This is a genomic window from Streptococcus sp. HMSC065H07 (assembly GCF_001837325.1).
Classification (GTDB): Bacteria; Bacillota; Bacilli; order Lactobacillales; family Streptococcaceae; genus Streptococcus; species Streptococcus salivarius_H.
This window is the reverse complement of record NZ_KV832038.1, coordinates 300,745-354,145: the sequence shown is the minus strand read 5'-3', so window position 1 is coordinate 354,145 and position 53,401 is coordinate 300,745. Positions and strand designations below refer to the sequence as shown.

Below are 53,401 nucleotides of genomic sequence, written 5' to 3'. Positions count from 1 at the left end.
TTTAAAAAGCCAAGTTCAGTTGAACTGGCTTTTTTAGTTGAATCAATCAACCTGGATAGTTACTTAAATCTTGGAGTACAAAAACGGTATAATAATATTAGCGTTTGGATAGACCGCTGTACAGTTACTTAAATCTTGAGAGTACAAAAACTGTGCCAACGTTTCCGAAAACGCACTTTAAGTTGTACAGTTACTTAAATCTTGAGAGTACAAAAACCAATAAAAGCAATAGAAAGAGGAAGTATGAGTTGTACAGTTACTTAAATCTTGAGAGTACAAAAACACATCCACACTTCTTTCAACAGATACATTCGTTGTACAGTTACTTAAATCTTGAGAGTACAAAAACAAAGAGTTTTATCCGAGTGAGAAGATTGCTGTTGTACAGTTACTTAAATCTTGAGAGTACAAAAACCTCAAATGAAATTTTGACGTTTTTACACCCACATAGTGATTATAGAATCAATCACTGTACTTGTCAATTCTTACTTTCTAAATATCTATGCAATAGCTCCTCATCAGGAGTTTGTGAATATCTTATACGGTAATTAAATTGAAACAACTGATTTAGTATACTCAAAATTACAGAATCAACAAGTGAGAGACTAGGTTGTCTCACCATTTTTGTCAATAAATAAGGCGTCACATTCTCTAAGGATTTCCTAAAACCCTCTCTCGTTGGGAAATTATTACTTGGATAATGTTTCTTTACCCTTTCATACATAAACTCAATATCGTACAAATGCTCCACCTGGTCACATAAAATATTGACGAACCTACTACTCTTTTCATCAATCTTTAAATAGCCTTGGTCACTTGGAAATAAAATAAAGGTTAGGTTTGGATACTTTTTGACTAGCCGACCAATCTCATTATAAAAACTATCATAGGACTCCTCTGAGACAAAGCTTTCAATATTTTTTAGAACAATGAGATATTTCTCTGTTGTTTGTGACAGAAGACGGTTTAACATTTCTAAAAAGAGGAATAGTTTATCAGTATTTGAAACCCATTCAAAAGATAAATTCTTGTTCTCAATGGCAAAAAATGGACTAAAGTTTTTTGAAAGTAGTTGATCTAGTGTCAGAGGTTGATTCTCTAAATGGTATTCCACCTGACCGCTGTTTAAGTTTATATGCTGATTTATCGCTCCTTCTATGAGCTCAACTTGTTCATTTATTTTCTCCAAATAGGCTACAACATCAACCTGATTGACAATTTTACTAAGGTAACCCTGAGCAAGTGTTCCTTTCTTATATTCCATCTGCTCAAGTAAATCCTTAAAACTTGAAATGTCGATATAGTGATAACTGCTTCGTTTCACTATTTCTCCAGTCTCATCAAGTATAGTAGGCTCCTCATAATCAAAAATACTTAAATCCTCACTTGAGTATTTTTTTCCACCAAAATACCAGCTCAAAATCTGCCAGATATAATATTTGAGTTCTTTATTCTGACCAACAATTTGTGTGATTGCACCAATATTCACTTCAATACGTTCCTTGTAAGGATGTTGTACAAAAAATTTCATATAACCGCCAACAGTCTCACATTTCCAGCAGGTAGATTGCTCATCTTTAGCTTCTTATAAAATTTATTTGCAAAGCTTCTATTAGGACAAGTGCGATAGTAGACCGAAAATTGTAACATTTCAAATCCATTTGAAATTAATTCTTTACGAAAATTACGATATATTCTTTTTTCATCCTTGGATTCCATTGGCAAATCAAAAAAACATAATAATCTCAACGCTTCATACCTCATCTTATTTTCTCCACTCTAAACTTGATACCACTGGGCAGTGAAATTTACTACTATCTTTTTCCGAAATATATTTGATAAAACCTTTAACATATTTGTCCATAGCAACTGTCACTGAACATGTCTCTTTGCCATATTTGATTTTAGCATTGAGCAAATCTGTCAATTCCAACCTATATTCATACTTAAGGAATTCCTGATCTCTTAGATTATCGTAAACCCAAACATCTACAATTTGTCTAAATGGCTCCATCAAGTCATCAACCAAATTAAACTGATTATATTCATTTTTATGGAAGATTCCTAATAGACCATTTAAACCATAACCCGCCACTATTCTAGCCATCTGAGCCCTCATGATAGCATAACCATAGTTTAAGCCAGCATTGATAACATCTGCTTCTTGCTGGGTTACTCTGACAAATTGTTTACCAAAAAGTTCATTAAAGTAGACCTTGGCAGCATGTCCCTCTCTATTCGTTCTATCACCTGGTTCTATCTGCTCTTTATAGTCTGAAAGTAGTCTAATGTTATCCAGACTTTTTTCAAACATGGCTAGGACATCCTCTTGGTTATTGATTTTATAGTAAGTCACAATCTGCCATGCCTTGTCCTTTTGTTTCTGAGACCAGTCCATCTGCTCTTTCAAGCGCTTATAAGCTCTAAAATGCCCATTTTGCGAGTGATAAATCCCTGTTGGTAAATGTTCATTATCACAGACAACCAAGGCAATATTATATTTACTTAGGGCACTTAATAATCGAAGAGTAACAACTGTATCCCCACCTTCAGCAACTATTATCGAAATATCACTAAGTGGCACCGTAAACTCTTGTCCCATCTTTTGCACTAACAGGTTATCAAGCTTTAAGCGCATCTTCTCACTTTGACTGACATGTACAACTCTCCAAGTCATTTCTTCTCCTTTTAAATAACGAAAACACCCTGCCATAAAATGACAGGGTGTTGGTTTCGGCATGAAGCCTTATCTTTGTAGCTTCTGCAAGATTTAAGTAACTGTGTAAGGCGTCCCTTACACGATAATTATATTATATGATAACTATAATTGCAACACTTTTTAACAATTAATATTAAAAATCTAGCTTAGGCTTATCACCCTCATTTTTGATGATATGCTGATTTCCTAGGACATCTGTTCTTACTTTATACATTGATAGATTTTCTATCTGCATATTCTTTTGCAATTGATTAGAAGAAGGTGGTACCTTTCCTAATACCTCAAGTTCTTCTCCCTTCTCGAATCTTGCTTTTTCATAAGGTTTTAATTCTATTTTATGCTTTTCAAAACTTTTTGGATTATCCTTCCCAGTACGAGACCAAAATCTAAAGATTTGTTGGCGATTTGTTTCAGTATCCTTAATTAAAATTAAATCATTCTTATACAGTGTAAACTTAAATTCTGAATTCTTACCAATTCCTTCTTTCTCTCTTATTTTATTATACTTAACTTTTAAAATACCGTAAGAACCTCCTTTTTCGAAACACAAATCTGCATACTTTAATCCTAAGAATTCATATTTTCTTGTTTCTGTATTGTAGTATACATCTGTTCTCCAAGGATTCAAAGATAGTAAAGCTACAGGATTTTTACTTTCTGAGGGAGTTATATCAACAAATCTTCCTAGGAGATTATCGTAGTATTTAAGACTCTTGATTTCAGGACCATTGCCTTTTCGACTATACTTGCGAATAGGTCCATTTTCAATTCTATATTTTTCAAAAGGATTAAAATCAACCTCTTTTCCATTTTTGTCCTTTTCTTTAAATGGTCGATATTGTTCCAATATCTTCTCTATTACTTCATCCCAAGTTTTTCTATCCTTCTGATACATTAAGAATTGGGATTTATCCTTTTTGTATAAATCTAAAAACTTATAAAATCCCGTTTTAGAAGGAGTTTTTGTCCCTAAAGCATAGATATCTTTTATTTTCCCCAAAGTATAAGTGTATTCTTTTTTCTCTTTATCTAATTTCGCTTTTCTTGTTGCGTAAATTGTTGCATCAGAAATCTTTCGATTAAACTTAGAATCCACTTGGTATGAGAACAAGATACTATCTTCAAACTCTTTACTCTTCAATGTATCAACAAAATGTTGATAAGGGGCTTTGAATACAGATTCCTTGTACTCATCATCACTAATAAGTTCACCAGTTTCAATATCAAGTAGTTGGTCTTCTGAATAACTTACAAGAGTATTCTTTTGTTTTTTCCACAAATTCAACTGACTTGAAGCAGCAATGATCAGTGCATCTACAGCATGGTGATGATAGGTATCACGAGTCTTATCGATTCCCCAATGGCGTCTCAATTGAGATGTGAATTGTCCACGAACCACGGAAACTTTTGTATCAATCTTGCGAGCTCTAAAGTGTTCTTGAAGGGCATTGAGGACAACTCTTGAAGCGTATCTTGTATCTACAAGGTTTCGTTCAATAAATTTCTTTCGAACATCAAATTTTGAAATATCCTCTTCCGTAAGAAGATATTCTTTTTTCTTGTTTGAAAGTGTTTTCGACTCACGTACAAAAGCTTTCAGTTCACGGAAAGACCATGCATCATCCATACTATCTAAAGCCTGGTAAGGTGTTCGTTGTCCTTTTTCTTGGTTAGCAGTTGCATAAACCAAAACCTTATTGGCAAGGCTATCATCAAAGGTGATCGAAAGAGGTAAAATATGATCTATTTCAAATTGATTGGGATTATTAATCAAATCATGGATTGAAATTATTTTACCAGTATAAAGGCAACGTTCTCCTTGCTGATGCCAGAGACGGATTTTAGTCGCTAATTGCTTATGACCATGGAAAACACTATGTGGTAATTCAGCCTTTCCATTATATTGGTTGGCAGCCTTAAGCATGGCTGCATCCTTTTCATCTTTATTAGCTTTTTGAATCTTTTGAATAGCTTTCTTTTCGTCATCTTCATTTGTTTCACGAGCCATTTCGATGACAATATTGTCAAAGTCACCATATTCTTTGATTGCCGCATTTACGATTTTTATAGCTTGGCGTACAGACTTAGCAACAACAGGATTGTAGATTTCTTCAGTTAGTTGTTTCTCATCAATATATTTGGTTTTATTTGAAGACGAAGTTGTTTTTTGTTTTCCTAGTCGTGTCAAGATAGTCATTTGTTCTTCTGACGTCTCATATAATTCTGGGATTAATTCCATCATCAGTTTGACAGAAAAACTATGCCATCCTTTTCCAAAAATGGAACTATTTGCTTTGCGAAATTGAACCAATTCATCAATTTGCTCCTGACTGAAGGTACCATCAGCAAACTCATGCTCTATCGCTTCTTGGATACCTTCCCTCTCCGTATTTAATGTTAAGACATAGGCTAACTTATCAAGCTTTTCTCTCTCCATTTGCTCAACATCAATAGTTTCAAGCGTCTTCATTTTTCGGTAGGCTTCGAAAGTATGAATTTCTGGTTTGTCTGATTTGTTGATACGATATCCCTTGATATCCGCAACATCGCAAGCAAGTAGTTTAGCGATATATTTAAAGAGTTTCGCTGGACCCATCGCCTTTTCATTTTTGACATAGGTAATGATTTGATTCTTCTGTTCTTCGCTCAACTTCTTGGTTTCTGTTGGAACGGTTAGATTGTTCAAATCATTTAGCAAATTGAATTCTTGAGCCGTGTAGGATGCTTTTGCTGCTCTATACTCTTCTGGATAAAATGTACATTTCCCAATTAGAATTCCAAAAATATTGTCTAAAGTTTCTCCAGATGTTCTATAACGACCATAGTCAGTTCTTGATTTCTCATTACCTGGTCCATGATAATATTTACGTTTTCCAGTTAGAATTTGGAGATAACTATTAATAAATTCATCGGTAATCTGTGGATTAAATTCTTGTTGAGTTTGCAGTATTCTCAGTGCTTCTGCTCGATAAGCTGATGTGGGAAAGACATTAATTAAGCGATGTTTTTTTCCATCTTCTTCGACTGTGAAATCACCACGTAATTGACCATATTTTTGGTAGCGTTCCAATTGAATCTGGCCTGGTGTTTTTGTCTCTAATTGTTTACTGTTTTCTTTGACAATTTGTGCATAGTCGCCTACTGATGAATTCCCGTCATCACTGGCATCATCAAGGTAACTAATCCCACGGTGTTTCACCATATTTTTAAGAGCGATAAACAATTCTTCATTAGACAATTCATCGGTCAAACCCTTAACTCGCAATTGATATGGGTTAAGATTGATTGAAACATTTGTAAAATCAGTGATTAAGCCACTTTCTTCAAATAAATGATTTAAACGAACTCTACGATGTTTTTTACGTCGTGTCAATCGTCTTCCTTGACGATTTATTCTACGTTCTACATTATTCTCCGCTTGAGCTGCTGGGAAAATGCGTGAGTTCTTATGGATAATTTCTCCCGTCACTTTATTAAGGATACCTACACCAACAGAACCTATACCGATATCAAGTCCTAAAACTAAGTCGCTCATTTAAGAATCTCCTTATGCTTTTTTCTAATATTTCACAATAATATCTGAAAATTCACAACATTATTTTGTTAGCACTGTTATTATTTTAAAAAGCCAAGTTCAGTTGAACTGGCTTTTTCTTCTTGTGCAAAATGGATTTGTCTAGCCTTCTTTTGCTAGGGCTACTGCTTTTTCAAGGGCTTGGTCCGTCGACTCGCAGATATTATCTGGACCGATAGTCTGGATGAAGCCTGATTTTTCGAGAACTCGGTAGGGTTGGGGGTTAACGTGAGAAAGAAGCAAGGTCATGCCTCGTTTTCGGCAGATAGCAAGCGTTTCCTCAAGGGCATCCAGACCTGAAATATCCATGGCTGGAACGTTGCGCATGCGTAGAATAAGGACATTCTTACCGTCGTCATTGATAACATTCAGGAAATTATTGGCTGCACCAAAGAAGAGGGCACCGAAGATTTCATATACGACTGCATTTTTAGGGACTTGTTTCAAGTCGCTATCCTCAGACAATATAGGATCTTCTAGATTCCCCTTGTCCACCCACTGACGAACTTGGGCTACGTCGGACATCCGTTTGAGGAAGAGGAAGGCTGCTAGGACCATACCAAATTCGATGGCAACCACTAGGTCAAAGAAAACAGTTAAGATAAAGGTTACGATAAGGACTGCTACGTCACTCTTAGGAGCACGTTGGATCATTCGAACGACAGTACGCCAACCGCTCATGTTATAACCGACAATCATTAGGATTGAGGCCAAACAGGTCATAGGAATCAATGAGGCATAAGGCATGAGAAAGAGTAAAATCAGAAGCAAGGTAAGGGCATGAACCATCCCCGCTACTGGTGTCCGTCCTCCATTTTTGACATTGGCTGCGGTACGGGCGATGGCACCCGTTGCCGGAATCCCGCCAAAAAGGGCTGACATGATATTCCCAACACCTTGGCCAATCAATTCCGCATTAGAACGATGATTACCACCAATCATCCCGTCTGAAACAACGCAAGAAAGTAGGGATTCGATGGCTGCTAGTATGGCAATAGTGAAGGCTGGCGAAATCATTTGACGAATCAAAGAAAATGATAGGTCAGGAACTGTGAAGCTTGGAAGTCCTGCTTTGATGGTGTAAAGGTCACCGATGGTTTTGACTGGCAGATGACCAAAAGCTACGATGGCTGTGGTTACAAGGATGGCAACCAGGGATCCTGGAATTTTCTGAGAAAAACGTGGCCAAAAGATTTGAATGACTAGGGCCAAGATACCAATTGCAAGTGTCGGCCAGCTAATACTTGGAAGATGCTTCCCATAAGCTAGAAGTTTTTCTAAGAACTCAGCTGGTACGGACTTCATCTCAAGGCCCAGGAAATCTTTAACCTGTCCAGCCACAATCCCAACAGCTATCCCAAAGGTAAAACCGAGTGTGATGGTTTTTGGAATGAACTTGATCAGGTCACCAAAACGCAGGAGCCCCATGATAATAAGCATGAGTCCCGCCATGAGCGTGGCAAGGGTCAAACCAGCCATACCATACTGGGCGATGATGCCATAAATGATAACAACGAAGGCTGCGGTAGGTCCACCAATCTGAACCCGACTACCTCCTAAAAAGGAAATAAAAAAGCCTGCAACAACTGCTGTATAAAGACCTTGTTCAGGATTAACACCAGAGGCAATGGCAAGAGCAATCGACAAGGGGAGAGCAATGATAGCCACGATGACTCCTGCGATTAAGTCCTTAAGAAACTGGCCCTTAGAATAATTCCTGATGGTAGTGAAAAATTTGGGTGTGATATATTTTAAAGCGTCCATTTTTTCCTCCTAACTACTATCCTAAAACTCTTTAACTCAGTGAAATAACTCTTTTTCAATGAGTATCAGACGCTTATCAATTTTACAATCTTATGATAGCATAGGAAAAGCTCATTTTCTAGGGGATTGAGGGATTTAAAGCTATTATTTCAAGAATTCTTTAACTTTCTTAGTTTAGAAGTGAAGGTATCAAAAAACAAGTCCAGACTATGGACTTGTTTTGAAAGATTCATTATGGATTACCAACTTGTTGGCAAGGAAATCGGAATGTTAAGTTTAACCTTCATCTTGCTATTGGTCACAGAGGCTTGCTCAATTTCATAGCCGATTTCTGGAAGCTTGAGCTGAATTTGGTCATTAACCATTTGAACACCACTGCTTGACTGGGCAATGCTCTTCTTGAGGTAAGGCAGAACCAGTGATTTTGGAACTGGAAGGCGACCCAGGTGGGCACCTGCCAAATCTAGTAGGATGACTTCCTTGTTAGTGCTGACCGTAAAATCAAGGCTGAATGTTGATTCGATAGGTCCAAGAGATACGGGAACCTTAGCTGTTAGATAGGAATCATTCAACTCTACGCTACTGTTTTGCAAGGTCTCGTCATTAGAATCAGCCATGCTTGCTTTTAGGATTTGACGAAACTGATTACTGTCAAGATTAATCTCAGTTGAAACTCCGCCTGATGAAAGGGACGCCCCACCAATACCAGCCTGGGCTAAATCAGCAAGGGATGTTTGTGTTGATACATTTTTTAATTGGTCCTGACTGTCGATCTTGTCCGGAATAAGTAGAGCCGCCACTGCAAAAAAGAGCACAATGACGAGGACAATGAGTCGTTTAAACCATTTCCACATAGGGATACCTCATTTCAATTTTTCACTTTTGACGTCTATTGTACTGTAATCAAGGGAAAAAAGCGAGTAAGAACTGGAAATTCTCTCATATTTTCTTAATGCAGGAGATATGGCTCCAGAACTTCAAAGACTTTTAAGTAAGCATTGGCATAAAGGTGGACGCCGTCATAGGTGTGCTCAGCCTTCTGCTCTTTTCTATCATCAACCAAATCAGCATTACAATTAATGAAGTGGCAGCCATAGGTTTTGGCAATTTCCTCAAGAGCCTGGTTACAGCGGTCAAGATTTTCAGGAGTCCGCAGTTTCATCCACTGGATAGATGCCGGTGTCTGCCAAGGCAGATGTAGATTGGCTGGGTAAAAAGCCATGAGGTGAATCTTGGTATGGGGCAATATAGCTAGTGTTTGCTCCAGAATTTGTCTGATATTTACCGTCATATGGTGGAACCACTGGTCTCCATAAGGGTCCTCGGTCATATCATTGGTACCGATATTGATGAAAACCTTGGCCGGTTGCAAATCCAAAAGTAGGGGATGGATATGTTGGAGAAATTCATCCGTATTCAAACCACTGATGCCTCGATTGTAGATGATATCGTCGATACTTCTACTCCTAGCGATTTCACAAATGGGAAAAAGCTCCATGAGAGAGGAGCCCGTGAAGAGCGTCTCTCCCTTGATAGCGACCTCATTTAGGTACTGATAGTTTTTAAGTTTGATATCTTTTAATTCATCCATGATAACTTTCTTCTATATAATTTTATCTAAATGAGGGAGAAGGCAAAGAGCAACCCTACAACCGTATTGGCCAAGGCGTGGATAAAGACACTTGGAAGAATGGACCCACTTGCTTTTTTCTCATTGATAGCACCAAAAACGTAAGCTATGAGACTGATAAAGACCAAAATGGCAAAAGCCTTAAGGTAACCAGTTAGTTGCATAAACATAAGTGCATGGATGAGACCAAATAAGAGAGACTGAACCAGATTTGCTCCTAGAAATCCTAGTTTTCCTTGCATCCTTTTTAATAGAAAACCTCTAAAGAAGATTTCTTCTGGCAAGGCAGTCCCTAAGATAGCATAGGCTAGAATAGCAGGAAGAGCTCCAATTCCATTTCCAGAAAAATCTGCTGTGGCCGTTTGGCTAGAGTCAAACCAACTAAAGACCACAATCGAAAAAAGAAGAAAAAGTAGACTAATACCCAAAATGGTCAGTAATAATTGCCTCTTCTTCTGACTCTCAACTTTCTTCAACCCAATCCAGTCAAAGAAACCGACCTTTTTCCTGCTCCAAATTAACCAAGTGATAAAAGGAATGACAGAGACTATGAGCAGTTCCATAATACCGCTCATCAGTTTAGACATAAATAGGGTCATGAGTTTGTCCTCCATTTCTAATCAAAAGACAGCTTCGTTCTTTTGAAAACGATTACCTTTACACCTTGATTATACTACTTTTAGGGGAAGAGAAAGCTCATTCTCACCAATCTTGCCAGGTTTCTTTGGCACGAATCACACGGTCTTGCTTATAGTCAATATGGTAAACACGCCAACCACCAATCCAATCGTCCTTCAGCTTGTACTCAACACTTCCTTGAAGATCACTCCCCTTGCCTAAGAGTTTCTCAACTTCTTTTCTCGTCATGCCCTCAAGCTGATACTGCCGGTGAAAACTCCACATGAATTTATGGCGCATGTGATCTGGAGTACGAGCCCATTTTTCAGGCGTAAAAACTCGGTCACGAGGGACAATGATTGCAAAATGAACCAGACAAATGATTTCGATAATTAAGCAAAAGCCTTTTCGCCGTTTTCGTCTGGTTTCTGGGGTAAGGTAGGCCATAGGATTACCTTACTTTCTCTTGTTTCCAATGGTCGTCCAAAATCACTGAGTGCTCTTTCGAAAAGCGAATAAGGATATCTCTGGCAACTTGTTGAGATACACGTGCGACATTGGTTAATTCTAATCCTAGCTCAGGTGTGTCATGTTCCAAGCGATACTTGTCATCCTCGTATTCAACAAAGATAAAACTCATTGCCCCTTTTTCGCTATAAGTGAGATAGAGACTATCGTAGGATACTGGAAGTTGCACCAAAGCATCCCAGATATCACTGTCACTTGGGTTTGTAATCGTCGCATAGTCTACCTGATCAGCTGTCGAAATACGCATGACAAGGCCTTCTGCTGCTTTCTTTTTAGATGCTAACCACTTAAATAAATGCATCGTTTTCCTCCTTTAGATGACGATTCCTTTTTGCTTGAGATTGTCCAGACATTCCTGTAAATAGGCAGCATCATGCTCTGGGTAGATGATGACTGGTAATGTCTCCGCTTCAAGCTTATCGTAGGCTGGCATCTGTTTGCCTCGATACTCCTTGTCCAACCACTCTGGGCTAACACGATAGCCACGTTCCGTCATTTCTTGCATAATGAGTTCATGGTATTTAAACAGGCGATATGGAGAATAATCAAAAACATAGTTAACCGTAGCGTGTTTGCGTTGCCAACCCTTGCCACGAAGGGCACAACATTCTCGGTGTTGTCCTAATAGTTGCTGACGAGGTAGTTTTGCAATCAAGTCTTGATGCCACAGTCTCATTTTGAACCCCCATTAATTAAGGTTGACTCCTCCAGATAACGATTAGGATATGTGATTAGGAGCTCTTTGACGGATTCCACCAAACAATGCTGAGGAATTTGGCCTACTGCATAGCTATCCAGTTGGGCCATAAACTTTTCCTTTTCGCTGGCGGTTGCTTTCTTCTTAAAATATCCCCAGATATGTTGGAAGGCATTGACGACCTGACCGGGATTTTCAGGAAGGTTAAGTGCTTGATCAATGTAGGCTTGAACCTGATCCAAACTAACCTCTTCATTCTTGAGATAGTTACGGATTTCCAAGTAAATCTTGTTTGAATGGCTGAGCACCAGATACTTATTGGCTGCCCATAGTTGCTCGCACTGGCGACGTGGATTAGTAGTTGTCATTAGGAACCTTCCTTCTTGCTTTTTATCAGTATAGCATAGTTTAAATGGGGATAATAGATTATGCCTTTGAGAATCCGAAAGAGTGATTTCCAAGTATTTTCAGAAAAGGTTTTTGCTTGGTTTGTTTGTAAGCGTTTGCTATACTTAAGGTATCAAAGAAAGGAGACAAGCCTATGACATTGTCCAAAAAACTCACACTTTCTCTTGCCTCTATGGCAGTTCTTGGTCTTTTAGCAGCCTGCTCAAACCAGAAAGCTCAAACACCTGAAAGCTCTGCTAGCACCCAACAAAGTTCAAGTAAGGTTTCATCTTCACAAAGTTCTGAAGCCTCTAAACAAACTGAAGGGCTAGATGGCACCTATAAAGGGACTGACGAAAATGATCGCATTACTCTTACCATCTCTGGAAATACTGGAACTTGGGAAGAGGACGAGGCAGATGGCGAGAAGGAAAGCAAGCCTGTAACAGTTAACTCTGACAATCAAAGTCTGACAATCGGTGACGACACCAAATACTATAAACTCGATGGTAATCAACTGACTATTGAAGATGACGACCATGATCCAAATGATACGGTTGTCTTGACGAAATAAAATGAAAAACCTTAGCCGAACCGCTCTATGGAATTTAGCTAAGGTTTTTTATGTTATACTATAGGCAGAAAGAAAACGGATACAAAGAGGAGGTTGATGATGACTCAAAGAAAATTATGGGTGACGCTATTTGTTGTGTCGATTATTGTAACTCTTATTGGACTGGGATTTTCTGTCTATAACTATTATGTCTTTGATAAACCCTTTATGACTACCACTACAAAAGGTTTACTAGCAGCCTTTTTCCTGTGTGCGACAATGGTTGCTATTAGTCTATCCAAATCAAATAAGAAGTAAAAATAAGAAAGAGGTATAAGTTTGCGGAATTATACCTCTTTTCATACAACATTACTTAATCTTGTGTTTATTCATTTTTTCTTCAAAGATGTCTGTCATGATTTTACAGAGCTCTTCTCTCTCTTTTTCAGCCTTTTGATGATGAAATGTATCCTTGGCCAAACGAGTCACCTCCTAAAAATGAAACTGTGTCATTATATCAACAGATAGGAAAGAAAAGCTCCCACCGAAATTCAGTGGGAGGTTCAACTCTATTTCTATGATTTTCGTACCGCCACCAGCCAAGAGGCTAGTAGGATTTCGAAAATAACCAGAAAGATAATCTGAGTAAGAGAGCTCTGAACCAGCATAAGGACAGCCAGACTATCGATCAGCATGTGAGCGAGGATACAAGGAGCAGCTCCTTTCGAATACTCTTTGAGAGCTCCAAATAGAAAAGTATTTCCTAAAATCATCAGGTAAAAAACGAGATAGTTGGAGGAACCTGCTGTAATCCAAGGGAGTTGATAGATAGGGATATGCCAGAGGAACCAGACAATGGAAAGAACCATCATTTTAGTTATAAAGTGCTTACTAAAGTAAAGATGTTCTTGTAAAAACCAACGCCAACCTACTTCTTCCAGCCCCCCATATAAAAAGGTCCAGGGAAAATATAGTAAGAAGGCCAAGAAGGTGTTCCCAGTAAAGCTAACATTCCTGAGAAAGAATGAGATTCCATAGTAGATGACTGGAATGAAGAGAGCTAGAATCCAGGACAGGGGACTTTCTTTTTGAAGAAAGACCTTTTTGAAGAATTCACCCAAGGATTTGACTTCACTCAACACAAGAGAAAAGACAGCCGCCATAATCAGGGGAACACAGTTCATTAGGATAAACAGTAGTGAGGCACCCAGACTACTCCTGTCTGGGAAACACCATAGGATAACTTGCCCTACTATATATGTAGCAAAGAGGGCAGACAGTACATACCAGATAGCGACTGATTGTTTTGAAATAAATTTGCTCATTTTTTCTCCGTAACGGGATGGTAAAATTGACAGTATCTCTTTTTTATGGAAGGTTAATTCGTAATTGTAGAAATAAATACATTGTCTTTAAAAATCTTATTTAATCTTGTGTTTATTCATTTTTTCTTCAAAGATGCCTGACATGATTTTACGGAGCTCTTCTCTCTCTTTTTCAGGAAGGTCCCCTTGGCGCTTAGCCGCTGCATAAAGTTCAGGATATTGCTTGGCTACACGCTCGACTGTCTTAGTCGTCGCATGCCCTCTGACAAAGAAAGGAATGCGTTTAATCCATTCTTGTGGTACGAGAGCGAGTAACTTCTTAGCCGCTTCCTTATCAGAAATCTCAGCTGTGCTCAAACCTTTTTCGATTTGCTTTTGTTCTTGTTCTGTAAAATCTTTTAATTCCATAACTTGCTCCTCTTTATCTCTATATAGTAAATTTTACACCCATGCATGAGAATATACAACCGATTGAGATGGGATGTTGCTAGCTGTGAACAATAATAGAATTAGGAGAATCATGATTTCTTTTTTCCTAAAATACCGTACAAAAAGATCTGATGAATTTGCTCAACCTCTGTCTCTAAATTGTCACTATGGGATAATTGATTTCCCATACCATTAAGAGCATCCATGACATTTAAGATAAGCTCTGTCGATAGATCTTCAGCAATAAGGCCCTCTGCTTTTCCGAGATGAATATAAGCACGATAGATGTCACGTTTTTTTGCAGTGATTGCTTTCGTTAGGAGAGTTGAGAAAACAGAATCTTCCACCATTTTATCTTGAAAATAGTCCGAGATTTGCTGACTCATTTTCTCCTGACATAGGTCTAAAGCCTGGTCTAATTTTGTATTAAAAGCTAGATTACTTTTTAAAATATCCTCGGCTTGCTGGGTTATTTCTTCAAACAAGTCATTAACACAGAGAGTTACCAAGTTATCTTTGCTCCCGAAATAATTGTAGATAGAAACAGGAGATACTTCTGCTGCCTCTGCAATAGATTTTATACTCGTTTCCTTAAAACCTTTGTCTTTAAACAAACGCAAAGCTGCTTGAATAACCGCTTGCTTCTTTTTCTCAGTCGTCTTTTGATATTGATTCATGTGAATACCTCTGTTATTACCAATTGTAGCATAAGTTTGAAATATATGTGTATATATTTCATTTTTCCTTGCTATTCTTACTTGCTTTCTCTATAATAAAGTTTGAATTTAAACCATCTATATTTCAAACTTTATTTTCAAAAATGGGAGGGAACATGCTCATTCAATATCTTATAAAGCAATCTAGAAATCCGAGTGGTCTTGTTGGCCGAGTGATTACCAACATCTGGTCATCCTATTTTAAGGAACTCAGCCTTTGGGCAATAAAACAAACCACTATCCCTAACAATAGTCGTATTTTAGAAGTCGGTTATGGCGGTGGTAGCACTATCAAAAACCTACTTGCTTTAGATAAAAATCTTGACATTCATGGCATTGATATTTCCAAGGAGTCTTATCAAACTGCTAAACGGATGCTTTTAAAGTCAATAGACAATGATAGTGTCCAGCTGATGGTTGGCAATGTCGAAAACCTCCCCTACCAAAATCATTATTTTGATTTAGTCTTTGCTATTCAAACACATATTTTCTGGAAAGATTTAAAAGAGAGTTTTCAGGAAATCTATAGAGTCATGTCCAATCATTCTATTCTGATTATTGCTTCCGAAAAAGAAAAAATTAAGTATCATATGACAGATTATGGAACAAGTTCTGAATTGAGTCAGTTATTAACAAGTATTGGCTTTTCAAAGATTGAAGAAAGACAAAATCACAAATGGGTTTTGTATATTGTTATTAAAAGACATTAGGAAATTGATAGACAAATTCCCACTTGACTTAAGAAAAGCTCTCCCCCTTAGCAACACGAAAAGAGAAGACTAACTTAGTCTTCTCTTCATACTAGGTTGTGGAACATCAACAATTACTTTACTTTTATACCTCTAGTAAGTCCTATTCGTCCACAATTGCATCTTACAAATGGATAATTCTGTTAGAAAATAAGGAGATACGGGTCTTCAAGATAAGATATAACTTGTGCTAAAAATTCAGCTGCTGGAAGGCCATCGATGATTTGATGGTCGAAGCTCAGACTCAATGGAAGATAGTCTTTTTGAACAACCTCTCCCTCCTCATTAAACGCCAAAGCTTGTTGAGTTGCTCCTACTCCAAGAATTGCCACCTCTGGGGAGTTAAGGATTGGTGTGAAGTATTCTACACCTGGCCCCCCTAGGTTCGTAATTGAGAAAGTAGAACCACTATATAGGTCAGATGGAAGTGTACCTTTTCGAGCTTGATTAGCCAGAGTCTTAATGCTTTGACCAAGATCTGCTAAAGTCATACGGTCTGCGTCTCGAATCACAGGGACAACCAAACCATCATCCAAAGCTGTTGCCATACCAATATGAATGCGTTCTTGAATCTGATGAATGCCGCCACCATACCAAGCATTCAAAGCTGGAAAATCTCTCAAAGCTTTGGTTACTGCTTTAGTTAATAGAGTTGTGATACCTAGTTCACCATTTTCAAGTGGAGTATGGACCTTGGCCTTAAGTTCTTTACGGAATTTCAAAAGCTCAGTTAAATCAGCCTTACGATGGAGTGTCACTTGAGCAGAAGAATGAAGACTGTTCATCATACGTTCGGCAATAATCTTACGCATGCCTTGGAGTCCCTCACCGTATTGACCTGAGGTCATATCTTGTGGTAGAGGTTCAACGACCTTATCAACAACAAGACTTGGTTGGTAAGCTTCTACATCACGTCTTGTAATACGACCATTTCCACCTGTCCCCTTAATAAGAGAGATATCATAGCCTTTCTCAGCAGCCATCTTACGAGCCACCGGTGTAATGAAAATGCGTTCCCCACCAGTACGAGCTATAGGTGCTGTAGTAGATTTAGGACTAGACGGTGTTGAATCTTTAGCGACTTCAGTTGGAGCTTCCTCTTGTGCAGGAGCCTCTTGGGTTCCTACATCCTCTCCTTCCTGACCAACCCATCCAACGACTTCCTTACATTTAACTGTAACACCTTCACCATGCACAATGTCTAGAACAACCCCAGAAGCAGGGGATTCGACTTCACTAGTCAATTTTTCAGAACTAATTTCCAATAAAGGCTGACCACTTGTTACTGTATCACCAACTTGGACCAACCACTTTTGAATGAGTCCTTCAGTCATGGTTAGGCCGAGCTTGGGCATTAAAATTTCTGTTGCCATAAGCGCCCTCCTATCCTTTCAAGTCCTGAATCAATTCATCAGCTACTTTCAAAACCTTATCCGCATCAGGGATATAGGCTTGTTCTAAGTTTGTCGCAAATGGAACAGGAGTATTTGGAGCACAAACACATTTCACTGGTCCATCAAGATAATCAAAAGCTTTATCTGAAACTACAGATGCAATATCAGTTGCAGTATTGTTATGTGGATTGGCCTCATCCACAATAATTAAACGACCAGTTTTCTTCACGGAATTTAACACTGTTTCTTCATCCCATGGAGCAACTGTACGAAGATCAATCACTTCTACAGAAATGTTGTCTTTTGCCAAGCGGTCGGCGACCTCATAGGCTACATACAACATTTTACCAATTGTCACAATTGTTAAATCCTTACCTTCTCTACGAACGGCAGCCTTACCAATTGGTACAGTATAGTATTCTTCTGGCACTTCCCCTTTTAAGCCATAGAGGGTTTTGTCCTCAGAAAAAATAACAACATTATCATCCTCAATTGACGCCAGTAGTAAACCTTTAGCATCATAAGGGGTAGCAGGAACGACCACCTTAATACCAGGAATCGATCCAAATAAACCGTAATAGGATCCAGAGTGTTGCGCAGCAGCTGAAGCTCCTGCCCCGTGCATAGTACGAACAACCATCGGAACTTTAGCTTTACCGCCAAACATGTAACGCATCTTAGAAGCCTGTCCTAATAGGGCATCAAAACAGAATCCAATAAAATCATTAAACATTAACTCTGGTACAGGTCTTAGTCCCGTAAGCGCCATCCCCACCGAAGCTGATAAATAGCCGTGCTCAGAAATCGGAGTATCAATAACACGTTCCCTGCCATATTTCGGCATCAATCCTCGTGTGATACCCATGACACCGCCCCAGGCATCCTCGTTATTATTTTCTAAGTGTTCAACATTAACACCACCTGAGATATCCTCTCCTAGGAGAACAACTCGCTCGTCTCTTTCCATGGCTTGATCGAGCCCTTCATTGATGGCTTTCATAAATAATGTTTCTCTAGTCATTATGAATCCTCCTCAATCAGTCTGCAAATACGTCTTCGTAGAGAGCTTCTTCTTTTGGAATTGGACTCTCTTGAGCAAAGTGGATTGCATCTTCAACATCTTTTTGTGATTGGGCAACAATCTCATCCAATTCATCTTGGCTAAGGATACCCTTTTCAGTTACCAGGTCACGAAATACTTCCAAGGCATCCACATCTGCCCATTCTTTTTCGATTCCATCTGGTGCTTTGTATTTTTGCTCATCTCCTTCGAAATGGCCATGGTTACGATAAGTAATAGCTTCAATTAACGTTGGACCATCTCCACGACGCGCACGTTCAATGGCCTCTTTAGCCACTTGATAAACAGCAAATAAGTCCTTACCATTAACGCGAACGCCAGGCATATTGTAAGCTTGTGCACGTTCAGCAATTGTTGGAGAACCTGATGAATACCATTGTGGTGTTGATTCTGCAAAAAGGTTGTTTTCATTTACAAATACCACAGGTAGATTCCAAATAGAGGCCATGTTTAAGCACTCATGAAAATTACCTTCATTGGCAGCACCATCACCAAAGAAACATACAGCAACATCATCAGTCTTTAGATATTTGTTGCGCATAGCAGCCCCAGTCGCAAGACCAAAGCCTCCGCCTACCATACCATTAGCACCAAGGATTCCTTTATCCAAGTCAGCGATATGCATAGAGCCACCTTTACCTTTACCAAGCCCAGTAGACTTACCAAAGATTTCAGCCATCATTTTTTTAAGGTCTCCACCTTTAGCCACACAGTGTCCATGTCCTCGATGTGTGCTAGTAATGTAGTCTTTATCAGTCAAGTTAGCACATACCCCAGTCGCAATAGCTTCCTCACCTGAGTAAAGGTGAACAAATCCTGGAATTTGACCGATTGAAAAGAAATGTCGTGCATTTTCTTCAAAATTTCGAATATCGCACATAGTCTTATACATGGATTTAGCCTCTTCTTTTGAAACATTTTCCACACCAAGATCATGGGCAGTTTGAACCTTAACTTCTTCCTTGGTTAAGGTTTGTCCCTGATGTTTTTCTTTCATTAGGGCTTGTGGCAATTCTTGATAATGTGTCATATTGTTTCCTCCTTCTATAGAGAGCTTTATAAAAAACAAATATTATTGACAGATATATAGATTTGAAAAAATGAGAATGGCTGTGCTAAACCTATCCATCGACCTTAGGACCTTAAAATCAGTCTTGCAACCTCCTGAACCAACTCAGAAATTGTTGGATGTGCAAAAATTGTCTTATCAAGCTGATCAAGTGTTCCTTCAGCATCTTTCAAGACAATCAAGGATTGTAGAATATCAGTTGCATGTGGACCAACGATAACGGCACCTAATAGTAGGTGATAGCGTTTTTCGGAGACAATTTTAACAAAACCCTTTGCTGAATTAGACGCAATGGCTCGACCATTATAAACATAAGGAAGTTGACCAACTGATATATCATATCCTTGTTGTACCGCCTCCTCTTCTGACAAGCCAAAGGAAGCAATCTCCGGCGTTGTAAAGAGCGACCGTGGAACACTTGAATTATCAACCGGTTCCTCAGCCTGACGACAAATGGCTCGAACAGCTTTGATTCCCTCGCTACTAGCAACATGAGCTAACATATATCCAGGAATCAAATCCCCAATCGCATAAACACCTGATTGAGATGACTCGTAATAACTATCTACCTTAATAAAGCCTTTTTCGGTCAGCTCCAAGCCCATCATTTGGGCTAACTCAATATTTGGCTTACGCCCTGTTGCTACAAGTAAGTTATCATAAGAGTAGGACTTCCCATCTGCTAAAATTACAGCATTTTCTTGAACCCTATCTATGCTAACTCCCTCCAGAATAGTAATTCCAAGTTGTTCCATCTTTTCTCTAATAATGGAACGTGCTTCGTCATCTTCAGTTGCTAAAATTGTTGGTGCAACCTCTATCACTGTCACATCCACACCAAGTGGAGCCATGGCAAAAGCTAACTCAACGGAAATAATACCTCCACCAATGATAACCAAACATTGAGGAAGTTCCTTTAAGTTGAAAAAGCTATCTGTTGTCAAATAGTTAACATCGTTAATACCAGGAATAGGAGGAATAAATGGATGACTCCCCGTCGCCAAAATAACAGACTTACCTGAGACTCTTTCACCATTAACTTGGAAGGTTTTATCAGAAATATAAGCTGCCTCACCTTCAATATAGGTGATACCTAATTGTTTAAAACTTGATTGAATACCAGACTGTAGTGTTGCTACGACTTGATCTTTGCGAGCAACAAGTTTTTGAAAATCAAGATTATCATTTAAAACGGTCACTCCATACTGAGAGGCTTCTTTAGCAGCTAATAGCCAATGGGCATGTTCAAGATAGGCTTTAGATGGGATACATCCAACGTTCAAACAGGTGCCACCTATGGAGTTTTTCTCAATGACAGTTACCTTTTTACCTAAACGGGCAGCTTCTTCAGCAGCAACATAACCACCAGGACCTGCCCCTATAATGAGAATATCACATTGACTCAAAACAATACTCCTTTCTAGAATGGAAGTCGGCTGTTAGCCGAACCACTTCAAGTAGGACAAAAACTCGGAGATATTTGAAAGCGCTTTCTATGCTTCAATTATAAAACTAATACTTATGAAAATCAAGTAATTCACTGAAAATGTGATGTTTTGGTGGTGAAAACATTCACAAGAAATGCAAACGTTTGCCATTCTCTAATCGGGATGATGTTAGCACTTATACTTTGCTGATTTGTATAAAAACTAGAAAAATACAAATCTCCCCCAATCATTAAATAATTCTTCAAAATGTTATAAAAAACACTCTAGCCTCTATAGCTTGGATAAAACTATAGAAATTAGAGTGCTTTTACTATTAGAAAGAATATGTATATGGAGTTAAAAAGGAATTTGAATTAATCTAAAGAAAGTTGATTTTTCAACTGAATAATATTATAAGAATATCGATTTGTAGTTATTTTGAAAGTAATCTTATAAGTGAGTAATTAGGAGTAGAATATGACAACTCTATTTTTTTGTAGAGTAGCTTTTGTAGCTTTTATGTGAAAAATCAATTGACTATTTAATTATTTATCGTCCTTTTTAATCATATTTTTCACACCTTCGATAGCTCCTTCAACAGCATCTTTGGCATCTTCGGCAACTTCTTTCACTTTTGAGACTGCTTTTTCAGCAGCACCCTCTTTTTCTGTTTTTTTATCACCAGTTACTTTTCCGAAACCTTCTTTAATAGCGCCTTTAGCTTGGTTAAGTTTTTCTTCTACTGACATAATTTTATCCTCCTTTGGACATAAAGATTTTTAAATATGAACGCTCTTAAACAATACATTCAAATTTTTAAGTATAACAAGATAAGTTAAATTATAGCTTTTGTGTTGAAGTCGAGTCATAAACAGCTTGAACACCCTCACTAATGTTATCTTTATTTGCTGATAAACCATTAGCTAGTCCATGTTTACCACTTTTTTAATTTATCGGCACTAAGTTTGAGTTGATTGGAGTCTTCCTGTCGAAATATTGAAAATTATTCTTTTTTTCCTAAGAAAAATGATACTACTGCAACAACAATAACTGCCCCTAAAATTGATGGAACTAAGGCCATTCCAGCTAGTCTAGGCCCCCAAGAACCGAAGAGTGACTGTCCAACAGATGAACCAATTAAACCTGCAAAGATATTGGCAATTATTCCCATGGAACCTCCCTTTTTAGTGATTCCACCAGCAATAAAACCTATAAAGCCTCCGACAATAATAGCCCAAAGCATAATGTCTCCCCCTTTCTAAATAGAGGAAAGTTAGATTGTTTGGAAAATCAAACCATCTAAAGAGTTACATTTTAGCTAAAACATTTTTTATATTAATCTTAACAATCATAAGATTAATGTTAGTATATACCTGTTAATAACAGTATAAGTTAATCAAATTGATAAGTCAATGAAAATGTTTGCGCTTACACAAAAATAGACATAAAAACCATCATCGACCTTTGCAATCGCTTGCATAGTTTTACAATTTCACTTATCTCATTTTTTTATTAAAAATCTACAAATACTTCTACTATTATTAGGCCTTCCTCTAAATGGATTGATTTATGAATAAAAAGTTTGATTAAACTGGTACATTCATATGATTGATTAGCATTTTAGTCACAAAATAAAATAGCCCTAAGACGTTCGAGTGACGAAAGTAAAAATAAAATGTATAATTGAGACATGTAAACCCTTACACATTTTTCTTTAAATAGTAAGTATCTAACAAAATAGTATAAATAATACACCAAACACTCCATCACTTTCAGTAGGAGTTTAAAATTAATATGGAGTAGTGAATTGATTACAAATTGAAAGTAGAATATAAAACACACCCAGGTAAAGAAGTTACAATAATAATGGCCGATGATTTAGATACGTCGTCAAAGAGTGAGCTTAAAAAGTTGACTATAGTAACAAAAAGGAAGTACTGTTATGGAAAAAGTTTTGAAGGATGGTAAACTTTATTCTCTAATAGAATTTAGGGACAAAATCTATGAGGATTTAGATTTATCAAAAAGTGACTTAACCACTTTATTGTGTGCGATATTGATTGCATCTATTGGTTTGAATATGAATTCTATTCCAACAATCATAGGGGCAATGTTGATTTCTCCATTGATGACACCTATCCTTGGAGTAGGTTTTGCGTTAGCAATATTAGATACAAAACTTCTCAAAAAATCGTTTAAAGTTCTTTTTATTCAAGTTGCAGTAAGCCTTTTAGCTTCTACACTTTATTTTTTACTTTCGCCCATTTCTTACGCAAGTACGGAAATTATTGCTAGAACTTCGCCCACAATTTGGGACGTTGTAATAGCATTCGTCGGTGGATTAGCCGGCATTATTGGAGCACGAAAGAAAGAAGCTAATAACATTGTTCCTGGTGTCGCCATTGCAACTGCTCTTATGCCACCCGTTTGTACCGTGGGGTATTCTATTGCCACAGGAAATCTTGAGTATATGATAGGGGCGTCATATTTGTTCTCCATTAACTGCAGTTTTATTATGATTGCTACATATATTGGCACTAATGTGATGATGGTTAATAATCCTTATGTTAAACATAATCGTAAAGCCTCTAAAATGCGAAAAATATTAATTCTAGTCTCGCTTGTTCTTATTATTCCAAGTTTAGCTTCTGCAACTACCTTAGTTAGAGATACGCTAATCAATGAGTCTATCAATAATTATCTATCTGATCAATTTGAAAACCATACTATTTTGAAAAAGAAATATAGTAAAGAAAACAATACACTAAAGCTAACCATTTCAGGTAAATATCTTTCAGAAGCTGAGTTACAAAGTATCATTAACAAACAAAATGAATATGGTTTGAAAAATATCTCGATTCAGGTTTCACAATTAACAAATGATAGATTAACTGAAAAAGAATTAGTCGACTACATCATTCAATATAAAAACGATGATGATCTTCAACAAATAGAAAAGGATAAGTAAAAAGAATCCCCAAATAACAACAAGTAATGTGAGATATTAATTTGATAAGCATAAGAAACCGTTGAAAAGTATTGTCACTAGTAGTCCATAGGAGAAAATATCAATGAAAAAAGTAATGATAATTATTAATCCAACTTCTGGAGGAGAAACAGCATTAGATTATAAAGAGAGCTTGGAGAATAAGGCTAAAGAGTATTTTGATTATGTTGAAACTAAGATTACGCAAAAAGCCAAAGATGCAACTCAATTTGCTGAAAAAGCCTCTAAAGAAAAATATGATGCAGTAATTGTTTTTGGTGGAGACGGTACTGTAAATGAGGTTATTTCAGGGATTGCTGAAAAAAATCACATTCCAAAACTTGGGATTATTCCTGGTGGAACTGGTAATTTAATCACTAAGCTATTAGAAATCAACCAAAGTATTGATCAAGCGATTGAAGAACTTGATTTCAATTTTACTAAAACCATTGATGTTGGAAAAGCTAATCAAAATTATTTTGGCTATATTTTTAGTGTTGGATCTTTACCAGAAGCTATTCATAACGTTGATATTGAAGATAAAACAAAGTACGGTATCTTTGCATATGCAATCAATACGATGAAGTCCGTTGTGGAAGACGATATATTTAATGTTCGTATTGAAAGCGAAAATGGCAATTATGAAGGTGAAGCTAGTCAGGTCCTAGTTCTTCTATCTAATTACTATGCAGACAAAAAACTATTTGATGAAAATACAGATGGATATGGAAATATCTTGATTTTAAAAGATGCATCCATCATTTCTAAATTATCGACTATCCCAGATTTGTTAAAAGGGGATCTAGTAGGTAACGATAATATCGAATATATCAAAGCGCGTAATGTTAGGATTTCTTCAGAGGTTGAGTTAGAGTCAGATGTTGATGGAGACAAATCGGATAATCTTCCAGTAGATATAAAAATACTAGGGAACCATATCGAAGTATTCTCAGGCACCAAAGTATAGTTTTTTCCCTTCTACTTCTCCAACAAAAAAGTTTTAAATGATATAAGTTACTGCATCAGCAACAATAATAGTCTTATCCTTTTTGAAGTTAGGATATAAGTCAAAAGTAAGTAAATTACTTTTAATATACGGAGTTAAGGCGTTTTTTGATTCATGTCTAAAAACTTTTCGGAAGCATCAACTGTGATGGCAGTTTTCGAGCATAACAAAAAGTAGTGAAGAGATTCCATCGTCGGAATTTTCTTCACTACTTTTCTTCTCTCTTTCCTACTCAATCACCAATAGCAGCATTTCAGAGTTTCCACTCTTCAATCAACCAGTCCGAAAAAGCATCATATCTTTCTTGGAGATTATCATGATGACCGTAGGGGTCAAATGCTGAATAAGTGGACAAGCACTGTTTTTTGATGCATTCATGTACTTCTTTGGCAAAGCTAGGAGCCTTGGCCAGTCTATTCTTATGATTAGCCCCTTCGGTCAAACCGTTACGTAAATAGACCGAGCAAGACTTATTAAGAAGCTGATGGGATTGGCAGTAATCTACAAAATCTGGATACCAGAAGGATCCACAAATGGAAAAGATAAAAGGCATCTTATCACTGCTATAAAGACTGGAAATAGCAGCCAGTCCACCCAGCGAGTAGCCTCCGTAAGCCATACGACTGTCATCCAGTCTAAACTCCTCTTGGATGCTATTTAAAATATGGCCAAATAGATGGTCATGATAGCTGGCTAGCTTGCCACCAAAATCAGGACTTCCAGGTCTCAAAGCCTGAGCATACCAAGGTGTAAAATCATCCAAGCGATTCTTGGGCTCAAGGCCTATCAGGATAACAGAATCCGCTAGTTTTCCCAGATAATCCAGTTGTCCATCGTTCAGAAAAACAGCTGGATAAGTCTTAGTAGCATCATAAGACTCAGGAAGGGCAATCGTCACTCGAATGCCATGGCAGACAAAGTCTTTATTTATTAACAAAGTCATTAACCTTCTCAAGAGAATCAATCACAGATGGACCGTAATCCATAAGCTCATCATAAGAAATAGTCATGATTTTCTTGTTTTTAACGGCTGGTACATTTTCAAGAACAGCGTTCTTTTCCATCTTGTCTGTAGCATCCTTGTCCATGGCCTTATTACGGTCACTAGTTACATAGATAATCAATTCTGGTTCCATAGACACGAGATTTTCCAGAGTCAAATCTGATGTTCCTGTCGCAACATTGGTATAGCCAAGCTGATTAAGCATACTTTCTTGAAGGGCAGATTTGTAAGTTCCAAAGGTCTCATCGTTGTAGGCACACATGATCAGAGCCTTCTTCAAGTCTTTGTCAGAAGACTTGTTTTTCTTTTTAACGGCGTCGATACGCTTTTGGAGTTGTCCTGCATACTTGTCTGCCTTGTCTTGAACGTTGAAAATGTCACCAATATTTTTAACATCTTCGATGATATTATTCAAATCTTGTTTGGTTGTTGAAACAGAAGCTTTTTGCGTATAGACGGGAATGTCGTTGTTGTTCCACGTGCTGATGGTTCCCATTGATTTGTCTGAGAACATCATGTTACGACCAATAAGGGCATCAGGTCCGTAAGCCAAGATGACTTCTTGAGAGATGGTCTTCTTATCACCGACATGTGGGATTGAGGCAATGTCTTCCTTATATTTATCGGTTACTTCATTGTCAGGGTTAAGCATACCGACAATCTTGTCTTTTAAACCAAGCTCAATCAAGATTTCCGTTGATGAAAGGTTGTTTGTGATAACCTTTTCTGGTACCTTTTTGAAAACTTGATCTAGCTCAGTTCCTTGATCGTCATAAGTTTTAACGGTCAAAGGATACTGGGTTTCTGAGTTAGTCTTTTTCACCGTTTCTTTTGCTGCTGATGACGATGATGTGCTGTTTTTATATGTAGAACTGCATGCTGTCAATGTGAGGACTGCTGCAGCGATTAATGCGATACCAAAAGTTTTCTTGTTCATAAGGCCTTCCTTTCCTAGGCTTATAAATACTGAATCATTGCCTGCTGGTCATCCGTCCAGGTAATACGACTCTGAACATCATAAACCGCCTGCAAGGATTGTGGGGTTACGGCATCCCTTGGGACACCTTGGGCAACAATCTCACCCCCTTTCATTAAGTAAATATAATCTGAAAAACGACAGGCCAATTGAATATCGTGGAGAACTGCGAGAACATTAATGCCGAGTTCCTTGACCAAGGCCAACATCTCCAACTGATACTTAATATCCAAATGGTTGGTAGGCTCATCCAATAAAAGGAGTTTGGGTTCCTGAGCCAAAGCACGCGCTAGGATAACTCTTTGTTTTTCGCCACCTGATAAGGACGAATAATAGCGTGTCTTCTTTTCAGACATGCCAACCTTGTATAGGGCATCCTGGACGAGCAAGTGGTCCCGCTCCGATTCTTTTTGTAGAAAGGAAAGATGGGGCGTTCGGCCAAGCATGACAATTTCTTCCACCGTGCAATCAAATTGAAGGGTGTTAAACTGTGTCACAACGGCCATTTCTTTTGCAGTTTCCTTTAGGCTTACCTGATCTAGGCTTTTTCCATCAAGTAAAATCTGACCGCTATCTGGTTTCAACTGGCGATAAATGGTTTTGAGCAAGGTTGATTTTCCACTCCCATTTGGTCCTAGTATGGTCTGGAATTGCCCACCTTCAACCTCTAGAGAGACACCGTTTAGGATTTTTTTCTCTCCAATCGAATAATGAATATCCTTACACTTTACATCCATAAGTCTAAACCACCTTCCTACGATTTTTAGTCACAATATAAATAAAGAAAGGTGCGCCAACCAAGGCTGTAAAGATACCGATAGGTAACTCCGCATTTTTAACGAGGATTCTAGCCAAGACATCTGCCCAAACCACAAACAAGGAACCTAGGAGAGTTGCTACTGGAAAAAGCTTACGATAATTAGTCCCGACTAAACTTCTGGCAATATGAGGGGTAATCAAGCCCACAAAGCCGATAATTCCACAACTAGCAACCAAGACGGCCGTTATGACTGCAACGATGGCGATATAAAAATACCAATAGAGTTTAAGTGGAATCCCTAAAGTCAAAGCTGTTTCATCGCCCATCATCATGGCATTGAAGACACGATACTGAGTTGAGAAAAAGAGAAAGGCCAAACCAACCACTACTGCTGGAAGCATCAAATCTGACCAAGATGTTCCTGTCAATGAACCCATGGTCCAAAACTTAATGGTCATGACACTATCTGCTGTCGCTCCAATAGAGATTATAAAATTGGCAAAGGCAATAAAGAGGGCATTAACAACCGTTCCAGATAAAATCAAGCCAGATGTGGTCACTCTCCCCTGCATAGAGGCAATAATTAGGACAAGAACTGTCGCTAGGATAGCCCCCACAAAGGCACCCAAGCCTACTACAGTTTTAAGGCCTAAAATGATGGCAAAGGTTGCTCCAAAAGTTGCTCCTGCCGAGATGCCTAAAATGTAGGGTTCGGCAATCGGATTATTAACGGTTGACTGCATGACACTCCCAGACATGGAAAGGCCTGCACCGACTACTAGCCCTAGGAGAACCCTCGGAACTCGCATATTCCAGATAATAGCTTCAAGTGGTTTGGCTATGCTTTGACTGGCAATCGGAAACCCCAATTTTCTGAGGATGACACCATAGGTATCACCTATATCTATAGTGACCGCTCCTAAGGATACTGCAACAAAAACTGACGCTACTACTAAAAATAGAAGCAAACAGAGCAGGCTTAGGTAGCGGGAAAAAACAAGATGTTTTGTTTTTTTAAAAGGCATTAGCACCTCCTTTCCACCTGTAATGTCAGAAAATTTTGACAATACCTTTTTAGTATAACATGCCTCAAAAAGATGGGCAAGGTCATCTGAGTATTACATAGAAAAAAGAGCAGTCACTTAACTACTCTTAGGATTTAACCTTCTCCAAACTGCTACTAGCAATTCTCATGGCAAGAAGAATTATCAACACCTTAATCACAAGTGATAGCCATACGCTCTCAGTTGATGACAGTTGCGATAAAGCATTGATCAACGCATGTGTCATCACACAAAGCCAAAGGCTTCTGGTCTTTGTATAAATAGCGGATAAGATGAAACAATTGCTTAATAAGCCTAGCAAAAATGGTAGCAAATGAACCGTGGCCATAGACCCATCAATATAAAAATAGAGTAAATGCCATAGTGACCAGGCTACAAAGGTACACAGCGTAGACACTAGATAGGTCAACTTTTCTTGCAAAGTAGGCTGGAAAAAATGGCGCCAACCAATTTCTTCGATTCCACCAAAGACGAGGGCTTTTACAAATAAAATTATGGGGAAATACCAAGTTGGAATAATCATTTCCCCACTAAAGACCTGTGGTAAAAAATCCAAACCTATAAAAATGAGGACTAAGAGATAGTTAAGAGGAGCTTGTTTGACTTGGAAAAAATCTCTGACAAGCTGTTTAAAACTGGAGTGATAATAGCGGATACTAATAATTGCTCCCCAAATGGCTGATGACAAGCCACCTAACATAAGGGTAAAGAGGCCAATTGGAGTCCCATAATCAACCCTAACTTCTCCTGCTCTTAAAATCAAGACAATGAGACTAGCTAATAAAATTTGCCCAAGGGTCCCCGCCAGATAAAGCGACAAGGCTTGTTTTCTTTTCATTTCTTCATTCCTTTTTCTCCACTATTAAAACCGTCGTCCCACCTTAACCTAGTCCATATCCACCCATTTGCCATTGTCCATGATAAAGGGTTTGGCTAGACCTGGTCCAGTATAGTCCTTGTACTTGGTTGTGAGATACTTGTAGCAATCTTTTTTGCTGGCAAATTTTATGGCTTGGTAGGGCTCTTCAAAGGTCAACTTTTCAACAAATAAGTAGCCATCCGTCGTAGGCACCAAGACTCCGACGTGACCAACAAAAAGGGAATCACCATCCAAATTATCGTGGACAACAACCGACAGCATGCGTGCCTTGTCATCAAAGGTGAACTGCTTGTAGTAATCCTCCATGTGCTTGGCATGAACCTTGACATCTTGGGTGGCCTCAGTCTTGACCCTTGAAAAAAGAATCTCAAAATTTTCCTGGTCCTTGGCATTAAAGAGCTTGCCCTTGTCAATGGCGTCCTTGTCTTGGAAAAGGAGCTCAGTATCACTTTTGACTTGAGGAATCTTGATTTTGCCTTTCAGTAGCGTGTAGGTGTTGATACGGCAGTTGGTACCGATAAAGTCACCATGATTGGCTGTCCACAGGCTACTGATTTTTTCCACATCATAGTCTGTTTTGGTAAATGGCGCAAAATCCCCAGAAAGTCCAACAGTACCCACGGTATCATTGTAATCCCTAACCAGATTGATAAAGTTATCCACACTCTCCTCGTCCAAATGTTTCGAGAGAATGGAACGCACCTCATTAAGACTGGCCTTGCTATTAAGGTTGGAGTAGCTTGGTTTTTCCTCCTTTTTGTGGAGATGTGCAAAAACTGCTAAACCGACAAGTAGCAGGCTAGAGATAGATAAAAGAATTAGCGTCTGTTTTTTCAAAGTTTTCATAGGCGCCTCCTTGGCTTCATTATACCAGATTTTGACAGCTACTTATTCTCAGAATACTTTTCCACAAGAAAAAGCCTTGTTGCCAAGGCTTTAGATTGAAGATATGCTTTTTCCTAACCTATCAAACCATCACTTGTCATTCACAATATTGGCAAAGGCTTCTTGAATATCCTTATTATTGGTAGGGTACATGTAATACATGTTTTCAGGATTTCCCTGATTTTGCATGGAAACTAGGACTACTGGTTGACCTTTATGGATGGTGAAATGGTAGAGAATCATGGTGGAACCTGAATACCCGTAGCTGTCTACAATGATATAGTCGGCTGTCCCTGTACCATCGTCAGAAAAGGCAACGTCTACCTTTTGTTGGTTGGTCATTGGGGCATTTTGTTCAGTCTTTTCACCTACAATAATGCGGTTATTTTTAGCAAAAGACATGGCACCAAAGAAATCATCACTTCCGTTAGGTGTTAGCCTTCTATAACTTTCTTGATTCATCTTGTGCCCAAACTCCACCATGTAACTTGCGAGCTTGGCAGCCTTGTCACTATCCCAAAGGGCTGTCGTATTGGTTGGGCTAGTCTGGCTGGACTGGCTCTTGCTTTTCACTCTGTAATAAAACGTGTAAACCACCCCTGGCCCAGCAGACTCTGGAATTTGAACCAAACGATCTGTGTCTTTGACAGAATTGTCCGGAGACGGTGCTGCTTGATTGGCTGGCACAGGCACAAAAGGATTGACCCCATGCCCTGGACCATTGTCCGCAAAATAAAACATAGGCTGACCATTGAAATCTTTAACGACAGTCTTGCCATCAGTACTTCCTGTCTCTTCAGACTTTGTGAGCCCTGACTTGGTAATGGTCACAACATGACCACCGTCAGAAACCCAGTCACCTTCGATACTTGAAAAATCACCATTTCGAATAGCATCCACATCCATGGCAGGCGTTTTGGCTTCTGATGAGTCATTCTGACTTTGAGAACTAGAGTTTGAAGACGACTCAGAAGCTTTTGAACTCGATTGTTTAGACTTGCCTGAGGAAGACGTTTGACCAGTCTGACTGCTTGACGAAGAGACCGCAAGGGATGACATTTGTTGAGCTTGTGAATGAAGGGAATGCCAAGCAAAAATGGCACCACCACCAAGAAGCGTCATACAAGAAACTGCAAGAACTGACGCTGCGACCTTATGAGTCACAACATACTGACTTAAGGTTTGCCAAAAGCTCTTCTTAGATGCTAACAATAAGCTCTCTACTTCTGCTCGATTGGCCAAGAGACTACCATTTTGTATCGCCTCGTCGACCTCTGTCATCTTTGGGCGACGTCCATAAATCTTTATAAAATAGGTTAACCATTCTTCTGCTTTCATCTCATCTCCTTTTTGAAGCGTAATAGTTTCATTGTAGCATAAATTGGGGATTCTAGTTGACTTGTAGAAAAGAAAAAACTGCAAGCCAGTAGCCGCAGTTAGTGTATAAACTTGATCCTTATTTCTGAGTATTGACAAGTTTTTTTAGATAAGTATAGCCCAGATAGAAAAAGAAAAGCGCTAAAAGAATAAAGAACCCCATGACGAGTTTGGTCCCACCTAATTGATAAGCAATGTAAACAAAAGTATTAACCTTAATCTGACCACCCGTTTTTTCCAATAGCGAAAGGCTCTGTGAGTAATAGTGACCAAGCCAAATAGCCCCTAGCCCTAATAACGGATAAATAATGACACCCAAGATAGGGTTCTTTTTTAACAAATTATCTAACATACATCCCCCAATTTTTTTAATGCTATAGTAATAGCTTACCAAAGAATGACTAGAAAAGCAAAGTGCCTTTTTCAGTCCACAAGAAAGCTAAAAGGGACCGAGCCGATAAGCTGGTTCCATTGTAAATCTAAAAGACGACACGTGTTCCATGAACTTGCTCAAGACCAGGTATGGCAAGAAATTGATCACGATTAGCCACGGAGATACCACCTCCTGCTAAAATATCCAACTGACAATCTGCTAGCTGAACCAATTCTGAATAACGTTTCAAGCGTAAGTCTAGAGCAGTCTCCGGAGTTCCAGCACGGGTGAGCAGACGCGTCACACCGTGGTGGTTCTTAAGCCACTGAATAGCACTAGGCTGAGCTGCTTTAGGGATTTGGTCAAAGGCCATATGCATGGTGACCTCTAGGTCTCGACTAGCATCTAGCAAGGTCTTTAGAGCTTCTGTATCGAGTTGGTTTTCTGAAGTCAAAGCACCTAGTGCAAAGCCGTCAACACCCAATTCACGCGCACACTTGATATCTTCTAGCATGATAGCTAATTCCTGCTGGCTATAGACAAAGTCGCCCCCTCGTGGACGAATCATCACAATCACCTTAGCCTGATAATCCTTGGCCAACTCAACAGCCGTCTTTATGACACCATAAGAAGGTGTCGTGCCTCCAACAGCCAGATTATCACACAACTCCACGCGTTGAGCACCGGCTTGAAAAGCTTTTTCTAAGTAAGTCACATTCTCTGCACAAAATTCATATATTGGCATACTGAACCTCCAATTAGTTGTAGTAGCAAGGGGATTGACTTTCAGTTTTTCTTTTGATAAACCCATAACACTATAGCAAATGATAGCAATTGCCATAGAAGGATTCTCACAATCTGCAAACTATCTGCTTCAGAATTTGAAATCACATGAACTAGATTCGAAGCAAGATTATTGAAAAAATGATCTCCTAACCCAAACCATAAGGAACCTGTCATTTTGTAGAGTAAGGACCATTTGATACTCATCATTCCCGCTAAGATAACATAGCCAATGCCCATGACGATGAGATTTACGAGTGACGATTCTCCTTGAAGATAATCTCTTAAGGGCATTACCAAGTGCCATATTCCAAATAGGAAGGCTATAAAGAATAGACTCTTGCGGTACGAAAGCCCTTCAAGAATTTTTGTGAAAAGGCCACGAAATATTCCTTCTTCCATCCAGACATTTATCAGGTTAAACAACACACTTGAGAGAATAAGTAAGATTCCTGCTTGAGATACTTTTTCGTTTGTTAAGGAAAAACCACTGGCGTAAAACGATAAGTGAACATTGCCATGAAGAAACAAGAGAACAATGCACTCAACTGTATATGCAAAGACGGAACACACTAAACCAAAGAGCAGGCCCTTCCCTATACCACTCACGGTTCCGTCAGGACTGAAACCAATATCTTTCCATCTTAAATTACAAATTGAAAGGACTCCCCACAGTAGAAGAATTCCAAAAAGTTTATGTAGAAAATTCTCAGATAAGAAGGTTTCATCCGTCCTCATATAGAAGTATTCAATTAGCCTTGCTACTGAGCAGATAACAAATATAATTGAACAACTTAAAATAGGTTTCTTTATTAGTTGATTTAGCATATCTTCCTTTCAAATAAGTCTTTTATAAAAGTTAATTTCAATATTTCACTCAGTCCAATTCCTTCTCTAGTTCTTTTAGAAAGGTGATTAAAAATTGATGGCGACTTTCTGCCATTTGTTTGGCAGTCTCCGTGTTCATTTCATCTTTTAAGAGGAGCAACTTGTCGTGGAAATGTTGGACGGTATCAGTAAGGGATCTCCCTTTGCAGCCACCATAGGAAAAAGTTCGCGCAATTCCTACAGCTCCTATCGCATCCAGGCGGTCTGCATCCTGGACAATCTTGCCTTCTAACGATTCTGGATGTTTACCGCGATTTTTGCTGAAAGAAACAGCATTGATAACCCGACAAATCTGGTCGATTTGCTTTTTAGGAGCACCAATCTCTTCTAGAAACATGCGAGCATTAGCATTATTCTCTGTTTGAAACAATTTATAATCATCAGCATCGTGAAGAAGAGCTGACAAGCCCACTATCTCCAGATCACATAGACCTTCTGCTTGTGCGATTTTCATAGCATTGGTATAGACGCGAAGGGTATGAGCCACATCATGGCCATCCGCTCGATCAGCAAATAAGGTTTTAACATACTGCTTAGCAGCAAGAATTCGTTCTTCGATCATCGTTCTTGTCCTTTGTATAATCTGTGCACAGTTCTATCTATTCATTTGAACTAGTAATGGAAAGGTGCAGTTTACTTAAAAACCACCTCTCAGTGGCTACTACTTCTTCTTTTGTGGAAAAAGCGGGAGACCAAGTTTGGCAATCTTTTCAGCTGGGGTCTTCATGCCATCCTTGACCCATTTGGAAATCACTGAGACAATAGCTGAGCTCCAAAAGGAATTGAGGTAACTACCGGCACCATTTGATGAGCTACCATTTCGTTTTTCCAAAAAATCATAAACAGCTTTGGTCAATACTTGCTCAAAATTATAATCAATGGCAAGACTGATGATTTTGGCTTCTTTTTTGACTTCCTTAAGGAGATAAACCCAGACTTGGTAAAGATCCGTCTTGAGATTATAGCCGTCCAAGGACTTAGTAATCTTTGCAATGCTAGACTCAAAAATAGATTTCAAAATCTCTTCCTTAGAACCATAATTGCGATAAAAGGCAGCACGAGATACACCCGCACGCTCAACCAGTTCCGATATGGTAATCTTTTTAAAGTCTTTTTTCTCCAACAATTGCAGGAGAGAAATTTCGATGGATTCTCGTGTAATTGCTTTGTTTTCTTGGTTAAATCGTTTGAGATTTTCCAAGGATTTCTCTGAGATTTTTCTTTCTGCCATAACATTCACTTTCTATCTGTCACACCTGATGAGATCTGCTTTGATAGCAATGCACTTCATGATAAAATTGTAAAAGAAGACAAATAACTTGTCAATGTACATTATGCAGATATGAGGTGTAACCTATGAAATGGAAAATTATTGCGGATTCAGGCTGTGACTACCGTTCTTTGGACAATCTGGCACCAGATACGGAGTTTGTCAGTGTTCCTTTGACTATCCAAGTGGGCGAAACCATTTACAGGGATGATGCCCAACTCAGTATTGATCAAATGATGGAGGAAATGTATGCGACTACGACTGCTTCTAAGTCTGCCTGTCCGAGTCCTGATGATTATATGAAATCCTTTGAAAGAGCGAACAATATCGTCGTCGTGACGATTACTGGAACTCTTTCTGGTAGCTACAATAGTGCTGAAATCGCTAAGAAAATTTATCTGGAAGAGAATCCTGATACTAAGATTCACGTGATTGATAGCCTGTCAGCTGGTGGCGAGGTCGACCTTATCGTTCGTAAACTCAATCACTTAGTCGCTGAAGGCCTTGATTTTGACCAAGTCGTTGATGGCATCACAGCTTATCAAGCCAAGACTAAGTTGCTCTTTGTTTTAGCCAAAGTTGATAATTTGGTGAAGAATGGTCGTCTAAGTAAACTAGTTGGCACCGTTGTTGGACTCCTCAATATCCGTATGGTCGGTGAAGCTAGTAAGACAGGTACTCTTGAATTGCTTCAAAAAGCCAGAGGTCAAAAGAAAGCCATAAAAGCTGCCTTTGATGAACTCCTCAAGGCTGGTTATGCTGGAGGCCACATTACGATTGCCCACCGCAACAATGAAAAATTTATCGAGCAATTCTCTGAATTGGTTCGTGAAAAATTTGCCCAAGCAAGCATCGAAGTCCTTCCTACTTCTGGACTCTGTAGCTTTTATGCTGAAGAAGGCGGACTCCTTATGGGGTATGAAATTTAAGACGACATTGAAAAGAGGCTGGACTACATGTTCGGTCTTTTAAAAATCAGATTATGCTATTTGATAATCAGCAGAATAGGATTATAAAACTAAAAATTCTTTCTTGACAATCCAACGTAATCGCTTTCATCACCCCCTTCATTTATGGTAAGATGGTAGTGACGCATTAATGTCATATTCTTAAAAATTAAAATACCCTTATTAAACATGGAGATAGTTTATGAAACAGAAACATTCACATTTTCTAATCTCTGGAATCCTTCTTCTAGGGATCGTTTTGCGGGCCCCGTTCACAACCTTGTCTACGGTCTTATCAGACATTGCTTCTGGTCTAGGCGTTGAGGTCAGTTCTCTCGGTCTCTTGACAAGTCTCCCTCTCTTGACCTTTGCGATATTCTCACCTTTTGCGGCTAGCTGGGCCAAACGCTTTGGTATAGAAAGACTCTTCCTCGGTGTTTTAATTGTGATGACACTTGGTTCTGCTTTGCGTACCCTTAATCTCCCTCTTCTTTATGTGGGAACGCTGTTAGTCGGAGCTGGAATTGCCTTTATCAACGTCCTTCTCCCAAGCCTAATTCAGGCTAACGAGCCAAATCAGTTAGGATTCTTAACCACACTCTACATTACAGCCATGGGATTATCCACAGCCGTAGCTTCATCAGTTGCCGTTCCAATCACTAAGGCAACCTCATGGCAAGGTTTGGTCTGGGTATTGACCGCGGTCTGTGCCTTAGCTCTTGTAGTTTGGCTTCCTAATGTCCGTCACAATCATTACTTAGAACAAGAAACTTCTACCAGCGAAAATTCAGGCAGTTGGTATAAGAGTGGCAAAGTCTGGGCCATCATGATTTTCGGTGGATTACAGTCACTCTTCTTCTATACCACTATCACTTGGCTCCCAACCATGGCTACACAAGCCGGTGTCGGCGAAGCCAATGCCGGAATCCTAGCTTCAGTTTTCACACTGACTAGTATTCCTTTTTCTATGATTGTTCCTAGCCTAATCACGAAACTTTCTAATCGTAACCGCCATTTGATGCTAGTGACTACCGTCCTAGCAGGATTCATCGGAGTTGCCATGCTCCTAGTCAATACAGACAGCTTTGTGTATTGGTTAGTCCTTAACCTCTTAATCGGAAGTTCTGCTAGTGTCCTATTCCCTTACATGATGGTTGCCTTTTCAATGAAGGCTAGCACCCCTGAAAAAACAGCCCAACTATCAGGTTTAGCCCAAACCGGAGGCTATATCTTTGCTGCCCTTGGTCCAGTTTTGTTCGGTTCAAGCAAACAACTCTTTAACTCTTGGACCCCTGCTGTTTTAATTCTTCTTGTCTTGACCCTAATCATGGGAATTGCCCTCTATAAAGTTGAAAAAACAGACCTTATTTTGTAAGTGAAGAACTAATAAAATGAAACACCCCACAAGTTATAACTTGTGGGGTGATTTTTTGTGTAGCGAATGAATGCAACTTTTAAATACAAAGGTCGAAGTATTCGTATTTGTCTTTCGACAAGTTCCCTTAACCACATAACCCTATTTTTCTAGCCAGAAGAACGCTTGCTTTAACATCTCTTTTGCTTGACCAATAATACACGGTCCATGAGAAATAATAATATTCTTAGGTTCCCATTTCTTTATTTTGTGATAACTCCTCAAAGCTTGTTTTTTACCAAATAAGAAACTTATTCTTAAATCTCTTGGTGTTTTACCATTTGGATAGTGATTATCGCCTATTTTAAACAGTAGCTTTTCAAAAAGCGATAATTTCTCAGTTTCTATGTTTTCAATAAGATCCGTTAAAATCAGAGTTGAACTTTCATTATGGAAAAAAACAACCTCTTTTACATAAAAACTTCCCTCAAATGTTGTAAAAAGAATTTCTTCGTTCCAATTGGCCTTGCTTAATTCCTGACCATAATCCAAACTCATTCCCGATTTTCTGGCACGCTTTTGAACACCACTAGCTAGCCAGACTTTTGCTTCAGGAAATAGTTGATGCCATTCATCTATATAACTATAATGTAAGACATTGGGGGCAATAAGGTGTTTTACCTCACCTAATTGCTTGATTTCAAAAAGTAAATTGTCATTAGGCTTAGTCGGTGAATGCACCCAAAGACCACCATTCTGTAGACGGATAACTGTCATTCTAGTTGAAAAAGGCACTTTGAAGAATTTGAAATCCATCAGTACTTCTTCCCCATCCACAATCCACAGGTTATCTGCTATCTTTTTTAAGGAATTGAGAGGACTATATTTTTTGACTTCCATGAAACTCTGCTTTCTAAATTAATAAAGTATAATCAATCGTTATTCTCCAAAAATGGAACAACCAACTTAATCCACTCTTGAGGTAGGTAGGCTGATAAATAGCCGTGGTTATAGCCCTTTGCTTCATACAAGATAGTATCGGGGTGCATCTGCTGAAATAATCTAGCTGATTCTTTAACACCGTTCAATTCTTTTTCGCCATAAATATAGAGAGCCTGTGCTTTACTTTTTGAAATCCTACTCTTCAACTTATAATGCCCCATATAAGTCTTATAGATAGTCACTAATGTTTTGTTAGGTGTCCTTGGCATATCCTCCATATAATAATCTTTTATCTCGTCTGGGTAAGCTAATTGGGGATAGAATTTATTCATTAAGCTTAACTGAAGTTTACAAGAGGATTTACTAATCATCAGTTTACCAAATAAAGATACCAACAAGATGCTAAATCTCGCCAACCTTGGTTGAGGAATACAGATACTTCCGTCTATGATGGCTTTCTCAGCTATATCGCTGTCTAAGGACAAAAGTTCCATAGCAATTTGACCTCCAAGTGAAACTCCACCTAAAGCAAACAGTTTTCCATCACAGTTTTGTCGAACATAATCTAGAATTTCCTGTGCCGAATCTTCCGTTGATATATAATCCTCTTGATACTCTTCTCCGTGTCCATTAAGTGTAGGTAAAATGACATGGTAATTATGAGACAGGAGACGAGCTTGTCTAAGATAATTCCACCAAGAGCTACCCCCACCATGTATCAATAAAATGGTAGGCAAATTTTTATCACCAAACTCATGAAATTTCATATTTGATACCCTCCAAAATGTCTCATATAGACAGTACTATATTTACTTGAAAGTCTATGTTCACCTTTATTATTCTACTATTTACTCTGCTTAGCTCTGTTACAAGTAAGAGAGACAATATCGCAACCTACCTAGTCAAGGCCAAATTCCTTTCTCGCATCAGCTAGAGAAGAGACTTTACCTTGAATAATTTCCTGATGCCCGACTAAAATTTTCTTTTTCAAATCCTCAAAAGCCACTTGATACGTTGCCTCTGGAAAATCACTAGACACATATTTGCTTTGGTTAACCATTATATTTTCCATTTTTCTAAGCGTTCTATTTTGTATATATTTATTGTAACATGAAGAAGAAATATGATTCAGATAAAAATATCAAATGACTTACCATAAAAAGCCCTGTCACCAAGGCTTTTCATTCTACACATTTTCTAGGCCTCACAAGCAGTGATACCGCTTCAACATGTCGTGCTAGTATACTCCTATATTATAGAACGAAAGAGAATTACACACTCAACTCAAACAACTTATAAAACTCACCTCTCCTATCCATCAAGTCACCAAAAGAACCATCTTCAACAATGACGCCACCTTTCATAAAGAGAATTCTATCGTATTTTTTCAAAATGTTCTCATTCAACTTGTGGGTTACTACAAGTGCAGTCAAATCTTGAATATCCAGGATTGAATTTTCAATTTCAGTAGTTACTTGATTATCCAAAGATGAGGTAGCCTCATCCAATAATAAGATTGGTGTTTTTCGAATTAAGGCACGCGCAATACTAAGTCTTTGTTTTTGTCCGCCAGATAGATTTGAGCCATTCTCTCCACATAAAGCTTGTAGACCAGATTCATTTTCTAAAACATAACTTTCTAAACCTGACTGCTGTACCGCTTGCTTTATTTCCTCATCAGTGAAGAATTGATTAAGAGTAATATTTGATCTTAAAGTATCATCAAAGATATAAATGTCTTGTTGAACAATAGTCATTAAGTTATAAAGGCTCCCTGCTGAAATAGCTTGCAAATCTATATTATCAATGGAGATGTGCCCACTTGTTACATCGTAAAAACGCAGTAATAAATTGAACAAAGTTGATTTCCCACTCCCTGACATTCCTACAATTGCAATTTTTTCTCCTTTTTTAATCTTCAAAGATAACTGATTAAAAATCTTTTCTTCAGCATTAGGGTAAGAAAAGTCTATATTTGAAAAAGAAATAACATCATCGAAATATTCTTTCGTTTCACCAGTCTGAAGTTCGGTTACATCTTTTACCTCAAATGCATCTAGTGTTGCCTGACCTTCACGGAATTTACTCATTCCCATACCAATTTCATTTAGTGGCATTACTACAAAATTGACTAGTTGAACAATAGCTGTCACACTTCCAATTGTGGTATAGCCATTAAATACGAGATACATCCCTCCACCAAAAGCTACCAAAAAAACAATCATCCCTGAAAGCTGTGAAATAACATTAGCTAAAATATCAAATTTCCCTTTTATAAAATTTATTTCATCAAATTTTTCACTTTCATGACTATAATCCTCACAGATAGCCTCTTTCACATTAAAACTTTTAATAACCAGAAATCCTGCTAAAATATCTTTAACCTTAGCTAAATACTTCTGATCTGCAATCATAGCACTATTTTGTAGAGAGGCTGATTTTTGTCCAATAAATCCTGATATCATCATTGGAATAATGCTAGCAATGATAACCAATAAGGTCAAAAACCAATTACCTATAAACATAGCTAGGAGTGAAAAAATCATTAAGGAAAGGTTTTTTGAAATATTAAAATACTGGTGCAGATAATCTTGCTCAATTTTCTTCATATTTTCGGTTAATACGGAAATAAATTTCCCTGATTTTTCCTTAGAGAAGTCTCTATAATCCCTATCTAAAATAGATTGGAACACCTTGTTTTTGTATTTTGACATGATTTGCCTAACAAGTTTATTTCTCAATCGTAGAGAAATAAAGTTGAGGCCCGCATAGATAAAAATAACAGCTGCTCCCACTAGTACCGCTTGAGTTAAGGCTTCTCTATTTTGGGACATGCCACTATCAATAATACCTTTAATAGAATAAGCAAAAGCAATATTAGTTAAAGGGACCAGTATATTAAATATCATGAAAGCATAAAAAGTCTTCTGATAGTTCTCTATCAATTGTTTCATTCTTAATCTACCTCATAATTCTTAATTTCATTTAGAAAATGTGACATAAAATATTCTTCTAAGTCAATATTCTCTCTCCTAATCTCTTTCATAGAGACCTGTTCTACCATTTCTCCATTTTTGATAAAACCAATCTTATCTGCTATCTGTGAAATTTCCGATAATATATGACTCGATATTAGTATTGTAATTCCATGCTCCTTAGAAAGCGACAACAAAAGATTTCGAATTTCTTGAATTCCTATTGGATCTAAACCATTGATTGGCTCATCTAAAATTAACAATTTAGGTTTTGTTAGAAAGGCACGAGCTAAACCAAGCCTTTGCCTCATTCCTAACGAAAAATCTTTTACTTTTTTAGTCGTATTTTTCAATCCGACCATTCTTAAAGATCTTATTATATCTGATTCAGTAATATTTTTCCCCATATACTGTGCGTGAATTTCCAGAATTTCTTTTGCAGTGCAATTATCATAAAAAATTGGTGATTCAATAATAGTTCCAATCTGACTTAGGATTTCTTCTCTGTGTTTTTGTAGATTTTTCCCAAAAATTTCAATACTACCTGATGTAATTGTTGATAAGGTTAACATGCATTTCATTAGCGTTGTTTTTCCAGCACCATTCGGTCCTAAAAAACCATAGATTTCTCCTTCAGCAATTTGAAGGTTGATACCACTCAAAATTTCTTCATTATCAATTGTTTTAAAAACTTCTTTTATTTCAACAATATTTCTCATTTCTATCTCTCTTTCTATATCTAGCTTTAAATGCAAGAATTTTTCTCCAGGAGCATAAATACTAACTTATACAGTCTCTTTTTTATAGAAATCATCAAGGAATTATAACTTCCTTCAATTAAACTCAGCTATACTACTTGATACTAATATCTTGTCTTGAAATATTATAAATTGAAAATGAAGTAATCATTAAACTTATGAAACTTACAAATATCAAAAAGAATAAGTTATCAGCAATATTATTAGATAAACTTCCTGGACTTACATTTGAAAGTAATGCTGCTAAACCAAGTCCTGTAAGCATTGTTATAGCTGTTGAATGCTTAATCATACCTAAAACAAATGGTAGTAATCCTATTAGTACTGTTCCAAATGTAACCCCAGCTAAGTTAATTAATTGATTAGCACCAGGGATATAACTAGATTCAGTGACAACAGCCATGAATCTAATGAATAATTGAATCACTAAATGTGCAGAAAAATGGGCAATAAATGATATCAGAATGACTGAAATAATTTTTCCCCATAGTAACTTTATTTTAGAAATAGGGTAAGAAAACAACTGAAAAATTGTTCTTCGTTTAAATTCATCAATAATAAACGTAGATAATAAATAAGATTCAAAAATCAAAAATGCTGCTTTTGTAAATAAAGATGAAAACAATGATGCTACAATTGCCCAACCTTCCCATTTACCAGTAATTCTAATAAGATTAGATTCCTGTCCAGTGAATTCTCCTAGTTTATTATCAGTACCTAACCCCATAATAATGATTGCTGTAATACCTAACACTATAAATAAGGTACATAACCAGGCTAAAAATAATTTAGATTTAGAAACTTTATTTAATTCAATTTTAATAAGCGACAACATAGATTCTTTCCTCCAAAATGTAAATAAAGAATAAACTATTCAGACTAATCTCAACAAATATTTAAAAATTAGCTTATTTTTCAGACAATGGCACTATACATACTATCGGTATGTATGTACTAAAAAAACAAACATACCTGCGGTATGTATAATAGATTTTTAATAACACACTTAAAGTATGTTATTTTTTAATTATCAAAATGTAAAATAGATTGTTCAATTGATAATACATAGATAGAAATTAGTATTAACAAGAATGTCATGGGACTACTTATTTACTATTTTTTTAAGTGATCAAATAAGTTGAAAATCACCTCCATCATTTCATCAGAAATTAACTGTACCCCTAGACCTTCAAAAGTAAGTTTAATGAAATTCATTTTGCTCTTTAATTCTACTAATGAAAAAACGGAAATTTGAAAACCAATCCAAATATTTAGAGTTAAAACAATTAAATCTGCTAGCTCTTCTGGATATTCTGTTTTAATAGACCCATCTTCAACTCCTTCGTAAACTTTTTCTCTAATTTCGGGTAAAAAATCAGAAAATAGACCTAGATACTGCTCCCCTAACAAACGTGGACTTCTTAGCATGATTGAGGCAGAGTATACGAGCCTTTGGTGTTCAAAATTAGAGAAAGAGTCCATCAAAGAATTTTGTATCTTTTCTAATCCAGTATTTCCTCTCCAATTATAATTTAAAATTTCTTGATTATTTTCGCTAATGATTGTTTGAAGTATATCATATTTAGACTCAAAATGATGATAGATAACACCTTTTGTTAATCCGCCTAAGCCATCTATGATATCTTGGATTGACGTATTATCAAATCCTTTTTCTAAAAATAAGTTTTTAGAGACCTCTAGTATTTTTTTTCTAGTTTCATGTGAGTTTCTATTCCTTGCCATTTTAGTCCCTTTCTATCATACCGATGGTATGTAATTCTATTGTAGTGGAAGCAACCAATAATGTCAAGTTCTTTATTGGAAAATGCAAAAAAAGCCTTAAAATCAAGGTTTTTGATTATCCCTTTTGTTACAAGGTTTCTAGGCTTTTACCAGCAAAGCTACACACTCGACGTGTGCTGAGAGCTTTCTTCTATACTAATAGACGAAAGGGTGTGAAAATGATTTTTAAATGATACTGTGGAACGGAACAGTAGCCCTAGTATTGACTACTGTCGTTTCTATTCATATTGGCTATTCTAGGACTGAGATGAAAAAATCTATAAATGCTCAGAATAAAATTGAACCCGCAAATCTCCCCAAAACAATGGTGAGTCATGTACTTGTATTATTCCGAAAAAATACACCTCTGGTGCAGTGAGACAAATTGGTGTATCTTATAGTGGCTTCGTAGATGAAAGCTATACTCTACTATCACTCTTTGATGATGTAGAACAAATTGAAAAAGATAATAGACTTCAGACAGCTATTGATGTTGTCAGAGAACAGTTTGGTTTTTTAGCCATACAAAAAGGAACCGTCCTAACTGAAGGTTCCAGAAATATTGAACGCAGTAAACTTATCGGTGGTCATTCCGCGGGTGGATTGGAGGGATTAAAATGAAACAAGAAAAAAATACAGTACAATTTTCAGAAATCCGTAGCAAAGGATGTAATGATATTGAAATGCTTGAAAGATTTTTACATGGAATCGTTGAAACAGCAACTTCAAAACTTCGTCAGAGAAAACTCAAAACAACTGAAATATCGATACGACTAGTACATGCTAAATCTGAAAACCGATTACCATTGGAATTTACATTTAGCATTAAGCCAACAAGCTCATCTGTGATAATCTATACTGAGGTAATCAATCGCTTTAAAGAATGTTACACAGGTGGGGGAATTCAAGGTTTTACGATTCAATTTGATAAAAATACCCTTGCCTCTGCATAGAAAGGATTTGATATGATTGACCGTTCATATTTACCATTTCAATCAGCAAGAGAGTACCAGGATACAAAGATGCAAAAATGGATGGGCTTTTTCCTATCTGAACATGCATCAGCACTCTCTGATGATACAAACAAAGTAACGTACATGTCTGACTTATCACTAGAGAAGAAATTATTACTCCTCAGTCAAGTATACGCCGGGCAGCTACGCACACGCATTCAAGTGATTGAAAAAAACAAGCGTGTTTCCTACACTGGAACAATACCAAGTCTGACCAAAGATTTCATTTTGATAAAAACTACAACAGGTCACATCAATTTGAAATTAAAAGACATTATTAGTATTGAACTTGTCGAGGAGGTGCTCTATGAATCAGCTTGAGTTTCAGCGTAATCACCTACAAATGGACTATTATAGCGAGAGCTACCAAGATTTTGAACGTGACTTCTACCGCTACTCTAACATGAATATTCCATTGACCTTCCTAACTGATGATATCCTAAAAACAATGGCGACTTCACGTAAGAATTACTTTGTCCTCAATAAGGAAAAGTCCAGAGATAACCGCGATCACTTCTTCATATTTGAAGTAAGTACCGTAGATGAGAATCCGCTAATCTATCATTATACATATAAGAAAACTACAATATATTTAGCAGAAAAATAGGAGCAGTTCAATTGACTGTTCCTATTTTTAATATTCATAAAATCTAAAGTCTTTATACTCTTTAACAATGGAGTCGCCAACCAGAACAGACTATACTGACCAGCGACTACCTTAAATTTAATGTTTCAGATTTATTTTCTTATCTCTAATTTCATAAACTACATCTGCTACATTTTCGAGTAATCGTTTATCGTGGGTGATAAACACGATAGTTCCGGTGTACTCCTTCATTAGTATTTCCAAAGCCTCTAAACTTGGTATGTCAAGGAAGTTACTGGGTTCATCCATTATTAGGATGTTATATCTACCCATGAGCATTTTAGCAAGCAACAATTTTATAATTTCTCCACCGCTTAAAACAGATAAACTTTTTCCAATATCGTTCTGTTTGAACCCCATAGATGCTAGCACTGAACGAATTTCTGATATATTGTAGTCACAATCCTTCTGCATAAACTCCATAACATTCTGATTACTGTTGTACTTGTAACCATTCTGTGCAAAGTAACCTATTTTTGCCTTAGGCGAAATAGAAATTCCTTCTTCATGGTTTAAGATCATTTGGATTAAAGTTGTTTTTCCGATTCCATTACCACCAGTTAACGCCACTTTTGCTCCTAACGGAATTTGAAAAGATGCATTTTCAAACAGAGCCTTATCCCCAAATACTTTATTAATTTCTGCACCGACTATAGGGTATGGATTATGGAGCTCCAATGCTTTACTTTGCCTGAAACGAATTCTGCGAATGCCTTCCGGAGCTTCTACTTTTCCTAAGGCCGCAATCCTGTGCTCTAGGGTTTTAGCAGCATTATACATCTTTTTTTCCTTACTTCCTATTGATTTTTGATGAGCTAAACGCCCTCCGTCTTCAGTACTTTTTTTCTTTGAAGAACCTTTTGCCTTCTGTTCTATTTTACGAGCCTGTTTTCGCTTTTCCTCCGCAGCCCTTTCCAATCGGGCACGTTCCGCAATAAATTGTTCGTATTCTGCAGCTTGGCTCTTACGTTCTTCCTCTTTCTGACGAAGATAATCAGAATAGTTTCCCCAATACTCAGTGATTTTGCCATCTTTCAGTTCCCATATTTTATCTACTATTTCATCAAGAAAATAGCGGTCATGGCTAATAACTAACAGTGCACCTGTAAAATATTTTAGCTGTCCTATTAGAAAATCAATTCCTTCACGGTCTAAATGGCTCGTAGGTTCATCCGCTAAAATACCATGAACCTGTGCCGATAAGGCCTGTGCTATTTTAAGCCTTGTTTCTTCACCACCGCTCATAGTCTGTATATTTAATTGCTCAACACCTAGCTTGCCTACAAGTGCAAAATCTTTTTCCTCCTGCAGAGTTACTTCGTCCAACTGGGGAATATAGGCAAGTTCACCCAGACGATTCATTTTACATCCTGGGGGAGTTAATTCTCCTAAAAGTACCCTGAGTAAAGTGCTTTTTCCAGCACCATTTGCTCCTACTAAACCAATACGGTCATAATCATATACTTCTAATTCATTTATATCTAAAACATCGCGTCCTTTGAATTCCACACGAATGTCTTTTGCTTTTAATATTAATTCCATAACATTTCCTCCTGTCTATAATCGCATGCTTTCATTTGCTTGTATGCAGGGAAAACCCTGCGATTTTAGCAGGAAGAGTTACATGAAAATAAGATACATAAATATTCCTCCAATATTGTTTATTTTAAATCTAATTTTCTAACCTCAGTTATCATTTGGCAAACTATAGCAATGCCAATAATTAAAATACCTGATAGTAAAAACCAATGATTTACACCGATTTTATCAGCAAAGAATCCAGAAAGAATTAACCCAATTGGCATAGCAAGTGACATGATACTTCCGATCAAAGAAAATACACGTCCTAAATATTCAGGCTTAATTTTCTCCTGAAAAAGAGCTGTTTGCACACCGCTATAAAATGGCACCGAAAGCCCCATTATTGCACAGCAAACTACGAATATTACAAATCCATTTGGAGGAAGTATTCCCGAAACGGCTAAACTGGTCCCCATTATAAAAAATGAACTTGTTATTAGTAATACATGCTTTTCGAAGCCCCCTAATCTTCCTAATAATAAGCCTCCTGCTAGCATCCCAAATGCAAAGGAAATTTCCGTAATAGAAATATGCACAGGCGTTCCATTAAAGTGTTCCATGCTTATTAAAGGAAATAGTGCATTGATTGGCATATAAACAAAAGTATATAGTGTTCCTAAGAGTAATAAGGCAAACAATCCTTTGTTTTGTCTCAGAACCACAACTCCTTCTTTCATCTCCCTTATGAAATTTGGTTCTAAACTTTGCACTTGATTACCCAGCTTAGGTATACGTACAATTGCTACCGTAATAGATGCAATCACAGCACCCAATACGTCGATGGCAATAATAGCATTTAAATCCCAAACGGAGTATAAGAGTGCTGCAACTGCCGGACTAACAATATAGCTTATAGACTGCAAAGACTGACTATAGCCTGCGCATTTCGTTAGCTGTTCTTCTGGTACTAAAAGTGGTGTAACCGCATTGAGTGCTGGGGTATGAAAAGCTGTTCCAATGCTACGGATAAACAATACTATCATAATCATCCAGACAGGTAGCTCCATACAGAATGCAACAATAGCAAGCACTGCACCAGCTGCTGCGATAATTAAATCGGCACCAATCATTATCTTCTTCCTATCATGACGATCCACTAGCACACCAATGGCAGGTCCCAAAATCGCATAGGGTAAAAAACCTACTAATGAAGCCATAGACAAGACCATCGCAGATCCTGTTTTTTCTGTAAGGTAAAAAATAATCGCCATTTGCAGGATGGCACTAGTGATTAATGATACTGCTTGCCCTGCCCATATTGCATAAAATTTTCGTTTCCAATTGTTGTATTTTTCCATTTATATTATCTCCTGCATATTATTTTGCTTGAATTTCTATTTTGAATAGCATTCTAGGCAATAAAAAATGCAGGCCAAACCCCACAATGTGGCTTTTGGTCTGCATACATACAATTTGGAAACATTCATATTAAAGACATAGTTAAATAAAGGTATAGTTAAATAACCAATATCCTCACCGTAACTAATGAATGCTCAATATCGTATAAATAAGCACAACAAAAAAGCCTATCATCGGGTATAGATTCTGCTTTTTTTATTGCCAGCTTATCTTAAACGCATTGAGGCTGTCATAGTTTCGGTTCCTCCTACATCTTTGTTTATATCAATTTATAGTATAACACAACAAGATGATATGTTCAATATAAAAGTTATGGAATGAGACTCATACTTCCAATTCGATGCCAGATTTAAAGGATATGACGAAGTTTTCTTCATAGACTGTAACGCTCTGGATTATCTTCCTTAGTAGCAAGCGATTAGCTTTCACAAAATCTTCTGTTTGTAGTTTTAAAAATTCATCAGGATTTTCTAACTCAACCTCAAAATATTTCATTTTACATTCCCTCATTTCATTTATTGATAAATTGAGTTTGCAAAAAAGAGTGGACAATTTTTGTCTACTCTTAACCTTTAAAATAGTTTTTTTTAATCGATTTGAAGTTGCCTAAATTATTACTTATTCGGTAAAATGAAGTATTGCTTTCAACAGATTTCCTTCAACTACACTTCACTTGATTCAAACAAGGTGGGTACATTTCTATTCCCACAAACTCCTTGTCAATGGAAACAAACACGTACCCACAGGGTAAATGGAAATAGAAACTGATAATTTCTAGCTATCACTTCTACTCATTCCAAAATTTTCTCACTCTGATACTTACCCACCATAAAGCAAAAAGCCTTGCAATCAAGGCTTTCATTATCCCTTTCGTTCAAAGGTTTCTAAGCTTTTACGAGCAGAGCGACACACTCAGCGGTTCGCTATCTCCGTTCTGTCTGCGTGCTAGCACTTGTCAATCACGGACAGCTATCGCATGGGCGGAAGTAAATGCTAATCTTCGTCGTTTTACTCCTTGACTAGCAAACTTACCGCCTCAACATGTGGAGTTAGTCAACATCTATATTATATAACAAAAATGAGTGAGTTGTTGTTTAAAATTAAACTGTAGAATGAAAATATTTAAAAAAAGTAGATCACTTTTAGAAGTGTCCTACTTGTATTATTTTCATTTAAAAAGGTATAAATTCTCAACAAAAGGGGGTTACTCCCGCGCCTTCGGGAAGGAAAAAAAGAAATGGCGCAAAATCAAGGTTTTATTTTTGAAATTTACCAGAAAATACCCTTAATGAAAGTAACGTAGTTCTTGTTGATGGTCATAGTGTGTTCTATTGATGCACGTTCAACGGTTACTAGATTTAGGTTAAAATCGTTAAAGCCCATATCATAGTTTAAAAAAGCGATTATACAAAAACTTGTATATCGCTCTGTTTGTTCACTTACTTTGACAAAGTGGAGGTATCTATCCTCAAGGTCCTCAATGCATTCCATACTGCCAGTAGCGTTACACCAACATCTGCAAAGATGGCCTCCCACATATTAGAAATTCCCAATCCACTTAGAACCAAGAAAATTAGTTTAACTACAATAGCCAAGGTCATGTTTTGTTGGGCTATTCTGACTGTCTTTTTTGCCAGTCGAATGACTTGAGGAAGTTTTCCAAGGTCATCATCCATCAGTACAACATCTGCTGATTCAATGGCTGCGTCCGAACCTAGCCCTCCCATAGCAATACCAACATCTGCCCTAGCAAGAACCGGTGCATCATTCACCCCATCTCCAACAAAGGCAACAGCCTGCTGAGACTGAGTCAGAATTTCCTCAAATGTACTCACCTTATCCTGAGGCAAGCAATCTCCAAATGCATCATTAAAGGCAAATTGCTGTGCAAATTCATCAACCACTGCCTGACGATCGCCTGAAAGGAGAACCGTCTTTTTAATTCCGACTGCCTGTAAATCCTTCAAGGCCTCGATGCTCGTCTCCTTCACTTGGTCTGTGATAAGGAAATAGCCTAGAAAATGACTGTCCTCTGCCAAATAGAGAACTGTTCCTGTGCTGTCAATAGCTGGATAAGCAATCCCTTGAACTTCCATTAATCTAGCATTCCCAAGATAGAGCTGTCTGCCATCTACCCTACCGGACATGCCCTGCCCTGGTAGCTCGGTAATCTGACTCACCCTATTCTCGTCCACTTCCTGTCCATAGGCTGTTCGAATAGAGTTTGCGATTGGATGATTGGAATAGCTTTCCAGATGGGCAGCGAGGTACAGAATATCATCCTCGACACCTTCTGCGTTGACAACGGTATCCACCGCAAAGATACCTTTTGTAATTGTCCCCGTCTTATCAAATACGACCGTATCCAACTTGGCAAGAGCCTCTAAATAATTCCCACCTTTCACTAAGACACCTAATTTAGATGCTCCCCCTAGCCCGCCAAAGAAACTCATTGGTACCGAAACCGCAAGAGCACAAGGGCAAGAAATGACTAAAAAGGTAAGTGCCCGATAAAGCCAAGTCGACCACTCCCCTAAACCAAGCAAGGGAGGCAGGCTTGCAAGCAGAAAAGCGATTCCGACAACCACTGGTGTATACACACGCGAAAAACGTGTGATCATCCGTTCCGTCTCCGCTTTTTTATTGCTTGCATTTTCAACTAATTCCAAAATTTTGTTGACCGTTGATTGCGAAAAAGTCTTACTCACTTCAATTACCAATGGACTAGTCAAATTGATCACACCACTTGTAATGTCCTCACCAACGCCAATTTCCCTAGGCAGTGATTCTCCTGTCAAGGCTGACGTATCCAGAATAGAACGACCTTCTCTGACCAGACCATCTAGGGGCACCTTCTCCCCAGGCTTAACTAAAATATGGTCCGCAACCCTTACTGTTTCAGGGTCTACTTGAACGGTTTCTCCCCCCTCTAGTCTCCAAGCCTTATCCGACCGAATATCCATCAATCGTGCAATGGACTGACGAGATTGAGAGGTGGCCTTATCTTGGAAATACTCCCCAATCTGATAAAAAAGCATGACGGCTACTGCCTCTGGAAATTCTCCCAAGAGAAAGGCTCCTAAGGTCGCGATACTCATCAAAAAGTTTTCATCAAAAAGATTACCACGTTGAATATTTTGAACCATCTTGATAAGAACCTTATGGCCGATAATGATATATAGGGTCAGATAATAGACCAGACGAATCCAGAAATACTCCTCTGGCAGGAAAAAGCCGAAGGCAAATAGAATCATAACAGCAAGTAGCAGCTCTTTCGCCCAATCTCGTTTTTCTGGAAGTGCCTCTTCCTTTTTCTCACTGATAACTTCGATTCCAGGTTCAATAGCATCCACCAAGTCAATAATTTCCTTATCTATCCCATCTTCGCTTTTTGTTTCCAAAATCAGCTTTTGAGCTATCAGATTGACAGTGGCAGATTCTACCTGCTCCAATTGATTGACAGCACGTTCAATCTTAGCAGCACAATTGCCACAGTCAATTCCTCGAAGTTCATACTCTTTCTTCATGTTTTTCCTCTTTCAAATGTTTCAGTGTCAAAGACAAGACTGCTGCGACATGATCGTCCGCAAGTTCATAATAGGTCATCCTTCCTTTTTTCTCCCCCTTGACCAATTGGCAGTCCCGCAGATAGCGTAGTTGGTGAGAAATAGCAGACTTGGTCATCTGTAACGCAATCGCTAAGTCTCCGACACAAATTGGATTTTGCCGTACTGCTTGTAAAATCCGCAAACGAGTTGGGTCAGAAATCGCCTTAAAAAAATTGGACATATTTAGCAATGTAACGGTATCAAACTCCGTCTCATGGACCCCTTGAATTAAATCTGGATTACAAGCTGTTAAACACTGTGACATATTTTCTATTCCTCCTATACTAAAGTTGTATCAAGTAACATCATGATTAGAAATCCGGCCATAACCCCACCTGTCGCAATATCGGTATTCTTGTGCTCTTGAGCACCTGGCACAAGTTCTTCCACTGCAACATAAATCATGGCTCCCGCCGCAAATAAGAGAGCATAAGGTAGTAGCTGGGTCATAGACATAACAGCATAGGCCCCTAAAACAGCTGCAATCGACTCAACAATCGCTGACATGGCGCCATAGTAGAAAGCTGATTTCCTACTTCGCCCTTCTACCCGTAGTGGCAAGGACAAGGCAGAGCCTTCTCGAATATTTTGGATGCCAATTCCCAAGGCCAATCCAAGGGCACTCATTCACGTAAAGGAAAGTCTAGTTGCGAGATTTGCCACACTAGCAAATGCCACACCAACTGCTAAGCCCTCTGGTATATTATGAAACACTACCGCCAGATAAAGCAGCATGGTCTTTGATAAGGGTCTTTTGGGATTCAAAATCCCTTCCTTATCACTCATCTGATGATTCAAATGTAGGTCGGGAACCAAATAATTAATAAAGCGGATAAATAAGCCCCCGACAATAGAACCAACAGCCGTCGTCAACCAGTAAAATCTGTTCGTAGCTATTGACTGGCTATAGTCCAAAGAAGGGACAAGCAAAGGCCAGACTGCCGCTGCCGTCATAATGCCCGCTGCCAAGCCCATCATCATATCCATGAATTTTTGATGAATGGTTTTGACAAAAAAGACCAAACTAGCACCGATAAGGGTACAAAACCAGTTGAATAAGCCAGCTAATAAAGCTTGCATTACTGGTGATAGAGAAGAAAAATTACATCTCATACCTCAATAATCGATGATTCAGTTGAACAACCACTCAACTATTATCATTATAGTTGAACACTCGCTCAATTGTCAAGGAAGAAAGTAAAAAAGCTATGAGAAATCCCCATAACTTTGTAAATTATTGAAGCAATCTCGTGTTCTTAGAGAATATCACAATGCCATAAAAAGCCCAAAGGACTATTTGGAATTATCATATCATATAACGCTTCGACACAATTTAACGATTACTATATTGAGAAACAAACTTTACTCCTCAAGAAAGTTAGATGTTCCCAATGCTATCCGTAAGAGTACTTAAAACCTTGAAACATACTGATTTCAAGGTTTTTATAACGTGTTATTGTATCACCTAATTTCTACTGATTTCCATAGATCAAACCTTTCGTGATTTTTTCATATAGGTGGGTAC

Annotated in this window: 55 protein-coding genes, 2 pseudogenes and 1 CRISPR repeat array; of the genes and pseudogenes, 11 read left to right on the top strand and 46 right to left on the bottom strand. The window is 37.9% G+C overall.

The window, feature by feature from the left end:
* Positions 1 to 51: 51 nt before the first annotated feature.
* Positions 52 to 415: direct repeats of the CRISPR family, unit length 34 nt; unit sequence TGTACAGTTACTTAAATCTTGAGAGTACAAAAAC.
* A gap of 63 nt (positions 416 to 478) precedes the next feature.
* The 12 genes and pseudogenes from csn2-St to HMPREF2637_RS07820 all read right to left on the bottom strand — a co-directional run bounded on the left by csn2-St (position 479) and on the right by HMPREF2637_RS07820 (position 11,898).
* On the bottom strand, positions 479 to 1,531 hold the full coding sequence (gene csn2-St / locus HMPREF2637_RS07875) for a CRISPR-associated protein Csn2-St (RefSeq protein ID WP_064523371.1): 1,053 nt from the start codon (positions 1,529 to 1,531) through the stop codon (positions 479 to 481).
* Positions 1,532 to 1,533: 2 nt separating this feature from the next.
* A pseudogene (gene cas2 / locus HMPREF2637_RS07870) lies at positions 1,534 to 1,764 on the bottom strand (CRISPR-associated endonuclease Cas2); the annotation flags it as partial.
* 1 nt (position 1,765) lies between these two features.
* Complete coding sequence (gene cas1 / locus HMPREF2637_RS07865) at positions 1,766 to 2,677, bottom strand: type II CRISPR-associated endonuclease Cas1 (protein WP_064523369.1); 912 nt, start codon at positions 2,675 to 2,677, stop codon at positions 1,766 to 1,768.
* A 175-nt stretch (positions 2,678 to 2,852) separates the two neighbouring features.
* On the bottom strand, positions 2,853 to 6,254 hold the full coding sequence (gene cas9 / locus HMPREF2637_RS07860; RefSeq protein ID WP_064523367.1) for a type II CRISPR RNA-guided endonuclease Cas9: 3,402 nt from the start codon (positions 6,252 to 6,254) through the stop codon (positions 2,853 to 2,855).
* Between the two features lie 141 nt (positions 6,255 to 6,395).
* Positions 6,396 to 8,057: a SulP family inorganic anion transporter gene (locus HMPREF2637_RS07855; RefSeq protein WP_064523364.1), complete on the bottom strand. Its 1,662-nt coding sequence runs from the start codon at positions 8,055 to 8,057 to the stop codon at positions 6,396 to 6,398.
* Between the two features lie 239 nt (positions 8,058 to 8,296).
* A complete protein-coding gene (locus HMPREF2637_RS07850) occupies positions 8,297 to 8,911 on the bottom strand; it encodes a hypothetical protein (RefSeq protein WP_048790566.1) in 615 nt (204 codons plus the stop codon).
* Between the two features lie 95 nt (positions 8,912 to 9,006).
* Positions 9,007 to 9,648, bottom strand: coding sequence for a GDSL-type esterase/lipase family protein (locus HMPREF2637_RS07845; RefSeq protein ID WP_064523361.1), 642 nt, complete (start codon positions 9,646 to 9,648; stop codon positions 9,007 to 9,009).
* Between the two features lie 26 nt (positions 9,649 to 9,674).
* Positions 9,675 to 10,286 (bottom strand): CPBP family intramembrane glutamic endopeptidase, encoded by a 612-nt coding sequence (locus tag HMPREF2637_RS07840; protein ID WP_064523359.1) that lies wholly within the window; start codon positions 10,284 to 10,286, stop codon positions 9,675 to 9,677.
* A gap of 103 nt (positions 10,287 to 10,389) precedes the next feature.
* Positions 10,390 to 10,752 carry a hypothetical protein gene (locus tag HMPREF2637_RS07835; protein WP_060971544.1) on the bottom strand — a complete coding sequence of 121 codons (363 nt, stop codon included), beginning with the start codon at positions 10,750 to 10,752 and terminating at the stop codon, positions 10,390 to 10,392.
* Positions 10,753 to 10,756: 4 nt separating this feature from the next.
* On the bottom strand, positions 10,757 to 11,134 hold the full coding sequence (locus HMPREF2637_RS07830; protein WP_064523356.1) for a hypothetical protein: 378 nt from the start codon (positions 11,132 to 11,134) through the stop codon (positions 10,757 to 10,759).
* A 12-nt stretch (positions 11,135 to 11,146) separates the two neighbouring features.
* Complete coding sequence (locus tag HMPREF2637_RS07825; protein ID WP_064523353.1) at positions 11,147 to 11,509, bottom strand: TIGR02328 family protein; 363 nt, start codon at positions 11,507 to 11,509, stop codon at positions 11,147 to 11,149.
* Positions 11,506 to 11,898, bottom strand: a complete 393-nt coding sequence (locus HMPREF2637_RS07820; RefSeq protein ID WP_064523350.1) for a YbgA family protein — start codon at positions 11,896 to 11,898, stop codon at positions 11,506 to 11,508. The genes HMPREF2637_RS07825 and HMPREF2637_RS07820 overlap by 4 nt, the downstream gene beginning before the upstream one ends.
* Before the next feature lie 173 nt (positions 11,899 to 12,071).
* On the opposite strand from HMPREF2637_RS07820, the gene HMPREF2637_RS07815 reads away from it, so the two are divergent.
* Positions 12,072 to 12,491, top strand: coding sequence for an SP_0198 family lipoprotein (locus HMPREF2637_RS07815; RefSeq protein WP_045771841.1), 420 nt, complete (start codon positions 12,072 to 12,074; stop codon positions 12,489 to 12,491).
* Positions 12,492 to 12,590: 99 nt separating this feature from the next.
* Complete coding sequence (locus HMPREF2637_RS07810; RefSeq protein ID WP_045771842.1) at positions 12,591 to 12,788, top strand: hypothetical protein; 198 nt, start codon at positions 12,591 to 12,593, stop codon at positions 12,786 to 12,788.
* A 257-nt stretch (positions 12,789 to 13,045) separates the two neighbouring features.
* Here HMPREF2637_RS07810 and HMPREF2637_RS07805 read toward each other — a convergent pair whose 3' ends face one another.
* The 3 genes from HMPREF2637_RS07805 to HMPREF2637_RS07795 form a co-directional block, all read right to left on the bottom strand.
* Entirely contained in the window at positions 13,046 to 13,795 is a 750-nt protein-coding gene (locus tag HMPREF2637_RS07805) for a CPBP family intramembrane glutamic endopeptidase (RefSeq protein WP_070839853.1), read from the bottom strand.
* Between the two features lie 96 nt (positions 13,796 to 13,891).
* On the bottom strand, positions 13,892 to 14,203 hold the full coding sequence (locus tag HMPREF2637_RS07800) for a hypothetical protein (RefSeq protein ID WP_064523345.1): 312 nt from the start codon (positions 14,201 to 14,203) through the stop codon (positions 13,892 to 13,894).
* A gap of 110 nt (positions 14,204 to 14,313) precedes the next feature.
* Positions 14,314 to 14,901 carry a TetR/AcrR family transcriptional regulator gene (locus HMPREF2637_RS07795; RefSeq protein WP_002890542.1) on the bottom strand — a complete coding sequence of 196 codons (588 nt, stop codon included), beginning with the start codon at positions 14,899 to 14,901 and terminating at the stop codon, positions 14,314 to 14,316.
* Positions 14,902 to 15,056: 155 nt separating this feature from the next.
* On the opposite strand from HMPREF2637_RS07795, the gene HMPREF2637_RS07790 reads away from it, so the two are divergent.
* On the top strand, positions 15,057 to 15,650 hold the full coding sequence (locus tag HMPREF2637_RS07790) for a class I SAM-dependent methyltransferase (RefSeq protein ID WP_014634181.1): 594 nt from the start codon (positions 15,057 to 15,059) through the stop codon (positions 15,648 to 15,650).
* 182 nt (positions 15,651 to 15,832) lie between these two features.
* On the opposite strand, the gene HMPREF2637_RS07785 is transcribed toward HMPREF2637_RS07790, so the two are convergent.
* The 6 genes from HMPREF2637_RS07785 to HMPREF2637_RS07760 form a co-directional block, all read right to left on the bottom strand.
* A complete protein-coding gene (locus tag HMPREF2637_RS07785; protein ID WP_014634180.1) occupies positions 15,833 to 17,062 on the bottom strand; it encodes a dihydrolipoamide acetyltransferase family protein in 1,230 nt (409 codons plus the stop codon).
* Between the two features lie 10 nt (positions 17,063 to 17,072).
* Complete coding sequence (locus HMPREF2637_RS07780; RefSeq protein ID WP_002890539.1) at positions 17,073 to 18,104, bottom strand: alpha-ketoacid dehydrogenase subunit beta; 1,032 nt, start codon at positions 18,102 to 18,104, stop codon at positions 17,073 to 17,075.
* Between the two features lie 16 nt (positions 18,105 to 18,120).
* Complete coding sequence (locus HMPREF2637_RS07775; RefSeq protein WP_048674343.1) at positions 18,121 to 19,194, bottom strand: thiamine pyrophosphate-dependent dehydrogenase E1 component subunit alpha; 1,074 nt, start codon at positions 19,192 to 19,194, stop codon at positions 18,121 to 18,123.
* A 104-nt stretch (positions 19,195 to 19,298) separates the two neighbouring features.
* Positions 19,299 to 20,639, bottom strand: coding sequence for a dihydrolipoyl dehydrogenase (gene lpdA, locus HMPREF2637_RS07770; protein ID WP_061652226.1), 1,341 nt, complete (start codon positions 20,637 to 20,639; stop codon positions 19,299 to 19,301).
* A 566-nt stretch (positions 20,640 to 21,205) separates the two neighbouring features.
* On the bottom strand, positions 21,206 to 21,409 hold the full coding sequence (locus tag HMPREF2637_RS07765; protein ID WP_004182825.1) for a CsbD family protein: 204 nt from the start codon (positions 21,407 to 21,409) through the stop codon (positions 21,206 to 21,208).
* A 254-nt stretch (positions 21,410 to 21,663) separates the two neighbouring features.
* On the bottom strand, positions 21,664 to 21,903 hold the full coding sequence (locus HMPREF2637_RS07760; RefSeq protein WP_002890536.1) for a GlsB/YeaQ/YmgE family stress response membrane protein: 240 nt from the start codon (positions 21,901 to 21,903) through the stop codon (positions 21,664 to 21,666).
* Positions 21,904 to 22,602: 699 nt separating this feature from the next.
* Between HMPREF2637_RS07760 and HMPREF2637_RS07755 the strand changes: the two genes are divergently transcribed.
* Together HMPREF2637_RS07755 and HMPREF2637_RS07750 are read left to right on the top strand one after the other, a co-directional pair.
* Positions 22,603 to 23,628 carry a DUF389 domain-containing protein gene (locus HMPREF2637_RS07755; protein ID WP_002890534.1) on the top strand — a complete coding sequence of 342 codons (1,026 nt, stop codon included), beginning with the start codon at positions 22,603 to 22,605 and terminating at the stop codon, positions 23,626 to 23,628.
* Positions 23,629 to 23,731: 103 nt separating this feature from the next.
* Positions 23,732 to 24,613: a diacylglycerol/lipid kinase family protein gene (locus tag HMPREF2637_RS07750; RefSeq protein ID WP_061652228.1), complete on the top strand. Its 882-nt coding sequence runs from the start codon at positions 23,732 to 23,734 to the stop codon at positions 24,611 to 24,613.
* Between the two features lie 292 nt (positions 24,614 to 24,905).
* Here HMPREF2637_RS07750 and HMPREF2637_RS07745 read toward each other — a convergent pair whose 3' ends face one another.
* The 12 genes from HMPREF2637_RS07745 to HMPREF2637_RS07690 all read right to left on the bottom strand — a co-directional run bounded on the left by HMPREF2637_RS07745 (position 24,906) and on the right by HMPREF2637_RS07690 (position 34,872).
* Positions 24,906 to 25,595, bottom strand: a complete 690-nt coding sequence (locus HMPREF2637_RS07745; protein ID WP_037603943.1) for an alpha/beta hydrolase-fold protein — start codon at positions 25,593 to 25,595, stop codon at positions 24,906 to 24,908.
* Entirely contained in the window at positions 25,576 to 26,592 is a 1,017-nt protein-coding gene (locus HMPREF2637_RS07740; RefSeq protein ID WP_037603944.1) for an ABC transporter substrate-binding protein, read from the bottom strand. The genes HMPREF2637_RS07745 and HMPREF2637_RS07740 overlap by 20 nt, the downstream gene beginning before the upstream one ends.
* A gap of 20 nt (positions 26,593 to 26,612) precedes the next feature.
* On the bottom strand, positions 26,613 to 27,368 hold the full coding sequence (locus HMPREF2637_RS07735; protein ID WP_070839850.1) for an ABC transporter ATP-binding protein: 756 nt from the start codon (positions 27,366 to 27,368) through the stop codon (positions 26,613 to 26,615).
* A gap of 4 nt (positions 27,369 to 27,372) precedes the next feature.
* On the bottom strand, positions 27,373 to 28,416 hold the full coding sequence (locus HMPREF2637_RS07730) for a FecCD family ABC transporter permease (protein ID WP_064523339.1): 1,044 nt from the start codon (positions 28,414 to 28,416) through the stop codon (positions 27,373 to 27,375).
* 127 nt (positions 28,417 to 28,543) lie between these two features.
* Positions 28,544 to 29,293: a CPBP family intramembrane glutamic endopeptidase gene (locus HMPREF2637_RS07725; protein ID WP_064523336.1), complete on the bottom strand. Its 750-nt coding sequence runs from the start codon at positions 29,291 to 29,293 to the stop codon at positions 28,544 to 28,546.
* Positions 29,294 to 29,341: 48 nt separating this feature from the next.
* Positions 29,342 to 30,181, bottom strand: a complete 840-nt coding sequence (locus tag HMPREF2637_RS07720; protein WP_064523333.1) for a DUF4300 family protein — start codon at positions 30,179 to 30,181, stop codon at positions 29,342 to 29,344.
* Between the two features lie 129 nt (positions 30,182 to 30,310).
* On the bottom strand, positions 30,311 to 31,558 hold the full coding sequence (locus HMPREF2637_RS07715) for a DUF4767 domain-containing protein (RefSeq protein ID WP_064523330.1): 1,248 nt from the start codon (positions 31,556 to 31,558) through the stop codon (positions 30,311 to 30,313).
* Between the two features lie 118 nt (positions 31,559 to 31,676).
* The gene (locus HMPREF2637_RS07710; RefSeq protein WP_064523327.1) at positions 31,677 to 31,949 is read right to left on the bottom strand and encodes a hypothetical protein; all 273 of its coding nucleotides are present in this window, start codon (positions 31,947 to 31,949) and stop codon (positions 31,677 to 31,679) included.
* Between the two features lie 127 nt (positions 31,950 to 32,076).
* Entirely contained in the window at positions 32,077 to 32,715 is a 639-nt protein-coding gene (locus tag HMPREF2637_RS07705) for a copper homeostasis protein CutC (protein ID WP_064523324.1), read from the bottom strand.
* A gap of 41 nt (positions 32,716 to 32,756) precedes the next feature.
* On the bottom strand, positions 32,757 to 33,581 hold the full coding sequence (locus HMPREF2637_RS07700; protein ID WP_064523315.1) for a CPBP family intramembrane glutamic endopeptidase: 825 nt from the start codon (positions 33,579 to 33,581) through the stop codon (positions 32,757 to 32,759).
* Between the two features lie 49 nt (positions 33,582 to 33,630).
* Positions 33,631 to 34,203 (bottom strand): HD domain-containing protein, encoded by a 573-nt coding sequence (locus tag HMPREF2637_RS07695; protein WP_064523312.1) that lies wholly within the window; start codon positions 34,201 to 34,203, stop codon positions 33,631 to 33,633.
* Positions 34,204 to 34,302: 99 nt separating this feature from the next.
* Positions 34,303 to 34,872: a TetR/AcrR family transcriptional regulator gene (locus HMPREF2637_RS07690; RefSeq protein ID WP_021144459.1), complete on the bottom strand. Its 570-nt coding sequence runs from the start codon at positions 34,870 to 34,872 to the stop codon at positions 34,303 to 34,305.
* Positions 34,873 to 34,997: 125 nt separating this feature from the next.
* On the opposite strand from HMPREF2637_RS07690, the gene HMPREF2637_RS07685 reads away from it, so the two are divergent.
* Complete coding sequence (locus HMPREF2637_RS07685) at positions 34,998 to 35,840, top strand: DegV family protein (RefSeq protein WP_064523309.1); 843 nt, start codon at positions 34,998 to 35,000, stop codon at positions 35,838 to 35,840.
* A 220-nt stretch (positions 35,841 to 36,060) separates the two neighbouring features.
* Entirely contained in the window at positions 36,061 to 37,233 is a 1,173-nt protein-coding gene (locus tag HMPREF2637_RS07680) for an MFS transporter (RefSeq protein ID WP_064523306.1), read from the top strand.
* A gap of 141 nt (positions 37,234 to 37,374) precedes the next feature.
* Here HMPREF2637_RS07680 and HMPREF2637_RS07675 read toward each other — a convergent pair whose 3' ends face one another.
* The 7 genes from HMPREF2637_RS07675 to HMPREF2637_RS07645 form a co-directional block, all read right to left on the bottom strand.
* Positions 37,375 to 38,112: a DUF4336 domain-containing protein gene (locus tag HMPREF2637_RS07675; RefSeq protein ID WP_064523303.1), complete on the bottom strand. Its 738-nt coding sequence runs from the start codon at positions 38,110 to 38,112 to the stop codon at positions 37,375 to 37,377.
* A gap of 32 nt (positions 38,113 to 38,144) precedes the next feature.
* Positions 38,145 to 38,921, bottom strand: a complete 777-nt coding sequence (locus tag HMPREF2637_RS07670) for an alpha/beta hydrolase (RefSeq protein WP_037600270.1) — start codon at positions 38,919 to 38,921, stop codon at positions 38,145 to 38,147.
* A 131-nt stretch (positions 38,922 to 39,052) separates the two neighbouring features.
* Positions 39,053 to 39,226, bottom strand: coding sequence for a hypothetical protein (locus HMPREF2637_RS11735; RefSeq protein ID WP_002890505.1), 174 nt, complete (start codon positions 39,224 to 39,226; stop codon positions 39,053 to 39,055).
* A gap of 199 nt (positions 39,227 to 39,425) precedes the next feature.
* A complete protein-coding gene (locus HMPREF2637_RS07660) occupies positions 39,426 to 41,108 on the bottom strand; it encodes an ABC transporter ATP-binding protein (protein ID WP_064523300.1) in 1,683 nt (560 codons plus the stop codon).
* Between the two features lie 2 nt (positions 41,109 to 41,110).
* On the bottom strand, positions 41,111 to 41,848 hold the full coding sequence (locus HMPREF2637_RS07655) for an ABC transporter ATP-binding protein (protein ID WP_064523297.1): 738 nt from the start codon (positions 41,846 to 41,848) through the stop codon (positions 41,111 to 41,113).
* Positions 41,849 to 41,981: 133 nt separating this feature from the next.
* Positions 41,982 to 42,722 carry an ABC transporter permease gene (locus HMPREF2637_RS07650; protein WP_037600263.1) on the bottom strand — a complete coding sequence of 247 codons (741 nt, stop codon included), beginning with the start codon at positions 42,720 to 42,722 and terminating at the stop codon, positions 41,982 to 41,984.
* 278 nt (positions 42,723 to 43,000) lie between these two features.
* Positions 43,001 to 43,630 carry a TetR/AcrR family transcriptional regulator gene (locus tag HMPREF2637_RS07645; protein ID WP_037600261.1) on the bottom strand — a complete coding sequence of 210 codons (630 nt, stop codon included), beginning with the start codon at positions 43,628 to 43,630 and terminating at the stop codon, positions 43,001 to 43,003.
* A 414-nt stretch (positions 43,631 to 44,044) separates the two neighbouring features.
* On the opposite strand from HMPREF2637_RS07645, the gene HMPREF2637_RS07635 reads away from it, so the two are divergent.
* Genes HMPREF2637_RS07635 through HMPREF2637_RS07620 form a run of 4 tightly spaced genes read left to right on the top strand, consistent with a single transcriptional unit; the run spans position 44,045 to position 45,289 of the window.
* Complete coding sequence (locus HMPREF2637_RS07635) at positions 44,045 to 44,290, top strand: hypothetical protein (protein ID WP_001813542.1); 246 nt, start codon at positions 44,045 to 44,047, stop codon at positions 44,288 to 44,290.
* Entirely contained in the window at positions 44,287 to 44,622 is a 336-nt protein-coding gene (locus HMPREF2637_RS07630) for a DinB/UmuC family translesion DNA polymerase (protein ID WP_000806926.1), read from the top strand. Before HMPREF2637_RS07635 ends, HMPREF2637_RS07630 begins: the two co-directional genes overlap by 4 nt.
* A gap of 12 nt (positions 44,623 to 44,634) precedes the next feature.
* Positions 44,635 to 45,003, top strand: coding sequence for a hypothetical protein (locus HMPREF2637_RS07625; RefSeq protein ID WP_000567222.1), 369 nt, complete (start codon positions 44,635 to 44,637; stop codon positions 45,001 to 45,003).
* Positions 44,990 to 45,289 carry a DUF5960 family protein gene (locus tag HMPREF2637_RS07620; protein WP_001072467.1) on the top strand — a complete coding sequence of 100 codons (300 nt, stop codon included), beginning with the start codon at positions 44,990 to 44,992 and terminating at the stop codon, positions 45,287 to 45,289. The genes HMPREF2637_RS07625 and HMPREF2637_RS07620 overlap by 14 nt, the downstream gene beginning before the upstream one ends.
* A gap of 117 nt (positions 45,290 to 45,406) precedes the next feature.
* Here the strand turns inward: HMPREF2637_RS07620 and msr(D) are convergent, their stop codons facing one another.
* The 6 genes and pseudogenes from msr(D) to HMPREF2637_RS11575 all read right to left on the bottom strand — a co-directional run bounded on the left by msr(D) (position 45,407) and on the right by HMPREF2637_RS11575 (position 52,989).
* On the bottom strand, positions 45,407 to 46,870 hold the full coding sequence (msr(D), locus tag HMPREF2637_RS07615) for an ABC-F type ribosomal protection protein Msr(D) (protein ID WP_000420313.1): 1,464 nt from the start codon (positions 46,868 to 46,870) through the stop codon (positions 45,407 to 45,409).
* Between the two features lie 119 nt (positions 46,871 to 46,989).
* Positions 46,990 to 48,207 carry a macrolide efflux MFS transporter Mef(A) gene (gene mef(A), locus HMPREF2637_RS07610; protein WP_000417519.1) on the bottom strand — a complete coding sequence of 406 codons (1,218 nt, stop codon included), beginning with the start codon at positions 48,205 to 48,207 and terminating at the stop codon, positions 46,990 to 46,992.
* A gap of 385 nt (positions 48,208 to 48,592) precedes the next feature.
* On the bottom strand, positions 48,593 to 48,763 hold the full coding sequence (locus HMPREF2637_RS07605) for a hypothetical protein (protein WP_000873143.1): 171 nt from the start codon (positions 48,761 to 48,763) through the stop codon (positions 48,593 to 48,595).
* Between the two features lie 944 nt (positions 48,764 to 49,707).
* Positions 49,708 to 51,795 carry a heavy metal translocating P-type ATPase gene (locus HMPREF2637_RS07600; RefSeq protein ID WP_037599273.1) on the bottom strand — a complete coding sequence of 696 codons (2,088 nt, stop codon included), beginning with the start codon at positions 51,793 to 51,795 and terminating at the stop codon, positions 49,708 to 49,710.
* Positions 51,779 to 52,141, bottom strand: a complete 363-nt coding sequence (locus HMPREF2637_RS07595; RefSeq protein ID WP_002890511.1) for an ArsR/SmtB family transcription factor — start codon at positions 52,139 to 52,141, stop codon at positions 51,779 to 51,781. The genes HMPREF2637_RS07600 and HMPREF2637_RS07595 overlap by 17 nt, the downstream gene beginning before the upstream one ends.
* 14 nt (positions 52,142 to 52,155) lie before the next feature.
* Positions 52,156 to 52,989, bottom strand: a pseudogene (locus HMPREF2637_RS11575) (ZIP family metal transporter).
* Positions 52,990 to 53,401: the final 412 nt, after the last annotated feature.

What these genes read in the sequence shown, in the direction of transcription:
- csn2-St (WP_064523371.1), bottom strand. Translation starts at nt 1,531, where the DNA reads ATGAAATTTTTTGTACAACATCCTTACAAGGAACGTATTGAAGTGAAT.
- cas1 (WP_064523369.1), bottom strand. Translation starts at nt 2,677, where the DNA reads ATGACTTGGAGAGTTGTACATGTCAGTCAAAGTGAGAAGATGCGCTTA.
- cas9 (WP_064523367.1), bottom strand. Translation starts at nt 6,254, where the DNA reads ATGAGCGACTTAGTTTTAGGACTTGATATCGGTATAGGTTCTGTTGGT.
- HMPREF2637_RS07855 (WP_064523364.1), bottom strand. Translation starts at nt 8,057, where the DNA reads ATGGACGCTTTAAAATATATCACACCCAAATTTTTCACTACCATCAGG.
- HMPREF2637_RS07850 (WP_048790566.1), bottom strand. Translation starts at nt 8,911, where the DNA reads ATGTGGAAATGGTTTAAACGACTCATTGTCCTCGTCATTGTGCTCTTT.
- HMPREF2637_RS07845 (WP_064523361.1), bottom strand. Translation starts at nt 9,648, where the DNA reads ATGGATGAATTAAAAGATATCAAACTTAAAAACTATCAGTACCTAAAT.
- HMPREF2637_RS07840 (WP_064523359.1), bottom strand. Translation starts at nt 10,286, where the DNA reads ATGACCCTATTTATGTCTAAACTGATGAGCGGTATTATGGAACTGCTC.
- HMPREF2637_RS07835 (WP_060971544.1), bottom strand. Translation starts at nt 10,752, where the DNA reads ATGGCCTACCTTACCCCAGAAACCAGACGAAAACGGCGAAAAGGCTTT.
- HMPREF2637_RS07830 (WP_064523356.1), bottom strand. Translation starts at nt 11,134, where the DNA reads ATGCATTTATTTAAGTGGTTAGCATCTAAAAAGAAAGCAGCAGAAGGC.
- HMPREF2637_RS07825 (WP_064523353.1), bottom strand. Translation starts at nt 11,509, where the DNA reads ATGAGACTGTGGCATCAAGACTTGATTGCAAAACTACCTCGTCAGCAA.
- HMPREF2637_RS07820 (WP_064523350.1), bottom strand. Translation starts at nt 11,898, where the DNA reads ATGACAACTACTAATCCACGTCGCCAGTGCGAGCAACTATGGGCAGCC.
- HMPREF2637_RS07815 (WP_045771841.1), top strand. Translation starts at nt 12,072, where the DNA reads ATGACATTGTCCAAAAAACTCACACTTTCTCTTGCCTCTATGGCAGTT.
- HMPREF2637_RS07810 (WP_045771842.1), top strand. Translation starts at nt 12,591, where the DNA reads ATGACTCAAAGAAAATTATGGGTGACGCTATTTGTTGTGTCGATTATT.
- HMPREF2637_RS07805 (WP_070839853.1), bottom strand. Translation starts at nt 13,795, where the DNA reads ATGAGCAAATTTATTTCAAAACAATCAGTCGCTATCTGGTATGTACTG.
- HMPREF2637_RS07800 (WP_064523345.1), bottom strand. Translation starts at nt 14,203, where the DNA reads ATGGAATTAAAAGATTTTACAGAACAAGAACAAAAGCAAATCGAAAAA.
- HMPREF2637_RS07795 (WP_002890542.1), bottom strand. Translation starts at nt 14,901, where the DNA reads ATGAATCAATATCAAAAGACGACTGAGAAAAAGAAGCAAGCGGTTATT.
- HMPREF2637_RS07790 (WP_014634181.1), top strand. Translation starts at nt 15,057, where the DNA reads ATGCTCATTCAATATCTTATAAAGCAATCTAGAAATCCGAGTGGTCTT.
- HMPREF2637_RS07785 (WP_014634180.1), bottom strand. Translation starts at nt 17,062, where the DNA reads ATGGCAACAGAAATTTTAATGCCCAAGCTCGGCCTAACCATGACTGAA.
- HMPREF2637_RS07780 (WP_002890539.1), bottom strand. Translation starts at nt 18,104, where the DNA reads ATGACTAGAGAAACATTATTTATGAAAGCCATCAATGAAGGGCTCGAT.
- HMPREF2637_RS07775 (WP_048674343.1), bottom strand. Translation starts at nt 19,194, where the DNA reads ATGACACATTATCAAGAATTGCCACAAGCCCTAATGAAAGAAAAACAT.
- HMPREF2637_RS07765 (WP_004182825.1), bottom strand. Translation starts at nt 21,409, where the DNA reads ATGTCAGTAGAAGAAAAACTTAACCAAGCTAAAGGCGCTATTAAAGAA.
- HMPREF2637_RS07760 (WP_002890536.1), bottom strand. Translation starts at nt 21,903, where the DNA reads ATGCTTTGGGCTATTATTGTCGGAGGCTTTATAGGTTTTATTGCTGGT.
- HMPREF2637_RS07755 (WP_002890534.1), top strand. Translation starts at nt 22,603, where the DNA reads ATGGAAAAAGTTTTGAAGGATGGTAAACTTTATTCTCTAATAGAATTT.
- HMPREF2637_RS07750 (WP_061652228.1), top strand. Translation starts at nt 23,732, where the DNA reads ATGAAAAAAGTAATGATAATTATTAATCCAACTTCTGGAGGAGAAACA.
- HMPREF2637_RS07745 (WP_037603943.1), bottom strand. Translation starts at nt 25,595, where the DNA reads ATGACTTTGTTAATAAATAAAGACTTTGTCTGCCATGGCATTCGAGTG.
- HMPREF2637_RS07740 (WP_037603944.1), bottom strand. Translation starts at nt 26,592, where the DNA reads ATGAACAAGAAAACTTTTGGTATCGCATTAATCGCTGCAGCAGTCCTC.
- HMPREF2637_RS07735 (WP_070839850.1), bottom strand. Translation starts at nt 27,368, where the DNA reads ATGGATGTAAAGTGTAAGGATATTCATTATTCGATTGGAGAGAAAAAA.
- HMPREF2637_RS07730 (WP_064523339.1), bottom strand. Translation starts at nt 28,416, where the DNA reads ATGCCTTTTAAAAAAACAAAACATCTTGTTTTTTCCCGCTACCTAAGC.
- HMPREF2637_RS07725 (WP_064523336.1), bottom strand. Translation starts at nt 29,293, where the DNA reads ATGAAAAGAAAACAAGCCTTGTCGCTTTATCTGGCGGGGACCCTTGGG.
- HMPREF2637_RS07720 (WP_064523333.1), bottom strand. Translation starts at nt 30,181, where the DNA reads ATGAAAACTTTGAAAAAACAGACGCTAATTCTTTTATCTATCTCTAGC.
- HMPREF2637_RS07715 (WP_064523330.1), bottom strand. Translation starts at nt 31,558, where the DNA reads ATGAAAGCAGAAGAATGGTTAACCTATTTTATAAAGATTTATGGACGT.
- HMPREF2637_RS07710 (WP_064523327.1), bottom strand. Translation starts at nt 31,949, where the DNA reads ATGTTAGATAATTTGTTAAAAAAGAACCCTATCTTGGGTGTCATTATT.
- HMPREF2637_RS07705 (WP_064523324.1), bottom strand. Translation starts at nt 32,715, where the DNA reads ATGCCAATATATGAATTTTGTGCAGAGAATGTGACTTACTTAGAAAAA.
- HMPREF2637_RS07700 (WP_064523315.1), bottom strand. Translation starts at nt 33,581, where the DNA reads ATGCTAAATCAACTAATAAAGAAACCTATTTTAAGTTGTTCAATTATA.
- HMPREF2637_RS07695 (WP_064523312.1), bottom strand. Translation starts at nt 34,203, where the DNA reads ATGATCGAAGAACGAATTCTTGCTGCTAAGCAGTATGTTAAAACCTTA.
- HMPREF2637_RS07690 (WP_021144459.1), bottom strand. Translation starts at nt 34,872, where the DNA reads ATGGCAGAAAGAAAAATCTCAGAGAAATCCTTGGAAAATCTCAAACGA.
- HMPREF2637_RS07685 (WP_064523309.1), top strand. Translation starts at nt 34,998, where the DNA reads ATGAAATGGAAAATTATTGCGGATTCAGGCTGTGACTACCGTTCTTTG.
- HMPREF2637_RS07680 (WP_064523306.1), top strand. Translation starts at nt 36,061, where the DNA reads ATGAAACAGAAACATTCACATTTTCTAATCTCTGGAATCCTTCTTCTA.
- HMPREF2637_RS07675 (WP_064523303.1), bottom strand. Translation starts at nt 38,112, where the DNA reads ATGGAAGTCAAAAAATATAGTCCTCTCAATTCCTTAAAAAAGATAGCA.
- HMPREF2637_RS07670 (WP_037600270.1), bottom strand. Translation starts at nt 38,921, where the DNA reads ATGAAATTTCATGAGTTTGGTGATAAAAATTTGCCTACCATTTTATTG.
- HMPREF2637_RS11735 (WP_002890505.1), bottom strand. Translation starts at nt 39,226, where the DNA reads ATGGAAAATATAATGGTTAACCAAAGCAAATATGTGTCTAGTGATTTT.
- HMPREF2637_RS07660 (WP_064523300.1), bottom strand. Translation starts at nt 41,108, where the DNA reads ATGAAACAATTGATAGAGAACTATCAGAAGACTTTTTATGCTTTCATG.
- HMPREF2637_RS07655 (WP_064523297.1), bottom strand. Translation starts at nt 41,848, where the DNA reads ATGAGAAATATTGTTGAAATAAAAGAAGTTTTTAAAACAATTGATAAT.
- HMPREF2637_RS07650 (WP_037600263.1), bottom strand. Translation starts at nt 42,722, where the DNA reads ATGTTGTCGCTTATTAAAATTGAATTAAATAAAGTTTCTAAATCTAAA.
- HMPREF2637_RS07645 (WP_037600261.1), bottom strand. Translation starts at nt 43,630, where the DNA reads ATGGCAAGGAATAGAAACTCACATGAAACTAGAAAAAAAATACTAGAG.
- HMPREF2637_RS07630 (WP_000806926.1), top strand. Translation starts at nt 44,287, where the DNA reads ATGAAACAAGAAAAAAATACAGTACAATTTTCAGAAATCCGTAGCAAA.
- HMPREF2637_RS07625 (WP_000567222.1), top strand. Translation starts at nt 44,635, where the DNA reads ATGATTGACCGTTCATATTTACCATTTCAATCAGCAAGAGAGTACCAG.
- HMPREF2637_RS07620 (WP_001072467.1), top strand. Translation starts at nt 44,990, where the DNA reads ATGAATCAGCTTGAGTTTCAGCGTAATCACCTACAAATGGACTATTAT.
- HMPREF2637_RS07605 (WP_000873143.1), bottom strand. Translation starts at nt 48,763, where the DNA reads ATGAAATATTTTGAGGTTGAGTTAGAAAATCCTGATGAATTTTTAAAA.
- HMPREF2637_RS07600 (WP_037599273.1), bottom strand. Translation starts at nt 51,795, where the DNA reads ATGAAGAAAGAGTATGAACTTCGAGGAATTGACTGTGGCAATTGTGCT.
- HMPREF2637_RS07595 (WP_002890511.1), bottom strand. Translation starts at nt 52,141, where the DNA reads ATGTCACAGTGTTTAACAGCTTGTAATCCAGATTTAATTCAAGGGGTC.